Raw genomic sequence first — 57,004 nt, 5'->3', positions numbered from 1 at the left:
AGATGCGCGTGACGGTGCTCGAATTGCGCGACCGCGCGCTGGTCGAGCTGATCATTGACGCGCTCGACGACAATGGCTACCTGGAAGAGTCGCTCGACGACATCCTGGCACGCCTGCCGCAAGAGCTGGAAATCGACGCCGACGAGTTGCGCACGGCCTTGTCCCTGCTGCAAAGTTTCGATCCGCCCGGCGTGGGCGCGCGCAATGCGTCCGAATGCCTTGCCTTGCAAATCAAGCGTTTGCCGCATATCGCCATGGTGACGCGGCGCATGGCCCTCGTCATCGTGGAAAAGCATCTGGCCTGGTTTGCCCAGCGCGATTTCAACAAGCTGAAAAAAGCCCTTGATTGCGACGAGGAAGACTTGCGCGAAGCGCAGACCGTGATTCGCCAGTGCAATCCGCATCCGGGTGCCGTCTTCGCCTCAGATGTGTCCGATTACGTGGTGCCCGACGTCGTCGTCAAGCGCGCGCGCAATGGCTGGCAAGTCACCCTGAACAACGACGTCATGCCGCGCCTGCGCGTCAACGCCATGTACGCCAACTTGCTCAAGCAGGGCAAAGGTGAGGGCGCCATGGGCGCACAGTTGCAGGAAGCCAAGTGGCTGATCAAGAATATGCGCCAGCGCTTTGACACGATCTTGCGCGTGGCGCAGGCGATAGTAGAAAGACAAAAGAACTTTTTCTCGCATGGGGCCGTTGCCATGCGCCCCCTTGTGCTCCGTGAAATAGCTGATACACTGGGTTTACACGAGAGTACTATCTCGCGGGTAACAACTCAAAAGTACATGCTGACCCCGCATGGCATGTTTGAGTTGAAATATTTCTTTGGTAGCCACGTCGCCACCGAAGCGGGGGGCGAAGCGTCATCGACGGCGATACGGGCATTGATCGTGCAACTGACAGGAGCAGAAGACCCTAAAAATCCTTTATCCGACAGTAAGATTGCGGACATGCTGGGGGAACAAGGCATGGTGATTGCGCGACGTACTGTTGCCAAATACCGGGAAGCGTTGAAAATTCCGCCAGTGAGCCTGCGTAAGTGTTTGTAAGTTTTTTTCGGTTCCTCTGCGGGCCGGAGTCGATGGACCGCACGAACCCGATCATCTTTAGGAGTGTGTATGAATCTCACCATCAGCGGACATCATCTCGAAGTCACACCAGCCATCCGTGAATACGTACAAACGAAGCTGGAACGCGTGAAACGTCATTTCGATCAAGTCATCGATATTGCCGTGATTCTGACCGTGGATAACCTCAAAGAGAAAGAAAAACGTCAAAAGGCTGAAGTCAACCTGCGTCTGAGTGGCAAGACCGTCTACGTGGAAAGCCTGGGGCAAGACCTGTATGCCGCGATCGATACCCTGATCGACAAGTTGGACAGGCAAGTGATGAAGTACAAAACCAAAGTGCAAGGGCACGGTAAAGAGGCGATCAAGCATCTGCCAGACAACTCGGACGAAGAATTCGCCGCCGCCTAAGAACACCAAAAAACCTACTGCGCGTCGCGATTTGCGGCCTCCGATGCTTACTGTGCATATGCACAGCTCCGCTTCTCAGCCACAACTCACATCTGCTCGCTACGGTTTTCCCACGTGTTCTACGGCCTGCGACTTTGAACCGGTTGTGATCAACTAAGGGCGCACATTGCGCCCTTTTTTGCGCCCGGACCTGTCAAACGCAATATTCCCCTCGCAAGCGCTAGAATGTTCCCGTTCTCACTTTTTTCATTTTGCCATGAGCGACTTCGTCCAGACCTCCATTCGCAACCGCACGGGCCACATCGTGCTCGACCGCCCGAAAGCCTTGAATTCCTTGTCGCTGGACATGGTGCGCGCGCTGAGCGCGGCTTTGCTGGCCTGGCGCTACGATCCGCAGGTGGACGCCGTCGTGATCCGTTCCAGTAGTGAAAAAGCCCTGTGCGCCGGCGGCGACATCCGTTTCTTTTACGATGCGGGCCTGGCCACGCCGCAAGGCGGCAGTGCCCAACTGGAAGATTTCTTTACGGAAGAATACGCCTTAAATCATTTAATTCATTTCTATCCGAAACCGTATATCGCCGTGCTGGATGGCGTGGTGATGGGCGGCGGCATGGGCGTGGCGCAATCCGGGCCAGGCAACCGCCTGCGCATCGTCACGGGCCGCACGCGCATGGCCATGCCGGAAGTCAATATTGGCTTGTTCCCGGACGTGGGCGGCAGCTATTTTCTTTCCCGCCTGGCGGGCCAGCTGGGCCTGTACCTGGGCTTGACGGGTTTGACGATCAACGCGGCCGATGCCCTGTACACGGGCCTGGCCGATGTGTACCTGCCTGAGGCGCAGATGGGGGCGCTGTTGGACCTGTTCGAATCGACGCCGGGTGAGGCCTTGCCGGTGGCCATCAAGGCGCTGGCGGCACCGTTCCAGGCCGAGGCGGGCGCTTCTGTCTTGGCCGCGGCGCGCGCGGCGCTGGACCGCCATTTCGGCGCCCCTTCCGTTGCCGCCATCATGGCTTCGCTGGCGCAGGATGACAGCGTGTTCGCCAGCAAGGCCTTGGCGGCCATGCGTCTGCGTTCGCCGCTGATGATGTCGGTGACCCTGGAATTGCTGCAGCGGGGCGCCCACCTGGGTCTGGCCGATTGCCTGCGCATGGAGCGCACGGTGGTACGCCACAATTTCGAGCATGGCGAAGTGATCGAGGGCGTGCGCGCGCTGGTGGTCGACAAGGACAATGCGCCCCGCTGGAATCCATCCAGCCTGGACGAAGTCGATGCGGCCATGGTGGCGCGTTTCTTCGCTCCCGTCTGGCCGGCCGCCGCACATCCGCTTTACCGTCTGAATTAATTAAGAGCGCTCGCGGTGGCGCAGAACCACGCGCTCGTTGGGGCCGAAGTATTGCGCCAGCCGTTCCGCCATGTACACGGAGCGGTGCTGGCCGCCCGTGCAACCCAGGGCCACCGTCAGGTAGCTGCGGTTATCGGACTTGAATGACGGCAACCATTTCTCGATGAAGGCGCGGATGTCGGCCAGCAGTTCCAGCGCGCTCGGTTGTGCGTCGAGGAAGGCGATCACGGGCGCGTCGCGTCCGTCGAGCGGGCGCAGCGCCAAGTCGTAATAGGGATTCGGCAAGGCCCGCACGTCGAAGACGAAATCGGCGTCCAGCGGCACGCCCAGCTTGAAGGCGAACGATTCAAAGAACAGGGTCAGCGGGGCGCGTTCGGCGGCGACGATATCCTTGATCCAGGCGCGCAATTTGTTGGCGCTCAGTTCCGAGGTGTCGATCACATGGCCCAGCTGTTCAATGGCAGACAGGCGTTCGCGCTCTTCCGAGATGCATTCGATCAGGGTGCGGCGGCTGGCCGGATTCTGGTTCGGGCGCAATTCGTGCGACAACGGATGGCTGCGCCGCGTTTCGGAGAAACGCGCCACCAGTGAATGCGTGGTCGCCGTCAAAAACATGACCTTGACGTCGTGCCCTTGGTCGCGCAGCAGCGCCACATTGTGTGGCAGGCTGGTCAGCGACTCGGCACTGCGCGCATCGACGGCGACGGCCAGTTGTGGCGTCCCTTCGTCGAGCAGCGTTTGCACCAAACTGGGCAGCAAGGCCGGTGGCAGATTGTCGACACAATAATAGCCGGTATCTTCCAGCACATTGAGCGCGACGGATTTACCGGAGCCGGATATTCCGGTGATAAGGACGATATGCATACGCCGATCATACAATAAAGATCGGCGCTGCGCTCCCGAGGCAACTATCTTTACAAATTATTGCAATTTGGACTGGAGTGTTGGTTAAGCAAATGCTGGTGTCTTACCGAGCTCTCAATCCCCACTCATCGCCAAACGTTGGTGTCGCAGGGATTTCGGAGAGCGCTGCTCTCCGCCTGCGCAACGGTTCGCCCTTGCAAGGGTGAACTCCACTGCAGACTAGTCACCGCTCATAGCTAATCTCTGCCGCTCCATGAACTCCTGCAAGGTATCGATGCCGCGCAGTTGCAAAATCGTATTGCGCACGGCCGCTTCCAGCAGCACGGCGATGTTGCGGCCGGCGGCGACGGGGATGACAACCTTGCGCACGGGCAAGCCGAGTACGTCTTCCGTGGGGAACAGGAAGGGCAGGCGCTCGACTTCTTCTTCCAGCGCGTTGCGGCGCACCAGATGCACGATCAGTTTCAAGCGCATCTTGCGGCGCACGGCCGTTTCGCCAAAGATGGCCTTGATGTCGAGCAAGCCCAGGCCCCGCACTTCCAGCAGGTTTTGCAGCAGGGGCGGGCAGCGGCCTTCGATCATGTTCGGCGCGATGCGCGAGAATTCCACGGCGTCATCGGCCACCAGGCCGTGGCTGCGCGAAATCAGTTCCAGGCCCAGCTCGCTCTTGCCCAGGCCAGAGTCGCCCGTGATCAGCACGCCGACGCCCAGCACGTCCATGAACACGCCATGCATGATGATGCGCTGCGCCAGCTTTTTCGACAGGTAGACGCGCAGGAAGTCGATCACTTGCGCGGCCGGCAGCGGGGTGGAGAACAGGGGAATGTTTTGCTCGTCGCAGATGGCGAGGATGTCGGGCGGGGTTTCCAACCCTTGCGCGATGATCAGCGCGGGCGGGCCGCCAGCGATCAGTTCGCCAATCACGTGGGTGCGCGTATTGACCTTCAGGCGCTGGTAGTAATTGATTTCCTGGTGGCCGAAGACCTGGATACGGCCTGGATGGATCAGGTTCAAGTGGCCCACCTGGTCGGCGGCCGACGAGACATCGCCCGAGATCAGGCGCTCGCCGCCGGGGAAGCCGGCGAACCAGCCCAGTTGCAGACTTTCACGATTATCGTCGTACAGGCGTTGTATCGTCAGTGGCGTTTGCAACATGGCAGTCTTCTTCAGGAGTGGAGGAATACCTGAAGTTTAACCCGCCGCTTGCAGACTGGGTTGCCAATTGACGATGCGCGAATGCACGGATTTCGGCTCCGGATCCGTGGCCAGCGCCGTGCGGAAAGCATCGTCGGAAAACATTTCGGCAATTTCCGACAAAATTTCCAGATGTTGCTGGGTGACATGATCGGGAATCAGCAGGAAAAACAGCAGATTGACGGGCTTGCCATCGGGCGACTCGAAGGGAATCGGCTCGGCCAGGCGCACGAAGGCGCCCAGCGGCGCTTTCAAGGTCTTGCTGCCCTTGACGCGGCCGTGCGGTACGGCCACGCCATGCCCCAGGCCTGTCGAGCCCAGGCGTTCGCGGGCAAACAGATTGTCCGAAACGGTAGAGCGGGCGATGCCGTAGTTGTTTTCGAAGATCAGGCCGGCTTGCTCGAAGGCGCGCTTTTTACTGGAGACTTCCAGGTCCAGCAGGACGTTTTCGAGGGATAGTATTTTGCTAAGATTAGTCATGACACTCAATGAAATGGTGCAATGCGCAGAGGGCTTGCGAGCCGAATTATAGGCCTGTTTCTGCGGCCTGTAACGCCAATTCTCAACAGTATACGCCCGCTGTGGGCGCAGTGTGCGCTACAGCCCATGTCGCCATCATTTTGGCAAAAAACCAACACCGGGGTGTATCGGCTATTTCTTGATTAAAAACACGCGCCGCGCCGGTTTTTCCGCCGCCGAATGCCGATTTTCCGATTTTTCAGCGTCTTTGAGATGCACCGGTGCACTACTGCAACGTTGTTTTAAAACACCGCCAACATTCCTGTTGGCATGATTTCAAGGTGTTGCGCCGTGTTACTGGCGCGCATTACGCAGATTGCCCGGCATCGCGCCCGTGCTGTAGTTGCTGCGCCACGGATTGATATCGAGTCCGCCGCGGCGCGTATAGCGCGCATACACGGACAGTTTTTGCGGCTTGCACTGGCGCAAGATATCGACAAAGATGCGCTCCACGCATTGCTCATGGAATTCATTGTGTTCGCGGAAACCAATCAGGTAGCGCAACAGGCTTTCCTGATCGATCTGTGGTCCTGCATACGCGATCTGCACGCTGCCCCAGTCCGGCTGGCCCGTCACCAGGCAATTCGATTTGAGCAAGTGTGAGATGAGTTTTTCTTCCACCGGAGCTTCATCCAGCGCTGCCTTCAAGAGTTGCGGCGAAGGCGTGTACTCGGTAATTTCCAGGTCCAGGCGGTCGAGCAGTACGCCATCGAATTCGCCCATTTTGAGCTTGCCAAAATCTTCCTGCAAGGTCAGTTCCACTTGCACGGGCGCGCCAAAACCCGTCGACAAATCCTGCTTGAGCAGGGCCAGCAGCGCATCCGGGCCGTCCAGTTTGGTCTGGTTGAACGAGTTCAGGTACAGCTTGAACGATTTCGATTCAATGATGTTCGGCGAATCGGCCGGCGCGCTGACCTTGGCAATGGCCACCTGCGGCTTGCCGCGCTGGTTCAGCCATGACAGTTCGTAGGCATTCCAGATATCGAAGCCAAAGAACGGCAGTGTGCCGTGCAGTTCCAGTTCATCGCGCTTGCCCTGGCGGGGAATCGGGAACAGCAGTTCCGGTGCGTAATCGCTGCGGTAGGCGGAGTTTTTGCCCAGGGGCGATTGTTCGGCGAGGTCGTGGGTGGCGGTCATGGTCGTGTGGCGTGAATTCAGTCAAGCACGCATGGTAGCCTAATTCCCCCAGCGGCGAGTAGTCGCCGTTGGGAGGTGATGCTTAACCCAAAAACAGCTTATACACAGGATTGCTGCTTTCATCCCAGTAACGGTACCCCAGGGTGTCGAGGAAGCGGGCAAACTCGCCCATCTCGTCGGGTGGCACTTGCAGGCCGATGAGGATGCGGCCCACGTCGCCGCCCTGGCTGCGGTAATGACACAGGGAAATATTCCAGTTCGGCGCCATGCTGTCGAGGAAGCGCATCAGCGCACCGGGGCGCTCTGGGAATTCAAAGCGGTATAGCAGCTCGTCCTGGGCCAGCCGGCTCTTGCCACCGACCAGATGGCGGATGTGCGACTTGGCCAGCTCGTCGTGCGTCAGGTCGAGCGTCTTGAATTCGTGTTCCTCGAATGTCTTCGCCAGCACGCCCGATTCATGCCTGTCGGCAATTTGAATGCCGACGAACACGTGCGCGGCTTTTTCATCGCTGATGCGGTAATTAAATTCCGTCACGTTGCGCGCGCCGATGAGTGAGCAGAAGCGCTTGAAGCTGCCTCGCTGTTCGCGCATGGTGACGGCAAACACGGCTTCGCGGAACTCGCCCAGCTCGGCACGCTCGGCGACGAAGCGCAAGCGGTCGAAATTCATGTTGGCGCCGCAGGCGATGGTGACCAGCGTCTGGTTGACGACAGGGTGCTTGCTCAGGCTGGCCCGCTCCACATAGGCCTTGGCACCCGCGATGGCCAGTGCGCCGGCCGGTTCCAGGATGCTGCGCGTATCCGTAAACACATCCTTGATGGCGGCGCAAATGGCGTCCGTGTCGACGATAATGACTTCATCGACATATTGCTGTGCCAAACGGAAGGTTTCTTCGCCCACCAGGCGCACGGCCGTGCCGTCCGAAAATAGCCCCACGTCGGGCAGGGTGACGCGTTCGCCCGCTTTCAGCGAGCGCGCCATGGCGTCCGAATCGACCGTTTGCACGCCGATGATCTTGATGTCGGGGCGAATCTGTTTCACGTACGCAGCCACGCCGGCGATCAGGCCGCCGCCGCCGATGGCGACGAAGATGGCGTGGATGGGGCCGGAATGCTGGCGCAGGATTTCCATGCCGATCGTACCCTGGCCGGCGATCACGTCCGGATCGTCGAACGGGTGCACGAAGGTCAGCTTCTGTTCTTTTTCCAGGGTCAGCGCGTGGTTATAAGCATCCGTGTAGGACTCGCCGTGCAGCACGATTTCCACATGTACGCCACCGCGCGCCTTGACGGCGTCGATCTTGACGGGGGGCGTGGTGGTGGGCATGACGATGACGGCGCGGCAACCCATGCGCGCTGCCGACAGGGCCACGCCCTGGGCATGGTTGCCGGCCGAGGCGCAAATGACGCCGCGCTTGCGTTCCGCATCGCTGAGCTGGGCCATCTTGTTGTAGGCGCCGCGAATCTTGAAGCTGAACACGCTTTGCATGTCTTCGCGCTTGAAGTAAATCTGGTTGTTCAGGCGCTGCGACAGGGCTGGGGCCAGTTCCAGCGGCGTTTCGGTGGCGACGTCATAGACGCGGGCGGTCAGGATTTTCTTGAGGTAGTCGATGTTCATAGTCTGCTAGCAAGTGATTCTGGGCCAGAAAGGCTCTGGAGCGTGTCGGTCGATAGCGGCGGCGCGGCGGCGGATAGCCTGGCGACAAATAATGCTCTGTGGAACTAGGGGCCGGTGAGCCCTGGCTGGTCGGCGCGGATTGTGCGGCGCGCAAGCTGCGCTTCATTATAATGGAGAGCCTTACTGCATCGCGAAGTGTTCCATGATCGAATCCGCAATCGCCTGGCTGCTGCAGCTGATCGCAGCGCCGGAAGTCGGGCTGACATCGATCTTTCTGATCAGCTTTATTTCCGCCACCTTGCTGCCGCTCGGCTCGGAGCCGGCCGTGTTTGCCGTCATCAAGGCCAATCCCGCGTTGTTCTGGGCCGCCATCGGCGTCGCCACCCTGGGCAATACCTTGGGCGGCATCGTCGACTACTGGATGGGCTACCGTGCCAAACAGGCGTTCGCCAAGGAGCGCGACACGCGCTGGTTCCGCTGGCTGGCCCGCTATGGCGCCAAGACCATGCTGCTGGCCTGGCTGCCGCTCGTGGGCGACCCCCTGTGCACGCTGGCGGGCTGGCTCAAGCTGCCATTCTGGCCCAGCGTGGCCTACATGGCCATCGGCAAGTGCGCGCGCTACCTGACCATGACGGGCTTGCTGTTGTACGTGCCCGACGGCGTATGGCACCGGATCGGACAAATGCTGGCGTGATGGCGATGGTACGTATTGCAACGCCTGTTTGCCCTTTTTTTGGGCAGATTGATAGTTTGTGGCTGAGTCCGATTCTTGGCAGTTTCACGTAAAAAAATCAGAAAAACTGATTTTTTATTCATGAAAAAGTAAGCTTTCCCGTATTTGCTATGGTGATGGGTGAGGTGCTTAAACCTTAGGCGGCCTAAGGCTGTTCCCGCATGCTGCGGCGCAATAAGATAAAATAGTCCTTTAGGGCCCAGTCCACATCGTCACCATACTCCATGAACGCTCCCGCACAACTCCAAGCTTTACTGGCAGAAACGCCGAATGGTCCCGCAGCAAGCCGCCTGCGCGAAATCCCGTATAACTACACGTCGTTTTCCGATCGCGAGATCGTCATACGCCTGTTGGGGGAGGACTCCTGGCGCCTGCTCGACGAGCTGCGCGGCGCCCGCCAGACGGGCCGTTCGGCCCGCATGCTGTACGAGGTGCTGGGCGACATCTGGGTGGTGCGCCGCAATCCCTACCTGCAAGATGACTTGCTCGATAACCCGAAGCGCCGCCAAGGCTTGATCGATGCCTTGCATCACCGCCTGGCCGAAGTCGACAAGCGCCGCCTGGGCATCGATGCGGCCGGCGGCGATGTCGCGGTTAGTGGCGAAGCGCCCGAAGTGGCGCAGGCGCGAAGCCACAATGTGGAACTGCTGCTGAAAGCGGCCAGCAAGGCCGTGGCCGATTTCGGCGACGAGTTCCGCAAGACCTATGACTTGCGCAAGCGCACGGTCAAGGTGCTGGGGCGCTACACGGAAAAACACAATGTGCGTTTCGATGGCATGACGCGCGTGTCGCACGTGACGGACGCCACCGACTGGCGCGTCGAATACCCGTTCGTCGTCCTGACGCCCGACACGGAAGAAGAAATGGCCGGCCTGGTGAAAGGCTGCATCGAGCTGGGGCTGACCATCATCCCGCGCGGCGGCGGCACCGGCTACACGGGCGGCGCGATTCCCCTGACGCCGATGTCGGCCGTCATCAACACGGAAAAACTGATTACCCTGGGCGCCGTGGAAATGACGCTCTTGCCCGGCCTCACGCACGAATACGCGACGATCAATTCGGGCGCGGGCGTGATCACGAACAAGGTATCGGAAGCGGCGGAAAAGGCCGGCTTCGTGTTTGCCGTCGACCCGACCTCGGCGCACGCCTCTTGCATCGGTGGTAACGTTGCCATGAATGCGGGCGGCAAGAAGGCCGTGCTGTGGGGTACGGCGCTGGACAACCTGGCGTCGTGGCGCATGGTCGACCCGAACGGCGACTGGCTCGATGTCACGCGTCTCGACCATAACCTGGGCAAAATCCACGATATCGCACTGGCACGTTTCCAGCTGGAATGGCGCCACCCGAGTACGCGCGACGCGACGAAACCAAACGCGCCGTTCAAGACGGAAATCCTGGAAATTCCCGGCCGCCGCTTCCGCAAGGAAGGCCTGGGCAAGGATGTGACGGACAAGTTCCTCGCCGGCTTGCCGGGTATCCAGAAAGAAGGCTGCGACGGCCTGATCACGTCGGCGCGCTGGATCTTGCACAAGATGCCGAAGTTCGCCCGTACCGTCTGCCTGGAATTCTTTGGCCAGGCGCGCGACGCGATTCCATCGATCGTGGAAATCAAGGATTACCTCGATGGCTTGCCGGCCAAGGGCGAGCAATACACGAGCATCCGCCTGGCGGGCCTGGAACACCTGGACGAGCGCTACCTGCGCGCCGTCGGTTACGCCACCAAGTCGAAGCGGGGCGTGCTGCCGAAGATGGCCTTGTTTGGCGACATCGTCGGCGACGATGAAAATGCCGTCGCGCAAGCGGCGTCGGAAGTGGTGCGCATCGCCAACACCCGCGTGGGCGAAGGCTTTGTTGCCGTCAGCGCGGAAGCGCGCAAGAAATTCTGGCTCGATCGCGCCCGCACGGCGGCCATTGCCAAGCACACCAACGCGTTCAAGATTAATGAAGACGTGGTGATTCCCCTGAATCGCATGGGCGAATACACCGATGGTATCGAGCGCATCAATATCGAACTGTCGATCAAGAACAAGCTGCAACTGGCCGATGCCCTCAGTGAATTCTTTGCCAAGGGTAACTTGCCAATTGGCAAGAGCGACGATGCGTCGGACGACCGGGTCGACGACGCTGAAATGCTGGGCGACCGCGCCGAGCAGGCGCAGCAATTGCTGGCGCAAGTCACGGCACGTTGGACCTATCTGCTGGCCCAGCTGGACCGTCCGCTGGCGGACGTGAAAAACGAGTTGGCTGAACTGGGCCTGGAGCGTTTGCTGCCCGTGTTCGATGCACGCCTGGAAACGCAGCCCGCTGCCACCCTGTTTGACGTGGTGCAGGACCGTACCGTGCGCATTACCTGGAAGCAAGAGATTCGTGCGCAACTGCGCCAGATCTTCAACGGCGCCGCTTTCAAGCTGATCCTTGATGAGGCGACCGCCATCCATGCGCGCATTCTGCGTAGCCGCGTGTTTGTCGCGCTGCACATGCATGCGGGCGACGGTAACGTGCACACAAACTTGCCCGTCAACTCGGACAATTACGAAATGCTGCAAGATGCCCACCAAGCCGTGGGCCGCATCATGATACTGGCCCGCTCGCTGAATGGCGTCATTTCCGGCGAGCATGGTATCGGCATTACCAAGCTGGAATTCTTGACGGAAGAAGAAATCGGCGAGTTCCGCAGCTACAAGCAGCGCATCGACCCGGAAGGCCGTTTTAATAAAGGCAAATTGCTGAATCTGCCGGGCATCGGCGCCGACTTGCGCAATGCCTATACGCCATCGTTCGGCCTGATGGGCCACGAATCGCTGATCATGCAGCAAAGCGATATCGGCGCCATCGCCGACAGCGTCAAGGATTGCTTGCGCTGCGGCAAGTGCAAACCCGTATGCGCGACCCACGTGCCGCGCGCCAACTTGCTGTACTCGCCACGCGACAAGATCTTGGCGACCTCGTCCCTGATTGAAGCCTTCCTGTACGAAGAGCAGACGCGCCGCGGCATTTCCATCAAGCATTGGGAAGAGTTCGAGGATGTGGCCGATCACTGCACGGTGTGCCATAAATGCGTCACGCCTTGCCCCGTCAATATCGACTTTGGCGACGTGTCGATGAACATGCGCAACTTGCTGCGCAAGATGGACAAGAAGAGTTTTAATCCCGGCACCAAGGCAACGATGCTGTTCCTCAACGCCACCGATCCCGTGACCATCAACGCCACGCGCAAGGTCATGATCGACTGGGGCTACAAGGCGCAGCGCCTGGGCCACGATTTACTGAAGAAATTTGCCAAGAAGCAGACCAAGGCGCCGCCGCCATCGACAGGCAAGCCACCGGTCAAGGCGCAGGTGATCCATTTCATCAATAAAAAGATGCCGGGCAACCTGCCGAAGAAAACGGCGCGCGCGTTGCTCGACATCGAAGACGATAAAGTCATCCCCATCATCCGCAATCCGAAGACGACCACGGCCGATACGGAAGCCGTGTTCTACTTCCCCGGTTGCGGTTCGGAGCGCTTGTTCTCGCAAGTGGGCCTGGCGACGCAGGCGATGCTGTGGGAAGTGGGCGTGCAGACGGTCTTGCCGCCCGGTTACCTGTGCTGCGGTTATCCGCAGCGGGGCGCGGGCGAGTTCGACAAGGCCGAGAAGATGATGACGGACAACCGCGTCTTGTTCCACCGCATGGCCAACACGCTCAATTACCTGGATATCAAAACGGTGCTCGTCTCGTGCGGCACCTGTTATGACCAGCTGGCAACCTACCAGTTTGAAAAGATTTTCCCCGGCTGCCGCATCATGGATATCCATGAGTACTTGCTGGAGAAAAACGTCAAGCTGGAAGGCGTCAACGGCACGCGCTATATGTACCACGAGCCATGCCACAATCCGATGAAGCTGCAGGAATCGGGCAAGACCATCAATTCCCTGATCAGCACGGTAGACAACGTGAAGATCGAGAAGAATGACCGTTGCTGCGGCGAATCGGGTTCCCTGGCCGTCACGCGTCCCGACATTTCCACGCAAGTGCGTTTCCGCAAGGAAGAAGAGATGGTCAAGGGTGCCGACAAGTTGCGCGGTGACGGGTTCACGGGCGACGTAAAAATCCTCACCAGCTGCCCATCGTGCCTGCAAGGCTTGTCGCGCTACAATGACGATTCGGGCACCACGGCCGACTACATCGTCGTCGAGATCGCCAAACATTTGCTGGGAGAGAACTGGATGCCGGATTACGTGAAACGCGCGAATGACGGCGGCATTGAACGGGTGCTCGTGTGACCTCCTTGACCTGTGATTTATGTCAGTTGCTCGATAGCTTCGCCAACAAGCAGGGTTGTGCAACCTTGCTGTGGCGTAGCGAGCGCCTGTCCGTGGTGGCCGTCGACGATCCAAGCTACCCCGGCTTTTGCCGCGTGATCTGGAACAAACACGTGAAGGAAATGACGGATTTGACGCCCGGTGAGCGCAACTATGTCATGGAAGTCGTGTGGCAAGTCGAGCTGGCCGTGCGCGAAGTCATGCAACCGGAAAAGGTCAATGTGGCCAGTTTCGGCAACATGACGCCGCACGTGCATTGGCACGTGATTCCCCGCTACCGCGACGATGCGCATTTCCCACATCCCAGCTGGGCGGTGATCCAGCGCGAGACGGCGCCCGCCGTGCTGGCCGCGCGCCGCGCCCTGTTGCCGGCACTGCGCGCCGCCATCATTCAACGTTTATCCGCATAAAGTATTGTCATGACTGAAAAAGTAGCAACACCCCAACCGACCGGCTTGACCGTGCACAACCAGTCGCGCGTGCTCGACGTGGCGTTCGATGATGGCAGCACATTTGCGCTGCCGTTCGAATACCTGCGCGTGTACTCGCCGTCGGCCGAAGTGCAGGGCCATGGCAAGGGCCAGGAAACCTTGCAACTAGGAAAACGCCTGGTCGGCATCACGGGCATCGAGCCTGTCGGCAACTACGCCGTGCAGCCGACTTTCAGCGATGGCCACAATTCCGGCCTGTACACCTGGGCCTACCTGTACAAGCTGGGCGCGCAGCAAGCGACCCTGTGGCAGGATTACCTGGATCGTCTGACGGCGGCCGGCTACCCGGGCGATAGCGGCCGCGATGCCAAGGCCGACATGACGGTCAAGCAAGCGTCCGGCGGTCATGTGCATGGCCCGAGCTGCGGGCATAAACATTAAGCAAAAAAAATAATGCGGTAATCTGTCGGAAAACCGCCGCCCCGTTCGTCGTATGAATGCCCGCGCTTGCGGGCATTTTTCTTTTGGAGAAGAGACTATGGAATACATGATCCTGATCTATGCCGACGAGGCGCGCTATGCCGCCATGGAAGAGGGCCAGATGGCCAGCCTGATGGCCGACTTTGCCAGCTATACGCAAGCTCTGGAAGCGGCCGGCGTGCTGCGCGGCGGGGCCGAGCTGGCGTCCGTGGGCAGCGCCACCAGCGTGCGTGTGCAAAATGGCAAGCCTGTCATCACGGATGGGCCGTTTGCGGAAACCAAGGAGCAGCTGGGCGGCTACTATCTGCTAGCCTGCGCCAACCTGGACGAGGCGCTGGCCTGGGCTGCGCGTTGTCCGGTAGCCTCTTTGGGCACTATCGAAGTACGGCCCGTCACGGCCTGACGATGATCTGCGACGCCATGTCGGCCGTCGAGCATGTCTTTCGCCAGGAGCGGGGCAGGGTGCTGGCCAGCCTGATGCGGCGTTTCGGTGACCTGGACCTGGCGGAAGATGTGCTGCAGGAAGCATGCCGCAAGGCATTGGAACTGTGGCCGCGCACGGGCATACCCGATAATCCCGCCGCCTGGCTCAGTTCCGTGGCGCGTAACGCGGGCCTCGATCAGGTGCGTCGGGCGGGCAAGAGCATCAGCGATGCCGAGGCTGTGCTGTCGAGTCTGCCGGCGGCCATTATTCAAGAAACACACGCCATCGAGGACGACCGTTTGCGCCTGCTGTTCATCTGTTGCCATCCCGCGCTGGCGCCCGAGGCGCAAGTGGCGCTGGCCCTGCGCACCCTGTGTGGCTTGTCCACGGCCGAGATCGCGCGCGCCTTCGGCCTGGCGGAAGCGGCCCTGTCGCAGCGGCTATTGCGCGCCAAACGCAAGATCGCCGAAGCGCGCATCCCCTTCGAGTTACCGCGGACGCAAGATTGGCCACAACGGCTGGCGCAAGTGCTGCAGGTAATCTATCTGGTGTTCAGCGAAGGCTATTGCGCCAGCGGGGGTGACACCCTGCTGCGCGCGGACCTGTGCGCGGAGGCGCTGCGGCTGGGACGGCTGCTCGACGCTTTACAGCCCGGCCGGCCGGAAGTGCAGGGTTTATTGGCCCTGATGCTGCTGCAGGCGTCGCGCGGCCCGGCCCGCCTCTCGCCCGAAGGATATTTGCTGACCTTGGAAGAACAAGACCGGCGCCTGTGGCAGAGTGACTTGATTGCCGAGGGACTGGCCGTGCTGGAAGTAGCCTTGCCGACGCGCGCGCCAGGACCATATCAATTGCAGGCGGCCATTGCCGCCTTGCACGCCAAAGCGGCTGCAGCCAGCCAGACGGACTGGCGCCAGATCAGCGCCCTGTATGGCGCCTTGCTGCGGCACAAGCCGGAACCCTTGATTTTGCTCAATGCGGTGATTGCCTGTGCCATGGCGCATGGCGCCGAACACGGCCTGGCCTGGCTGGCGCGGCTGGAAACCGTGCCCAGCCTGGCGCAATCGCATTATCTGCATGCGGCCAGGGCCGACTTGCTGCGCCGCCACGGCGACCGGCCGGGGGCGCTGGCGGCGTATGCCCGGGCGGCAATGCTTGCTGCGAATGCAGTGGAAAGGCAATACCTTCTCCGGCGTCACGGGGAAATGCGCCTGCCGCTTGTATAATGCTCCCAAGTTCAAACAGACTGCCTACCATGACCAATACGACCCATTTCGGATACAAAACAGTTGCAGAAGACGACAAAGTGCGCGAAGTCGCCAAGGTGTTCCATTCCGTCGCTGCCAAATACGACGTGATGAACGACTTGATGTCGGGCGGGCTGCACCGTCTGTGGAAGACGTTCACGATTGCCAATGCGGGCGTGCGCCCCGGCTTCAAGGTGCTCGACATCGCCGGCGGCACGGGCGACCTGTCGAAGGCATTTGCCAAGCAGGCGGGCCCCACCGGCGAAGTCTGGTTGACCGATATCAATGAATCGATGTTGCGCGTAGGCCGCGACCGCCTCTTGAATCGCGGCTTGCTCACCCCCACCTTGTTGTGTGACGCGGAGAAACTGCCATTCCCCGATAACTATTTTGACCGTGTTAGCGTGGCCTTTGGCCTGCGCAACATGACGCACAAGGATGTGGCGCTGGCGGAAATGCGCCGCGTGCTGAAACCGGGTGGCAAGCTGCTGGTGCTGGAATTTTCCAAGGTGGCCGCTCCCCTGCAAAAGCCGTACGACCTGTATTCGTTCTCGGTCTTGCCGTGGTTCGGAAAAAAAATCGCCGGCGACGCGGAAAGCTATCGCTACCTGGCAGAATCGATCCGCATGCACCCGGACCAGGAAACGCTGAAGACCATGATGGAAACGGCAGGCCTGGAGCGCGTGCAGTACTACAATTTGACGGCAGGCATTGCCGCTTTGCATACCGGTATCAAGATGTAATGCATCAATGTTGGTGATTTTAGGAGATGGAATGAAATTGAAGAAATTTATGGTCGGCATGATGCTGGCCGCGACCACGGTATCCATGCTGGGCGAGGCGCTGGCCCGACCCATGGGCGGTGGCCGTTCGTTTGGCCGCCAGTCGCAAAACGTGGGCCGCCAGGCGCCCGCACCGGCGCCGACCCCGGCACCGGCTGCCACGCCACGCCAGGCGCAACCTGCACCGGCCCCCGCGCCGGCGCCTGCCGCCAAGGCCCCGAGCCGTTGGAAGGGCTTGCTGGGCGGTGCCTTGCTGGGCCTGGGCCTGGGCGCGCTGCTGTCGCATTTCGGCCTGGGCGGCGCCCTGGCCAGCATGATCAGCACCCTGCTGATGGTGGCCTTGTTGGCCGGCGTGGTCTTCTTCATCTACCGCATGGTGCGCGGCAAGCGTGACAGCAACGCCGGCGGCAATGCGCCGTTCGCGGGCTTTGGCGGCAACCAGCCGGCACCGGCCGGCAACGTGCCTGACATTGGTTCGCGCATTCCACCGCTGCAGCCCGTTTCGTCCGGCGTCGGCCTGGACAAGCCGGTCCCGGCACCAGTTGCCGCGCCATGGGGCGTGCCAAGCGACTTCGACAAGGAAGCCTTCCTGCGCCACGCGAAAAGCAATTTCATTCGCTTGCAAGCGGCCTGGGACAAGGCGGACGTCAACGATATCCGCGAATTCACGTCGCCGGAAGTGTATGCGGAACTGCGCATGCAAATCCAGGAACGGGGCGCGCAGCCGGACTTTACCGATGTCGTCACCATCGACGCCGAATTGATGGGGATCGAGACCAGCGTTAACGATTACCTGGCCAGCGTGAAGTTTACGGGCCTGATCCGTTCGGCGCAGGGTGCGGCAGCGGAACCGTTCGCGGAAGTGTGGAATATGTCGAAACCCGTCAGCGGCAATAGCGGCTGGGTCTTGGCAGGCATCCAGCAATTGAATTAATTGTCAAAACTTGCTGAATCATGGCTTAAGTCCATGCGCAATGCATGATGCTTGACAGATATTTCCTGCTGAACTGGTAAGATCGAAACCGCCCGCGTTGTTTTACGGGCGGTTTTTCATTTTTAGGAGCGCGTTTGGCGCGCAAGCACATGATGCCATCACTTTCCGATCTCTCCTTGATGACGCCCGTCATCGCGACAATCAACCATTTGCTGGCGCAAGAGCCGTGGGCGCGCCAGCAGTTGGCCGTGCATGCCGGCAAACTGGCTTGCATCGACACGGGCGCCGTGGCCTTGCGCCTGCGCGTCGACAGCGCCGGCATGCTGGAAGCGGCGCCGGCCGACATGCCGGCGAATGTCACCATCCGCGTCAAATTGTCCGATGTGCCGCTGATCCTGCAACACCGCGAGCGGGCGTTTTCCTACGTCAAGATCGAAGGCGATGCCGAGTTTGCCAATGCGATTTCGCAACTGAGCAAGGGATTGCGCTGGGAAGCCGAGCATGACCTGGAAAAGGTCTTCGGTCCCGTGCTGGCCACGCGCCTTGTTTCCGGTGCGAAAGATGCTGCCGCTTTTGTGCGCACGGGCCAGCAAAAGCTGGCGGAAAACGTGGCCGAATATTTTATCGATGAACAGCCCATGCTGATCCGTCCTGCTACCCTGCAAGAGTATTCCGCTGGCGTGACGCGCGTGCGCGACGACGTCGAACGCCTGGCTAAGCGCCTTGCCCGGCTGGAAAAGGTGGCCGCCGCCACCCAGCCTTTGTCTCCCACACCGGATTTGTCTACATGATATTGAAATTCCTGCGCCTGTTTAAAATCATCCGTGTTTCCATCAAGTACGGTCTGGATGAGATAGCGATTTCTGGTCTGCAAGTTCCCCGCACCGCCAAATTGATCGACACCCTGATTTTCTGGCGCGACCTGTCGTCGCCGCGGGGCCTGCGCCTGCGCCTGGCGCTGGAAGAGCTGGGTCCCATTTTCGTCAAATTCGGCCAGGTGCTGTCGACCCGGCGCGATCTGATGCCGCCCGACATCGCCGAAGAATTGGCGCGCTTGCAAGATCGGGTGCCGCCCTTCGACTCCGACCTGGCCATTGCACAGATCACCAAGTCGCTGGGCGCGCACCCGGATCAGTTGTTTGCCCGCTTCGAGCGCGAGCCGGTGGCGTCCGCCTCCATTGCCCAGGTGCATTTCGCCACCCTGAAAGATGGCCGCGAAGTGGCCGTGAAGGTCTTGCGTCCAGGCATGAAAAAGCTGATCGACGAAGACGTGGCCCTGATGCACATCGCCGCCGACTGGACCAGCCGCCTGTGGGCCGACAGCAAGCGCCTCAAGCCGCGCGAAGTCGTGGGCGAATTCGACAAATACCTGCATGATGAGCTGGACCTGATGCGCGAGGCGGCCAATGCCAGCCAGCTGCGCCGCAATTTCGCCAATTCGGACTTGCTGATGGTGCCGGAAATGCACTGGGATTATTGCTCCAGCAGCGTCATCGTCATGGAGCGGATGGTTGGGATTCCCGTGTCGCAAACCGACCGCCTGGTGGCCGCCGGCGTGGATTTGCGTAAACTCTCCAGCGATGGCGTGGAGATTTTCTTCACACAAGTGTTCCGCGACGGTTTTTTTCATGCAGATATGCACCCCGGAAATATTCTCGTGTCGATCGCGCCTGAATCGTTCGGCCGCTACATTGCGCTGGACTTTGGCATCGTGGGAACGTTGAATGACTACGACAAGGATTACCTGTCGCAAAACTTCCTCGCTTTCTTCCGCCGCGACTACAAGCGCGTGGCCGAGGCGCACATCGAATCGGGCTGGGCGCCGAAAGATACGCGCGTGGATGAGCTGGAAGCGGCCGTGCGCGCCTGCTGCGAGCCGATCTTCGACCGTCCGCTGAAGGATATCTCGTTCGGCCAGGTGCTGCTGCGCCTGTTCCAGACCTCGCGCCGCTTCAATGTGGAAGTGCAGCCGCAACTGGTGCTGCTGCAAAAGACCCTGCTCAATATCGAAGGCCTGGGCCGCCAGCTGGACCCGGAACTGGACTTGTGGCAAACGGCCAAGCCTTATCTGGAAAAATGGATGAGCAACCAAGTGGGGCCGCAAGGCTTCATGGAACGCTTGCGCGCCGAGGCGCCCCGTTATGCGCACATCTTTCCGCAACTGCCGCGTTTGCTGCACCAGGCCTTGACGGTGTATGGCGAACCACGTGAAAACGACGTGGAATTGATGAAAACCTTGCTGGCAGAGCAACGCCAGACGAATCGATTGCTGAGCTTTATCGTGTACTTCGTGGGCGCCTTCGCCCTCGGCGCGCTGGGCTTGCAAGTGTTCATGCGCTGGCATCAATTGCCGTTTTAAAGGCTGAGGACGTAAGTGATGGCTGACTTTCAAACCCGCGATCCGCTCTCGCCCGCCTTCTGGGACGAGCGTTTTGAGAAGCAATTTACGCCTTGGGACCAGGGCGGCGTGCCGTCGCGTTTGCGCAGCTTTGTTGCCGCTAGCCCGGTGCCGCTACGCTGCCTGATTCCCGGCTGCGGCTCCGCGTATGAATTGGTCTTCATGCTCGATCACGGCTGGGATGCGACGGCCATCGACTTTTCGCCAGCTGCCGTGGCGGCCGCGCGCGCCGTCGTCGGCGAACGGGCAGGGCAGGTGGTGGAAGCCGATTTCTTTGCCTGGGAAGCTGTTGCGCCGCTGGACCTGATCTATGAACGGGCTTTCCTGTGCGCCATGCCGCGCGTCATGGGGCCGCAAGTGGCGGCCCGCTGGGCGCAGCTGCTGGCGCCAGGTGCCATGCTGACCGGTTACTTTTTCTTTGATGACAATGCCAAGGGGCCGCCATTTGGCATTTCGCGCGAGAAACTGCAGGAATTGCTGGCGCCGCATTTCGACTGCCTGGCCGATGAGGCCGTGGACGATTCCATTGCCGTCTTCGCCGGCAAGGAGCGCTGGATGAGCTGGCGCCGCCGGGCGGGCTGAGGCTAACAGGCTGAGCGAGCGGGCATTTTCCGCTGGGAATGGCGGAAAAGCTTTATAATTCAGGGTTTTTGATGATTTTCTCGGAGTAGAGATGCCGATTTACGCTTACCGTTGTGACGAGTGTGGTTTTGCCAAGGATGTCTTGCAAAAGATCTCCGATCCAGTACTGACGGTGTGCCTGTCGTGCGGCAAGCCCAGTTTCAAGAAACAATTGACGGCCGCCGGTTTCCAATTGAAGGGCACTGGCTGGTACGCGACCGATTTTCGCGGTGGCACGGCCCCTAGCACGGCCATTCCGACGGGCCCGGCCGATGGCGCCAAGCCCGCCCCAGCAGCCGAAAACGCGCCTGCTGCTGCGCCTGCGTCCGCGCCGGCTGCGGCTGCGGCTGCGCCGAAAGCGGATTGAAAAAGCGCGCCGCGCCGATATGATCCATTACCGAGAAACCGATGCGTAAATACTTTATTACCGGATTACTGATTTTGGTGCCCCTGGCCATTACCGCCTGGGTCCTGAATCTGGTCATCAGCACGATGGACCAGTCGCTGTTGCTGGTGCCCGGCAGTACGAAGCCCAGCGTATGGTTCGGCCGCCAGGTTCCCGCGCTGAGCACGATTCCCGGCCTGGGCACGGTATTGACGGTACTGATCGTGTTCTTCACGGGCTTGCTGACGAATAACCTGGTCGGCAATTACGTGGTGAAACTGTGGGAAAAGTTGCTGCAACGCATACCCATCGTCAATTCCCTGTATTCGAGCGTCAAGCAAGTCTCCGATACCCTGTTTTCCCCGTCGGGCAATGCCTTCCGCAAGGCCGTGCTGGTGCCGTATCCGCATCAGAACTCCTGGACCATCGCTTTCCTGACCGGCGTGCCGGGCGGCGATGCGGCGAACCACTTGGTGGGCGATTATGTCAGCGTATATGTGCCGACGACGCCGAATCCGACATCGGGCTTTTTCCTGATGATGAAACGCAGCGATGTCGTTGAACTCGACATGAGCGTCGATGCGGCGCTCAAATATATCGTCTCGATGGGCGTAGTGGCGCCTGCGGAAGTTGTTGCTGTACCGGCCCCGGCAGCCAAAGAATAAAGGCAGGCGTCCCACGCGGGACGTGGCCGGATTGAACACTCACTAACCTGAACTGAGAATTTTATGTCTATGCGTACTGAATACTGCGGCCTCGTTACCGAAGCCATGCTGGGACAAACCGTCAGCCTGTGCGGCTGGGTACATCGCCGCCGCGACCACGGCAGCCTGATTTTCATCGACTTGCGCGACCGTGAAGGCCTGGTGCAAATCGTCTGCAACCCGGAACAAGCGGAGATGTTCAAGGTCGCCGAAGCCGTGCGCAACGAATTCTGCCTGCGCGTGACGGGCGTTGTGACCAACCGTATCGACGGCACCATCAACAACAACCTGAAATCGGGCAAGATTGAAGTGGTTTGCTCGGAGCTGGAAGTGCTGAACCCTTCCGTGCCGGTGCCATTCCAGCTCGATGACGACAACCTGTCGGAAACGACGCGTCTGACGCACCGCGTGCTGGACTTGCGCCGCCCGCAAATGCAAAACAACCTGCGCCTGCGTTACAAGGTGACGATGGAAGTGCGCAAGTACCTCGACGCGCTGGGCTTCATCGACATCGAAACGCCGATGCTGACCAAATCGACGCCAGAAGGCGCGCGCGATTACCTGGTGCCGTCGCGCGTCAACGCCGGAAGCTTCTTCGCCTTGCCGCAATCGCCACAGTTGTTCAAGCAACTGTTGATGGTCGCCAACTTCGACCGTTACTACCAGATCACCAAGTGCTTCCGCGACGAAGACTTGCGCGCCGACCGCCAGCCTGAATTCACGCAGATCGATTGCGAAACCTCGTTCCTGACGGAACAGGAAATCCGCGACCTGTTCGAAGACATGATCCGCGTCGTCTTCAAGAACACGCTGAACATCGACTTGCCGAACCCGTTCCCGGTGATGGATTTTGCCGAAGCGATGGGCCTGTACGGTTCCGACAAGCCGGACATGCGCGTCAAGCTGGCCTTCACGGACTTGACCGACATCATGAAAACGGTCGAATTCAAGGTCTTCAACGGCGCCGCCAACATGAAAGGCGGCCGCGTAGTCGCCCTGCGCGTTCCGCAAGGCGGCAGCATGCCGCGTTCGGAAATCGATGCTTACACGCAATTTGTCGCCATCTACGGCGCCAAGGGCCTGGCTTACATCAAGGTCAACGAGAAAGCCAAGGGCCCTGAAGGCTTGCAGTCGCCGATCGTCAAGTTCCTGCCTGCCGACGTGCTGGCCACGATTCTCGAGCAGACCGGTGCGCAAGACGGCGACCTGATCTTCTTCGGTGCGGACAAGGCCAAGGTCGTCAACGACGCCATCGGTGCGCTGCGCGTGAAAATCGGTCACAGCGAGTTCGGCAAGAAAGCCGGCCTGTTCGAAGACGTGTGGAAGCCATTGTGGGTGGTCGACTTCCCGATGTTCGAGCACGACGAAGAAGCGGACCGCTGGACGGCGACTCATCATCCGTTCACGGCGCCAAAAGACGGCCATGAAGACATGCTGGAAACCAATCCGGGTGCCTGCATCGCCAAGGCCTACGACATGGTCTTGAACGGCTGGGAACTGGGTGGCGGCTCGATCCGTATCCACCGTGAGGAAGTGCAAAGCAAGGTCTTCCGCGCATTGAAAATCGATGCCGAAGAAGCGCAGCTGAAGTTCGGCTTCCTGCTTGACGCCCTGCAATATGGCGCGCCACCGCACGGCGGCCTGGCGTTCGGCCTGGACCGTATCGTGACCATGATGACGGGTTCCGATTCGATCCGCGACGTGATCGCCTTCCCGAAAACCCAACGCGCCCAGTGTCTGCTGACACAAGCACCGTCGGAAGTGGACGAGAAGCAATTGCGCGAGCTGCACATCCGTTTGCGCGGCGCCGAGCCAAAAGTAGCGTAATGCATCATGCGGCCGCTGCGGCGGCCGCTGTTTGATAATGCTATGCAAAAAGAGGCGCTGACGAAGCGCCTTTTTCATTGTTGATATGACTGATAAAATTCCTGTTTCCGTGCTGGTCGTCATTCATACGGCTGATCTGGATGTCTTGCTCATCGAGCGCGCGGGCCAGCCCGGTTTCTGGCAATCGGTGACCGGTTCCGTCGACGCTGTCGACGAACCGTTGCTGCAGACGGCCGCGCGCGAATTGTGCGAGGAGACCGGCATCGTCGTCGATGGGCAGCACATCGCGCTGCGCGACTGGAAGCTGTCGAATGTGTATGAAATTTATCCGATCTGGCGCCACCGCTACGCGCCCGGCGTGACGCGCAACACGGAGCACGTGTTCAGCGTGCAAGTGCCGCGCGACATCGCCATCACCTTAAGTCCCCGCGAACATCTGCAATACGCGTGGCTACCGTACCTGGCGGCGGCCGACCGCTGTTTTTCGTCGTCCAACGCGGAAGCGATTTTGCAATTGCCGGCCATGACGGGCCTGGCGCGTCCCACCTGATTTTCCTAGAAAGCATTCCATGTTGAACTGGTTACATTTGACTGCGCAGCAAAAACTGCTGGGCACCCTGGGCATCGTTTTTTGCCTGTGCTTTATTTTCCTGCTGTTTAGCTCCACCGTGCCCGGCCGCACGCCGCCCATCGGCATGCCGCTGATGGCGATCGGCTGGCTGTTGCATCCGGGTGCGTTTGCCAAGGGCAAGCGCACCGTGGCCTGGCGCGGCGCGCCCTTGCTGGTCAAGATTGTCTGGGCGGCCGGCATTACCGCGCTGCTCGTCAGCGTGACGGCGGGCGTGGGACGCATGCTGGCGTGATTGTGCGTGGTAGGTGCGCACGCGCACCTACGCTGACGCCGCGCGGGGCCCGTCTGGGAGTAGAATCAAGGCATGAAAATCCGCGTAGCAACTTATAATATTCACAAGGGTGTCTCCTCCGTGCGGGGCTTGCCCAGGGTGCATGCATTGAAGCAGGCGATTGCCCTGTTCCATGCCGATGTCGTCTTTTTACAGGAAGTGCAAGGCAAGCATGACCGCAATGCGGCCCGCTATGGTGCCGAGAAAAATGGCCACAAGCATTGGCCGGAAGCGTCGCAGCATGAATTCTTTGCCGGTGCCGAACACCATTCCGCCTACGGCATGAATGCCGTGTACGACCATGGTCACCACGGCAACGCCTTGCTGAGCAAGTTCCCCATCGCTTCGCAAACCAATCACGATGTGTCCGACCATGCCTACGAGCAGCGCGGCATTTTGCATTGCGTGCTCAAGACGCCGCAGGCTGATGTGCACTGTTATGTCGTGCACCTGGGCCTGTTCGAGTCGGGACGGGGACGCCAGACGCAGGCGCTGATCGACGCCGTCATGGAATCGGCGCCGAACGGCGAACCCGTCATCATCGCCGGCGATTTCAACGACTGGCGCAATACGCTCAGCGACAAGCTGCGCAATGCGCTTGGTGTGGTCGAGGTATTCGACCAGCGCGCGTCGAACTCGGCCCTGGGCGACCTGGTGCGCACCCTGGCGCGGCGCCAGACGAAAACGCCCGTGCCTGTGCCGGCGCGTACCTTTCCGGCCGCCTTGCCGTGGTTCCGCCTGGACCGCATCTATGTGCGCGGTTTCCATGTGGAAGGCGCGCAAGTGATGCATGGCACCCTGTGGGCAAAACTGTCGGATCACGCGCCGATCGTTGCCGCTTTAAAACTCGCGTAGACTGGCCGGCATGCGCACAGTCAATTTCATCGCCCACAACGACATCGAGCTGCTGTATTGCGGCACCGATTACTTTCCCGCGCTGATAGCCGCCATCGATGGCGCGCGCTCGGAAGTCTATTTCGAAACCTATATCTTTGCCGACGACGCCACGGGTACCCTCGTGCTCGATGCGCTCAAGCGTGCCGCCGCGCGCGGCGTGCTGGTGTGCATGATCACGGACTGGTTCGGCACGGGCAATCGCCGTGTGAAAGCCATGCATGCGCAGCTGGAAGCGGCCGGCGTGCACCACCGCATCTTCAACCCGTGGTTCCGGCGCGGCATCACGCGCACGCACCGCAAGATTTGCGTGGCCGATGGCGAGATCGCCCTGGTGGGCGGCATCAATATCAACGACGACATGTTTTGCGACTACGACCACAGCATCAGCCTGGAAGCGCCGCGCTGGGATTTCGCCGTGCAGGTGAAAGGCCCGCTGGTGGACGCCATCCATGAGGAAGTGCAGGCGCAGTGGGCGCGACTGGGCAAGATGAATCTGGTGCGGCGTATCAAGCTGTACCGCAAGATGCGCGTGGTCAGCAAGGAGCTGGCGAAAAACCCTGTCGTGGCCGGCTTTGTCGTGCGCGATAACCTGCGCAACCGCCGCACCATCCAGCGCGCCTACCTGCAGGCGCTGGGCCAGGCGCGCAAAAGCGTGATGCTGGCCAACCCGTATTTCGCGCCCGGGCACAAGCTGCGCCACGCCCTGGCCCAGGCGGCCCAGCGGGGCGTCGACGTGGTCCTGTTGATCGGCGTGGGCGAGTTCCGCATGCAAGATGCCGTGGCGCACTCGTTTTATCCGAAACTGCTGGCTGCCGGGGTGAAAATCGTCGAGTACCGCAAGACGCAACTGCACGCCAAGGTGGCCGTCGTCGACGATGACTGGGCGACGGTGGGTTCCAGCAATATTGACGCGCTGAGCCTGTTCCTGAACCAGGAAGCGAACGTGGTAATCAAGGACGTGGCATTCGCGCAAAGCCTGCGCCAGCACATCGAGCAGGGCGTGGCCGACGGCATCGTGATTCACCAGGATGATTTCAAGCACATCGGCCGTTTCCGGCGTATCGGTTACGAAGCCGCCTTCCTCGTGTACCGGCTGGTGATGCGCATTTTTTCAGTAGGCAAGTACGCATGAACGACATGATAACGGTAAGGCTGGACAAATGGCTGTGGGCGGCGCGCTTCTTCAAGACGCGATCGTTGGCTAGCGAGGCCGTTGACACGGGAAAAGTCAAAGTGGGTGGCGAGCGTGTTAAACCGGCGCGCAGCCTGCGCGTGGGCGACGAGTTGGCCATCGACAATGGCGCGGAAACGTGGGAAGTGGCCGTGCTGGGCCTGTCCGACAAGCGTGGAGCGGCACCCGTGGCGCGCCTGCTGTATGGGGAAACGCCGGCCAGCATTGCCCGCCGCGAGCAGCTGGCCGAGGAGCGCAAGCTGTTCCGCGAGCCGGGCACCACCATCAAGGGGCGGCCGACCAAGCGCGACCGCCGTCAATTGAGCAAGGCAGGCGACCTTTCCTGAGGCGCGGCTGTTGTTGTAAGACAAGGCGCGCAACGCTTTTGCCCTCCTGAAATCAATACAAACACATCGCCAAAAAATGCTGCGCTGCACCAATAGAACGCCGGCTCTAAAGTTCCCGTTTGACTTTTACGTGGTAGTGGATAATAGTACGAGCGTTCGGATTTTTTCGGGGCGTGCTTTTTTCCCCCGCGTTCCCATCCGCCAGATCGGCAACATCACTTTTAGAATGGACCTCTTGAATACTTCAGTCAAATTCATGCGCAAGGGCGAACTGACCCGTGCAGCCATCCTCGACGTGGCGCTGGACCTGTCCAGCCGCGACGGCCTGGAAGGCCTGACCATTGGGCTGCTCGCGGACAAAATGAACATGAGCAAGTCGGGCGTATTTGCCCACTTTGGCTCGCGCGAGGACTTGCAGATGGAAGTGCTGAAGCTCTACCACTATCGTTTCGAGCAAGAAGTCTTTTTCCCCAGCATGAAAGAACCACGCGGTATTGAGCGATTGCAATCGATGTTTGCGCGCTGGGTCAAGCGGGTCAGCGTGGAGATCGCTTCCGGCTGCATCTATATCAGCGGCGCCGTCGAATATGACGACCGTCCCGGCCCCATCCGCGAGTCCCTGGTGGCCATGGTGCAGGCTTGGCAGGGCGCGTTGCTGCGCTGTGTCGAGCAATCGATCGCCACGGGCGACTTGAAAGCGGACACGGACGCCCAGCAGTTGGTGTACGAGATGTATGGCCTGATCTTGGCTCTGCATCACGATGCGCGCTTCTTGCGCGTGCCGGGCAGCATCGAAAGGGCGCAGGCAGGATTTGTCCGTTTGCTGGCGTCGTACCAGAATTCTGTAACAAGCAAATAAGCCGTCAGGCAGTATCCGCAACAACGCACACGCAGTTCACAAGTACAACACTTTAGCTAAACGCCTTCAGGAGAAAATTATGGGTCAATACGTCGCGCCAATCCGGGATATGCAATTCGTTCTGCATGAGTTCCTGCAAGTGGAAAAAGAACTGAAGCAAATGCCGTCGTACGCCGACGTCGATGCCGACATCATCAACCAGGTACTGGAAGAGGGCGGCAAGTTCACTTCCGAAGTATTGTTCCCCCTGAATCACTCCGGCGACCGCGAAGGCTGCCACCACGATCCTGTCACGAAAAGCGTGACCACGCCTAAAGGTTTCAAGGAAGCGTATAAACAGTACGTCGAAGGCGGCTGGGCGGCATTGGCTTGCGATCCCGAATACGGCGGCCAGGGCTTGCCGGTCGTGCTGAACAACTCCTTCTATGAAATGTTGAACTCGTCGAACCAGGCCTGGTCCATGTACCCGGGCTTGTCGCATGGCGCCTATGAGTGCCTGAAGGAACACGGCACCGACCACCAGAAGGAAGTGTATTTGCCGAAACTGGTGTCGGGCGAATGGACGGGCACCATGTGCCTGACCGAACCGCACTGCGGCACCGACCTGGGCCTGCTGCGCTCGAAGGCGCTGCCCGAGGCGGACGGTTCCTGGACCATCACCGGCAACAAGATCTTCATCTCGGCCGGCGAGCACGACATGGCGGAAAACATCCTGCACCTGGTGCTGGCCCGCGTACCGGACGCACCGGAAGGCTCGAAAGGCATCTCGCTGTTCCTGGTGCCGAAATTCCTGCCGAACGCGGACGGCACGGTCGGTGAGCGCAACCCGATCACCTGCGGCGCCATCGAAGAGAAAATGGGCATCCACGGTAACTCGACCTGCCAGATGAACCTGGACGGCGCGAAAGGCTGGATCATCGGCCAGCCGAACAAAGGCCTCAACGCCATGTTCGTCTTCATGAACGCAGCCCGCCTGGGCGTGGGCATGCAGTCGCTGGGCTTGACGGAAATCGCTTACCAGAACGCGCTGATCTACGCCAAGGACCGCACGCAAATGCGCTCGCTGTCCGGCATCAAGAACCCGGAACTGCCGGCCGACCGCATTATCGTGCACCCTGACGTGCGCCGCATGCTGTTGACGGGCAAAGCCTATGCAGAAGGCGCGCGCGCTTTCACTTCCTACGTGGCGCTGCAGATCGACCGCGAACTGCACCACCCTGACGCCGACGTGCGCAAAGAAGCCGCTGACGAAGTGGCGCTGCTGACGCCCGTCATCAAAGCTTTCATCACCGACAACGCCTGGATCGCCACCTCGGACGCGATGCAAGTGTTCGGCGGCCACGGCTACATCTCGGAATGGGGCATGGAGCAGTATGTGCGCGATGCGCGCATCAACATGATCTACGAAGGCACGAACACGATCCAGTCGCTGGACCTGCTGGGCCGCAAGATCCTGGGCGACAACGGCGCCAAGCTGCGCAAGTTCGGCGAAAAGATCAAGGCCTTCGTCGAAGACAACGGCACCGATGAAGCGATGAGCGAATTTGTCACCCCACTGGGCGACCTGGGCGACAAAGTCACCAAGCTGACCATGGAAATCGGCATGAAGGCATTCCAGAATCCTGACGAAGTGGGCGCGGCATGTGTGCCTTACCTGCGCGTCGTCGGCCACATGATCTATAGCTACCTGTTCGCGCAGATGGCCAAGATCGCCCTCGAAAAAGAGTCCAGCGGCGACAAGTTCTACACCGCCAAACTGGCTACCGCACGTTTCTACTTCGCCCGCTTGCAGCCTGAAACGGCAACCCTGATCCGTCAGGCGCGTTCCGGTTCGGCCAACCTGATGGCACTCGACGCAGACCTGTTCTAAGACTTGAGGAAAATATGACCAATTTCATCGTTAAAAAAGTAGCCGTCCTCGGCGCCGGCGTGATGGGCGCGCAGATCGCCGCCCATTGCATCAACGCGAAAGTGCCGGTCGTGCTGTTCGACCTGCCTGCAAGAGAAGGTCCGAAGAATGGCATCGTGCTGCGCGCCATCGAGAACCTGAAAAAGCTGTCGCCTGCGCCGTTGGGCAACAAGGATGACGCATCGCTGATCCAGGTCGCCAACTACGAAGACAACCTGGATTTGCTGGCCGGTTGCGACCTGATCATCGAAGCCATCGCCGAGCGCATGGACTGGAAACACGACCTGTATCAAAAGGTCGCTCCGCACATCGGTCCGAACGCGATCTTTGCCTCGAACACCTCGGGCCTGTCGATCACCAAGCTGGCCGAAGGCTTCGACGCCGACCTGAAGTCGCGCTACTGCGGCGTGCACTTCTTCAACCCGCCGCGCTATATGCACCTGGTCGAGATCATCCCGACCGAGTTCACCAAGCCGGAGATCGCCGACCAGCTGGAAGGCTTCCTGACCACCACGCTGGGCAAAGGCGTGGTACGCGCCAAGGATACGCCGAACTTCATCGCCAACCGCGTTGGCGTGTTCGGCATTCTGGCCATCGTGCACGAAGCTGAAAAATTCGGCCTGTCCGTGGACGTCGTCGATGACTTGACGGGCTCCAAGCTGGGCCGCGCCAAGTCGGGCACCTTCCGCACGGCGGACGTGGTCGGCCTGGACACCATGGGCCATGTGATCAAGACCATGCAGGACTACCTGCCGAACGACCCGTTCGCTGCCGTCTACAAGACCCCGGCCGTGCTGGCGCAACTGGTGGAAAAAGGCGCGCTGGGCCAGAAGAGCGGCGCGGGCTTCTACAAGAAAGTCGGCAAGGAAATTCAACGCCTCGATTTCGCCACCGGTGAATACGTGGCCGGCGGCGCCAAGGCTGCCGACATCATCGCCCGCATCCTGAAGGAAAAGGATCCGGTCAAGAAGATGAAGGCGCTGCGCGAATCGACGAATCCGCAAGGCCAGTTCTTGTGGGCGATCTTCCGTGACGCTTTCCATTACATCGCCATTCATCTGGACACCGTGGCGGACAATGCGCGCGATATCGACTTCGCCATGCGTTGGGGCTTCGGCTGGAACGTCGGTCCGTTTGAAACGTGGCAGGCATCGAACTGGCTGCAAGTGGCCAACTGGGTCAAGGAAGATATCGACGCCGGCCACGCGCTGTGCAACGCACCGTTGCCAGCTTGGGTCTTCGAAGGTCCGGTCGCTGAAAAAGGCGGCGTGCATACGCCGGAAGGCTCCTACTCCGCCGTGTCGAACAGCTTCGTGCCTCGTTCGTCCCTGGCCGTGTATGACCGCCAGCCATTCCGCGCGCCCGTTTTTGGTACCAACCTGGGCAGCGGCGCTGCCGACCCCAAGACTGCCGGCACCACCGTCTTCGAAGACGAATCCGTGCGCGTCTGGCATACGGGCGACGATGTCTTGATCATCTCCTTCAAGACCAAGATGCACGTGATTGGTGAAGGCGTGATTAATGGACTCAAACTCGCATTAGCGGAAGCGGAAAAGAACTTCAAAGGTTTGGTGATCTGGCATGCCGACGCAGCCGAAGGCGGTGCCTTCTCGGCCGGCGCCGACCTGCAATCGGCCCTGCCGGCCTTCATGCAAGGCGGCGTGAAAGCCGTCGATCCGATCATCGCCGAACTGCAAAATACCTTCATGTCGCTGAAATACGCGAACGTGCCGGTGATCGCTGCAGTCGCTGGCCTGGCGCTGGGCGGCGGTTGCGAGCTGGCGCTGCACGCATCGAAGCGCGTGGCCTCGATCGAGTCCTACATTGGTCTGGTGGAAGTGGGCGTGGGCCTGATTCCAGCCGGCGGCGGCCTGAAGGAAGCGGCGCAGCGCGCCTACAAGGAAGCCAAGGGTAACGACATCCTGCAATTCCTGAAAACGGGCTTCACCAATGCGGCCACCGCCAACGTGTCGAAATCGGCGCTGGAAGCCAAAAAAATGGGCTACCTGAAAGAAGATGACGTGATCGTGTTCAACGCCTACGAGCTGCTGCACGTGGCCAAGGTCGAAGCGCGCGCCATGTTCGACGCCGGCTTCCGTCCAGCACTCCCTTCGCTGATCCAGGTCACGGGCCGTTACGGCTGGGGCACCATCAAGGCGCAGCTGGTCAATATGCGCGACGGCGGCTTCATTTCGGCGCACGATTTCAAGCTGGGCGAGATGATCGCCGAGATCGTATCGGGCGGCGACGTGGACCAGGGCAGTTTCGTCAGCGAACAGTGGCTGCTGGATATGGAACGCAAGGCATTCCTGGAGCTGTTGAACCATCCGAAAACCCAGGAACGGATCATGGGCATGATGCAAACCGGTAAGCCGGTACGCAACTAAGCACAGCGTCGATGTCGATCCTGTCGTTGGTATTTAAAGTATTACTGCGCGTGAGGCCAAGCATGGTGTATGACCGTATCAAACAACAGATGATGGACACCTTGCCCTTCGTGCGGCTGCTGGGGATCAGCATCGATGACATCGGCGCCGGCACCTCCAAGGTGTCGATGCCGGAAGATCCCAAACTGCATAATCACCTGGGCACGCAGCATGCGGGCGCCTTGTTTACCCTGGCCGAAACGGCTTCCGGCGCGGCCATGGCTGGCGGCTTCGCCGAGCTGATACTGGGCTTGCGCCCGGTGGCCAAGGAGTCGCGTATCGCTTACCAGAAGGTGGCCCGGGGCGCGACGCGCGCCGAAGGTCGGGTACCGGGCGACCTGGCTGCATTGAAGGCGCAGCTGGCACAGGACGGCAAGGTGGCGTTTCCCGTGGAAGTCGATATTTTCGACGCCGAAGGCACGCTGGCGGCACAGGTGACGGTGGACTGGTATTTGTCGCAGAAGCGCTAAGCGGCAACCTGACTACCTCGGACATTCGACAGAACACGAACTTCGTTCAACATCTTTGAAAGAACAAAATGAGCAAACAACTTCAAGACGCCTATATCGTCTCTGCAACCCGCACCCCGATCGGCAAGGCACCGCGCGGCATGTTCAGAAACACCCGCCCGGACGACCTGCTGGTGCGCGTGCTGCAATCGGCCCTGGCGCAAGCGCCTGGCCTCGATCCGGCCCTGATCACCGACGCCATCATCGGCTGCTCGTTCCCGGAAGCGGAGCAAGGCTTCAATATCGCGCGTAACTCGGTGCTGCTGGCCGGCTTGCCGAAAACCGTGGGCGGCGTCACTGTCAACCGCTACTGCGCTTCGGGCATCACGGCCATCGCCATGGCGGCCGACCGTATCCGCGTGGGCGAAGCCGACGTGATGATCGCCGGCGGCATCGAATCGATGTCGATGGTGCCGATGATGGGCCACCACCCATCGATGAACCTGGACATGTTCAGCGATGAAAACATCGGCATGGCCTACGGCATGGGCCTGACGGCCGAGAAAGTGGCGCAGCAATGGAAAGTGTCGCGCGAACAGCAGGACGCTTTCTCCGTTGAATCGCACCGCCGCGCCATCGCCGCGCAGCAAGCCGGTTTCTTCAAGGCCGAAACGACGCCCGTCGAAATCATCACGCGCACGCCTAACCTGGCCACCGGCCAAGTCGATGTGACGCGCCGCACCGTCGACACCGACGAAGGTGCGCGTGCCGATTCGTCGATGGAGTCGCTGGGCAAACTGAAACCCGTGTTTGCCGCCAAGGGCACCGTCACGGCCGCCAACAGCTCGCAGATGTCCGATGGCGCCGGTGCGCTCTTGATCGTCAGCGAAAAGATCCTGCGCGAGCATAACCTGACCCCGCTGGCGAAATTCTCTTCGTTCGCCGTGCGCGGCGTGCCGCCGGAAATCATGGGCATCGGTCCGAAATTCGCCATCCCTGCAGCGTGCGCCGCCGCCGGCATCACGCAAGACCAGCTGGACTGGATCGAGTTGAACGAAGCGTTTGCTGCACAGGCGCTGGCCGTGATCGGCGACCTGGGCCTGGACCCATCGAAGGTCAACCCGATGGGCGGCGCGATTGCCCTGGGCCATCCGCTGGGCGCCACCGGTGCCATCCGCGCGGCCACCGTGATCCACGCGCTGCAGCGCACCAAGCAGAAATACGGCATGGTCACCATGTGCGTGGGCGCCGGCATGGGTGCCGCAGGCATCTTTGAACGCGTCTAAGTTTGGCGGGCTAAAGCAATAAAACAGGGCGCTGCGGGATTACCCCGGCGCCCTTTATCTTTTTGGAGACGACATGGATATTTTGTGCAGCAAGAGCGAGGGCATCCTTACCCTGGAATTTAACCGCCTGGAACGCAAGAATGCGATCACGGGTGCCATGTACCAGACCCTGGCCGATGCGCTGGTGGCGGCCGAGACGGACGACGAGGTGCGCGCCATCCTGATCTGCGGCAAGCGCGAGATTTTCACGGCAGGCAATGACCTCGATGACTTCATGAAGACGGCGCGACCGAAGGATGGTTCGCTCGACCATGACCGTCCCGTATTTCAGTTCATGCGCGCCTTGTACGGCAGCAGCAAGCCCGTGGTGGCCGCCGTCTCCGGCCCCGCCATCGGCATCGGCACCACCTTGTTGATGCACTGCGACCTGGTCTACGCGGCCGACAACGCCAGCTTCTCGATGCCGTTCACGCAACTGGGCCTGTGCCCGGAATTCGGCTCCAGCCTGCTGCTCACGCAACTGGCCGGTTACCCGCGCGCAGCGGAAAAGCTGATGCTGGGCGAGTCGTTCCCTGCGCAGGAAGCGCTGGAAATGGGCCTGGTCTCGAAAGTCGTGCCCCTGTACGAATTGATGACCTTCGCGCAAGGCCAGGCCGCCAAACTGGTGGCCCTGCCAGCGGCCTCGATCCGCGCCACCAAGCGCCTGATGAAGCAAAGCCGCATGGAACCGGTGAAGGCGGCCATCGCCGACGAAAACAAACTGTTCAGCGCCATGCTGGGCGGCGCCGAGGCGAAGGAAGCGTTTACGGCCTTCTTTGAAAAGAGGAAGCCGGATTTCAAGAAGTTTGCCTAAGGCAGCGTCTGCCATCTCGCCGCATGAGATGGCAGGTTTTCAACACACGTCATGCAATGAATCTAGACGACTGGTCTAATTGTGCTACAATGCCTCGCATGAAAGCTGAATACACCGACGTGCGCCAGCACATTATCGACCAGGGCAAGGCCATCATCACGCGCAAGGGCTTTGCAGGCGTGGGGCTGAACGAGATTTTGTCGGCCGCCGATGTGCCCAAGGGCTCGTTTTACCATTATTTCAAGTCCAAGGAATTGTTTGGTGTAGCCATGCTGGAAGATTACGTGACCGGCTACCTGGCCGAGATGGATGTGGTGCTGGGCCAGCCCGGCCAGAACGCGGCGCAGTCGCTGATGGGGTATTGGGCCAGCTGGACCAGCGAGAGTCTCGATGGCAGCGCTTGCGACTGCCGTTGCCTGGTGGTTAAGCTCAGCAGCGAAGTGGCGGACATGTCGGAAGCGATGCGCGTGGCGCTGCTCGACGGCACTCACCGCATCATTGCCAGGCTGGCCCTGGCCATCGCGCGGGGCAGGGTGGACGATACACTGCCATCGGTTGCCGATCCGGCGCAGATGGCCGCCACCTTGTACCAGTTGTGGCTGGGTGCTGCCATGCTGACCAAGCTGCGGCGCGACGCCAGCGCCTTGCAAACGGCCTGGCAGGCGACCCTGGCGATGTTGCAGCTGCCGCCGGACTAATGAGCGGGCGCCAAGTACGCGGATGACAGACATCCGCTTTTTTTGAACTGCATTCTAGACGACCAGTCTAATAATAAGGAGCGACATCATGAAAAATTTTGAATTCCATAATCCGACCCGTATCGTGTTCGGTGCCGACACTGTCGCCAAATTGTCCACCCTGGTACCGCACGATGCGCGCGTGTTGATTTTGTACGGCGGCGCCAGCGCGGAAAAGACCGGCACCCTGGCAGAGGTGCGCGCCGCTTTGGGCCAGCGCACGGTGCAAGAGTTTGGCGGCATCGAACCCAATCCCAGCTATGAAACCTTGATGCGTGCCGTGGTGCAGGTGCGTGGCGAAAAACTGGACTTCCTGCTGGCCGTCGGCGGCGGCTCCGTGATCGATGGCACCAAGTTCGTCGCCGCCGCCGCCCTGTACGACGGCGAGCCGTGGGAAATTGCCGAGCGCGGCGGCGCCAACGTTCGTCAAGCCCTGCCGTTTGGCACGGTACTGACCTTGCCGGCCACGGGGTCGGAAATGAACAACGGCGGCGTGGTGACGAAAAAAGTCACGCATGACAAGCTGAGTTTTCGCAGTCCGCTGCTGTACCCGCAATTTTCCGTACTTGACCCGAGCAAGACCTTTACCTTGCCGGCCAGGCAAGTAGCCAATGGCCTGGTCGACGCTTTTGTCCACACCACGGAGCAGTATCTGACCTATCCGGCGCAGGCGAAGGTGCAGGACCGCTTTGCCGAAGGCTTGCTGCAGACGCTGGTCGAGATCGCCCCGCAAGCGATCGCCGCGCCCGACGATTACGCCACCCGCGCCAACCTGATGTGGACGGCCACCCTGGCCCTGAATGGCTTGATCGGCGCCGGCGTGCCGCAGGACTGGGCTACCCACATGATAGGCCACGAACTGACGGCCCTGTACGACATCGACCATGCACGCACCCTGGCGCTGGTGCTGCCGGCACTGTTGGACGTGCAGCGCGAACAGAAACGCGGTAAGTTGCTGCAATATGGCGAACGTGTCTGGAACATCACCAGCGGCAGCGAGGACGAGCGCATCGATGCAGCCATCGCCCGCACCCGCGCCTTCTTTGAATGCCTGGGCTTGCCGACCCGTTTGTCCTCTTACCAGCTGGGCCAGGAAGCGGTGGAAGCGGTCCTGACGCAACTGGAAGCACACGGCATGACCTCTCTTGGCGAACACCGCGATATCGACCTTGCGCGCAGCCGCCGTATCCTCGAAGCAGCACTGTAACCCTCTGACATAAAAGGAAACAACATGAATATCCTGATGGTACTGACCTCGCACGACCAACTCGGTGACACCGGCAAGAAAACAGGCTTCTGGCTGGAAGAATTCGCCGCGCCCTACTATGCCTTGCAGGAAGCGGGCGCCAAGCTGACGGTAGTTTCGCCCAACGGCGGCCAGCCGCCGCTGGACCCGAAAAGCGACGCGCCCGATTCGCAAACGGACGCCACGCGCCGCTTCAAGCAGGACGCCGCTGCGCAAGCCGTGCTGGCCAACACGGGTAAGCTGGCCGACGTGAAGGCGGCCGACTTTGACGCCGTGTTTTACCCGGGCGGCCATGGTCCGCTGTGGGACCTGGCCGAAGACCCGCACTCGATCGCGCTGATCGAGCAGATGATCGCCGCCGGCAAGCCCGTCGCCGCCGTTTGCCATGCACCGGGCGTGCTGCGCCACGTGAAGGCGGCTGACGGCACGCCGCTGGTGCGCGGCAAGCAGGTGACGGGCTTTACAAATACCGAGGAAGACGCCGTCGGCTTGACGGCCATCGTGCCTTTCCTGGTCGAGGATATGCTCAAGCAAAACGGCGGCGTCTATTCCAAGTTGGGCGACTGGCAGCCGTACGCGGTCACCGATGGCTTGCTGGTTACGGGCCAGAATCCCGCATCGTCGGAAGCGGCCGCCCAGGCGCTGCTTAAGCTGCTGGCCTGATATCCCGGTAGTGCGTTCGGCGAGAAAGCCGTGCGTGAATGCTTCATGCCCCGGCGGCCATGCCCGCCAGGATCAGGCCGACCGAGGCGTGCCATTGCGTCTCGCTGGCCGGTCGGCCCGCCAGCGCATAGCCGTGCAGGAAATCGACGAGCGTATCGCAGCCGCGCAGCCGGGTTTTTTTGTCCAGCGCGAGACCATCGACGGCTAGCTCGAACAGCGCCGTAAACCGCTCGGCCACATCGGCGTGCGTCACCAGCCCGCGCGCCATCAGGCGCACGAAATACGGCGTGGCGCTGACCAGTTCCAGGTACAGTGCGCACAGCGCGAGCACCCGCCGTGGTGGTGATTGGCGCTGCGTAAACGGCGGCTGGCGCGGATCGAGCGCGGCAAAACGCTGCGCCATCAAGGCCAGCAATAACTCCTCTTTTCCTGCGTAGTAGTGATACACGGCCATGGCATCGACGCCCAGGCGTTGCGCCAGCGCGCGCATGGAAAATGCTTCGCCTTGCTCTTCCAGCAGGGCCAGGGCAGCGTGCAGGATGCTGGCGCTGTCCAGCGCGGGTGTGATGCGGCGGGGACGGCCCGCGCGGCGCACGGGATTTTCAATAGCTTGAAGTTTTGGCGGTTTCATGGGCATAATTCTACACTGTAGAATTAATTCAAGGAACATCCATGCAAAAAACTTCTGTCAGCGTTTTTCTCGGCATCAGCATCGATGGCTGTATCGCCGGGGAAACCGGCGACCTGTCCTGGCTGGCCGAGCTGGCGCCCGACTCGCCCGACGCCACCGGCTACACGGCCTTGATGGATCAAGTCGATACCCTGCTGATCGGGCGCACCACGTATGACGCCGTGCTGGGGTTCGAGCCATGGCCGTATGCGGGCAAGCGCGTGGTGGTATTGAGTCACCGCGACTTCGCGCCGCGCCATGGCGAACAGCGCCGCGAAGGCAGCGTGCGCGAGGTGCTGGCACGGCTGGCCGACGAGGGCTGCCGTCACGTGTATCTCGATGGCGGCGCCGTCATCCGCGCCGGCTTGCGCGAGGGCGTCATCGACAGCTTGACCTTGTCCGTACTGCCCGTGGTACTGGGCAAGGGCGTGCGCCTGTTCGAGGATGGTTTGCCGCGTAGCGACTGGCGCCTGGACGGCACGCGCCAGCTACCCAGCGGCGTGGCGCAGCTGCGCTATCGAAAGCATTAAACCGCGCTGGCGATGTCGACGATGAAGCCGGAATCGTAGCGTTCGTTTTCCGGCCTGCCATCGGGGCGCTTGTAGCCGCAGGGGTTGCAGACCACGCGGCAGTCCTGGATGCGATAGTCGAGCGAGGCGTGCATGTGGCCATGCACCCACAGGTCCGCCTGCGCCACCAGTTCGTCCAGCTGCGAGGCGAACGCGGGCGAGCCCAGGTTGGCCGCGTATTGCTCCTCCACCGACAGCATCGAGGGCGCCATGTGCGTGATGACAACGGTCTGGCCATCGAAGGGTTGCGCCAGTTGCTGTTCCAGCCAGGCCTTGTGCTGCGCGTGCAGCTGCGCCGTGTCGCTGGCGCACAGCAGGCGGGGCGTATCGCCGCCCGTGCTGATGCGCTTGTAGTCGGGCATGTAGGCTTGCGCCGCGTTAAGCGCTTCTTCCCGGCGCTCCGCGCCAAACAGCAGAAAATCCGTCCACAGCGTGATGCCGAGGAAGCGCACGCCATCGAGCACCACGGCGTCGCCGTCGAGCAGGCGGATGTTGGCGCCGTGCGCATTGGCGCTGGCGCAGGCGTCGTGCACGGCGTCCTGCATGTGTTTGAGCTGATGCCCATAGCCTTCGTGGTTGCCATGCACGTACAGCACGGGCAGGGCGCCGAAAGTGCGCGCGGCCCAGGCGATGGCGTTGCTGCCCGTATCGATGTCGCCGGCCAGGATCACCACGTCGGGGCGGCTGGTGGCAAGGTCGATGGCGGGCGTGTCTTCACCCCAGACTTCCAGGTGCAGGTCGGACAGGATCAGCAAACGCATGGCAGTGGGCGCGGCAAGGCGCGCGGCAGGTCTATGGGCCTCTATCGTAGCGCAAGTCGCTGCATGCGTCTGCTTGACCGCGCCAGGCTGGCGACGTTACCCTATGGCATCGATTACCACACACTCACTCCTGGAGCCGCATGCCGCCTTTCTTCATTCCCCAGATCTTGCTCAGTATCGCGCTGGCCGCCATGGCGCTGCCGTTTGCCGCGCATGCCGCCACGCCCGCCGTCGATCCCCTGACGCAGCCGATCGCCTCGCCTTATGCGGCGCAGTGGAACCGTCCGCAGCAGCCGGCGCGTATCCACGGCGACACCTATTACGTGGGCGTGGGCGGCTTGAGCGTGGTGCTGATCGATACGCGTGCAGGCTTGATCCTGATCGATGGCGCGTTGCCGCAATCGGTGGCCGCCATCAAGGAACATATCCTCGAGCTGGGCTTTCGCCTGGAAGACATCAAATTCATCCTGAATACGGAAGCGCATTTCGACCATTCTGGCGGCATCGCCGCCTTGGCCCGCGACAGCGGCGCGCAAGTGGTCGCCAGCCCGCTGGGAGCGCAGGCGCTGCGCGCGGGAGCGGTGCTCGCCATGGATCCGCAAGCGGGCGAAATCGATCCCATGCCGGCCGTGGAAAACGTGCGCGAGATCGCCGATGGCGAAACCCTGCAACTGGGTGACGTGAGCATCACGGCGCGCTACACGCCCGGCCATACGCCGGGCAGCACCAGCTGGACCTGGGTCTCGTGCGAGGATGCCGAGCGTCAGGAATGCCTGAACGTGGTGTTCGGCGCCAGCCTCACGCCGGTGGCGGCCGACGATTTTCATTACCTGGCCGATGATCGTCACGCGGACTTGACGCCGGCCTTTCGCCGCGTCATGCAAGACTTCGCCAAACTGCCGTGCGATATCCTGATCTCGGCCCACCCCGACCACTCCGGCGGCGACCGCAAGCTGACGCAATTGCTGGAAGGCGTCACGCCGAATCCCTTCATCGATGCGCAAGCGTGCAGCAACTACGCTGCCAAAAATGAAGTGAAGCTCGATGCCCGCATTGCGAAAGAAAAAGCGGCTGAGATAAAATAACAACGTTGGCGCATTCGTCATGAAAATGGGTTGACGCACTGCAGCATAAGGTGCAGAATCAGCGTCCGCAGTTCAGATTAACCAAACAAGGAAACCCATGTTCGAGCAGGCTGGCAGCAAGTTGACCTACCACTAGCCCCGTGCATGACGCTCGGGGCCATCGGCACATTGCCGATCCCGAGCCGGTGTCCTTCAAACCCCGGTGAGGAAACTCGCCGGAGTTTTTTGTTTTGGACGACCCCGGCATAACGACAATACCAAGGAATACCGTTATGCCAATTCATCAGACACTGCGCGGCGCCCATGTGCCCGTGCATATTTTTACCGACGATATCGATGCGCAGGCGCTGCGCCAATTGCACAATATCGCCAGCCTACCCATCGTCCATCCGCATGTGGCGGCCATGCCCGACGTGCATGCCGGCATCGGTGCCACCGTCGGCAGCGTGATTCCCACGCGCGGCGCCATCATCCCGGCCGCCGTTGGCGTCGACATCGGTTGTTCTTCCTACATAGACTTGTAACCCTTCAGTAAATCGATTACTCTACTGCTCTAGTAGGGAAATCACGGTTCAAACAACCTATCCCTCGTTACGACGGAGCCGATGTGGGGAACAATCAGTCATTTCAAAAACTCGGTATAAGGCAGTGCTGTTTTGGTCTGAGTTCTTATAGATTCATTTCACTAGATGGGTTCAGCGAATGAACCTTTATCTCAGTGACGCCAGTTTTCAAGTTGGTGGCCAAGCTTATCCAGGCTTCCCTCTCCTTGTAGACGCCACCGGCTCCGTGGTGGAAGTTGCCCTGCTTTTCTTCAAAGGTGAATTGCTTGCCAAAGTTGGCGCAAGAGACCTTAAAACCTGGGAAGCGTATGGGCGACATCTTTACGATTACTTCGGATACCTTGAAGCAAAGAACCTCCGATGGGACTATATTCCGGGTGAGATGAGTGGCGATATTTCACCTTTGGCGCACTATGTTCGCTGGTGTGATTCGACGGTAGGCAATGACGCTGGGTATATCAATGATAAGGTCGGCACAGTCCAGCGTTTTTACGTTTGGGCACAGCAGGCTGGTCTAGTCGCTGCTCTTCCCTTCAAATATGCCGAAACGGTGTCATCATATGTTGGCGGTATGTTGGCCGACACTTCAGGGAAGGGCGGAAAGCGGGCGACCACCAACATGCACATGAGGGAAGCAGAGAAGCCTCTTTTCGTTCTTTCACGCAACCAGATTGATGTGGTTATGAAGGCCGCAGTCAATCCAACACATCGCGCAATGCTGCACCTTGGGCTCAATGCCGGGCTTCGTGCAGAGGAGCTCACCTCATTTCCTGCGAAATACGTCATTGATTGCAGCCGTCTATCGGATAAGGTTAAAAGCGTGGCAGTACACCTCGACCCGCGCGAAATGGATATCAAAAACGATAAAGCCCGGACTGTCCGCATCTCAGTGCCGTGCATGAACAATCTCTGGCAGTATCGGGAATCGACCAGACCTAAACTACAAAGGATAGCGCAGTCAGCAGACAGTAATCTGTTCCTTACTCGCTATGGGGTACCGTTCGTTTCAGATGGACTTGTCGCACCTCTTGCACGCCTTGGTTCGCGTGTTGGCATTCATATTCATCCGCACATGCTGCGACACACGTTTGCCACCCATACATTGGCCTCCTTGGAGGACCTGAAGAAAAAGGGGCGGTTGAGAAGTTCACCCATCGTCGTTCTGAAGCGTTTTTTGGGCCATTCTTCAATTATTACGACTTCGCGTTATCTCCATCATCTGGATGCGATTGATGACGCCTACGGAACCCAATACCAAGCCGAGATTGACGAGCTTGTACTGGGATATCTCAACGAACAGGCAGCTTAGATGGCCAAGAAAAAGAACTTCGAGATAGGTGGGCCAGCGCCTGCGCCAGTAATCCCTATATTTCCACTCAACACTGCTGACCGGGCCGGTTCTGCTTCGGTTGACATCTTGCTCCCTAACGGCCGGGTCAAGCAGGTGGACTATTCGGAATACTTGGGTTTGGGGTTCAACGATACTGTTCTGGCGATAGTCGGAGTCCTGAGAGCCATGGTCGTCGCAGGGAAGCCAGAACCACTTTCGTTGGAGACTATTGCCAACAGTGGGTTAGTGAACTGGTGGCAGTTTTGCAAAGAGCGCGCGGAGCAGGAAAATCCACCGGTCTTGGCTAGCATTAATCGGTCGACGATGGAGTCCTACGCCGGATGGTTGACCATGAGGGTTACACCCGAGGGTGAACCGTGGTCCAAAAATACAGCCAGGACGGCCTTCGCGAAGACAAAAACCATTCTGCAAGGATTGGTGGAGCGAAGGCTCTTGGCGGGCTCAGATTTGTTTCCGCGCAATCTCTTCCCAGGCGCTACCTCAACGCAAAATCGCAGGGCATACATTCGGCCGCTCTCAGATACGGAGCGTGAAAGAATACTCCGACCACTATCGCTGGAAGTGGCACAGGTCTTTGACGGTACGCATCCTGGTTCGGCTTTGACACAACTTAGCTTGTGCGTTTTCGCTATTTTCCTGAAGACAGGCGTCAATGCCACGCCATTCCTGGAGCTTCCGAGAGACTTGGGGAATTGTTTTTTAGACCATCCTCGCGTGAACCGAAAGGTCCTGGTTACCTTCAAGCGCCGGGCCGGTGCATTCACGACGACCCCGTTAGAGCCAGCCGAAACGAAGGTGGTTTCCCTGGACGTCTACAAATTGTGCCAACGCGTCGTTGAGATGACAGAGAGCGAGGCGGAATCGGCAGTAGGTACGCAGCTCGAAGGCCAGCTCTGGCTGTATCAGATGGCGGATGGGGCATTGCGAACATTGAGTACGCAGGAGCTTAGCGGAGTTGCCAACGCCTTCACTGGCCGGCACAAGCTGATACGAGACGATGGTAGTCGCCTCAAAATGAGCAGCCAGCTATTTCGAAATACCAAGATAAATAGAGTTTGGCGCGCCTCCAAAGGCGATTTGCTTGCGACAGCGAAGAGCGCATCTAATACGCCTGCTGTGGCGGAACGATACCTAACTGTGACCCCAGATATGCTGGAAGAGCATCGTCTGGCAGGGGAAGTGCTCGTCGACATGCTGTCTGAGAAGGCAGGGCGAGATGCGACGCCGCACTCTGGCTGCAAAGATTCGTTAAATGGGGAACTGGCCCCGAAAAATGGCGAGCACTGCATCGACTTCCTATCATGCTTCCGGTGCAAGTCGCAGGTCATCATTCAAGAGGACTTACACAAGTTGTTCAGCTTTTATTGGGCCCTTTTCGCACAGCGCAGCCGCGTTGGGTCCGACAATTGGAAAAAGCTGTTTGCTTGGATTGTGCGGGTCATAGACAGGGACATTGCACCAAGATTTTCTCCCACAATTGTCGCCCGTGAGAAGGAACGGGCACGAAATGAGCCACATCCCATGTGGCGGTCAAACGCCGTCCAATCAGCACTGAGGTCCGTTCTGTGAGCATGCATTCATACCATTCCTGCATCGCACCGACGCTTCTCTCTAGGAGTGAACTTGACGCGCTCATCATGACATACGTCATGACGCCTGGTGGCGTATCTATGCCGCTGTCCTATTACGGCGAGCTGGTTTGGGACTATACGCCGTACTTGCCTCATGCAGCCCGTGGGCAGTCTGATAAGACGATTCGGTGGGAAAAAACTCCTACAGAATGGGTCGAATCGCTGAAGGGTGTAGCCGCTGCTCTTACTCACCGGAAGCGCCCTGAGGGAAATCGCCTAGACCCGGCGACAGTTCCTAAGCGCATCGTCACTTTGAACGCGTTTGCTAAGTGGTGCAGCGCATCAGGTATCGTAAGATTCCAAGACGTTAGCTCATTTGACTTATCTCGGTACATTCAGAAGCTACGGGACGATGGCGTCGTGGACCGCACTTTAGGCACGCACATTGGCCTGCTTCGTCTAGTCTATGACATGCGGATATATCTACCCGACAGCTTCACAGTTGATGCCGTAAAAGCGCTGAACTTTGACCAAGTCGGCCCGCTCTGGGAACCGGACGCTGCCAAGGACCGACAAACTGAGCTCATTCCTTTGGCCGAGGCGTCGCGTCTGTTCAGTGCTGCTCTTGAACATTTGGACAAGGCCGAGTTTTTACTGACCCTTCGCGATGAACTTGATGCGGATTGGTTAGCAGCGAAGGCCCTCGTGAGCCGCAAGAGTTGGGGGGAGGCCGTGAAAGCCAAAAGCGTTCGAAACGCTGGGTTCAAAGATTGCTACGAGTTTGAGTCTGCCATCGCTGACCTGCGGACGGCCGCTTATATTGTCTTAGCCCAGTCGACTGGTTGCCGTGTTCACGAGCTAGGAGATATTCGCGTCGGGTGTGTGTACCCTGAGGTTTTGGACGGCGAGACCTATTGGTGGCTGAAATCAACAACGAGAAAAATTGGTGACGGACCTGAACGATGGCTTGCTCCGGAGATTGCACAAAAAGTGGTCAAGATTCTCGAGTGGCATTCGGCGCCGCTCCGACAACTAATTGCGTCCGAACTGGAATCTACCAAACGCCTAAGTGAAGAGGCCTTGTCGGAAAGCGATATGGCTAAACTGGCCGTACGTATCCTTGACCTCGAGAGAAATTCCGACCGTCTATTCTTGAGCGAGTCATCGGGGAGCGCTACATCAACAGATACTAAGGGGCACAATAAGCAGCTGGCAGCGTTTGCGGGTAGACGGAGTATCCGCCTTGGCTCTCCTCTCACGACGCATCGCTTCCGCAGAACATACGCCGTAATTGTTGTGCACCTGAATAAAGGGGCGCGTATAGACCTCATAACTTTGCAGCATCACTACAAGCACGCCTCCCTATTGATGACGGAATGGTATGCCGCCCTGCCCGAGACGGACAAGGAGTTGTTCGACCTCATTGAACAGGAAGGTGACTACTTCGACTTAGCACTTGTAGACCACTGGATGGACCCCAGCACTCCTTTAGCAGGCGGCTTCGGAGCTCGCCTCAAAGCGTATCCTGGACGGCACCACCAGCCTTTATTCTTCAAAACTCGTCGTGAATTTGTGGAGAGTATTCGCGATGGCTTAAATATTCGAAGTACAGGGCACAGTTGGTGCCTGGCGGACTCGCAAGATTGCGGTGGTCGGGGATTGTTTGAGGCTGCCCGATGCAGCGACTGCGCTAATGGCGTCGTTGACGACTACTTCTCGGAAGTTTGGTCCAATATCCGAGCTCAGCATGCCGGATTGGTTGAACTCCCCGACATTGGCCCCGGAGGCCGAGAGAAAGCAAAGTTAAGCCTTGCAGCGGCAGAAGCTGTTCTTGCTCAGTTAACACCAGATGATATAGGAGATGGGTTATGACGGAAGCCCACCCAACACGCAAGCGTCTTTTGCTCGCCTTTGCCAAGCTAAAAAGGGATGCCGGCCCAGGCGCTAAAGGCCCCTCAATCAGTGCCGTAGCTAAGGAGGCTGGGGTTAGCAACGCTTTAATTCATACAAAATATCCTGACATCGCGGAGCAAATTAGGGAAGCAAACGGTAAAGGCCCCAAACGGCAACTGGCCAAACATCGTGAGCAACTTCAAGCGGCTGAGACGCGCTCATCTGAACTTCGCGATGAGCTGGCCGATATCAGGAAACTGAACCGTGGATTGGCCAGCAAGAATGCCACGCTGATACTCAAGGTGAGAAGCTTGGAGGAGAGGATTGCGATATTGGAGGCTGGCGTACATCCGCTGAGACCAACAAGTAGCTGATTTCTCTGGGTGGCGTGAGATTTATTTTTCAGATGAACTACACGAAATGTACTCTTAGATATCGGAGTATTAGGGATGCATGAGGTGTACTGTCAATAGCGGACACTCTTGTTTCAAGCCGCCCGTGGCTGTTTGCTGAATTTTTCAGCGAACAACGCGGGCGGAACATTGCCAAGGCGCGAGTGGGGCCGCTGGCGGTTGTAAAAGCTTTCGATGTATTCCTGTATTGCGGCTTTCGCGTCGGCCCGGGTGGCGTACCGTTGATGGTGCACCAGTTCGTTTTTCAGGCTGCCCCAGAAGCTCTCCATGGGCGCGTTGTCGTAGCAGTTCCCCCGGCGCGACATGGACGGCTGCATACCAAACTGCTTCACCAGTTTTTGATAGTCATGGGCGCAGTACTGGCTGCAACGGTCGGAATGGTGAATCAGGCCCGGCGCGGTGCGTTTATTGCGCACGGCCTTCCACAGCGCCGTTGCCGTCAGCGTTTGCGTCATGCGCTCGTCCATCGCGTAGCCCACCAGCTCGCAGGTGAACACGTCCTTGATGCCGGCCAGGTAAAGCCAGCCCTCGCCGGTGGCGACATAGGTGATGTCGGTCACCCAGGCTTCGTTCGGACGGGTCGGTGCAAAGGTCTGATTGAGCAGGTTATCGGCCACCGGCAGGTCATGATTCGAGTTCGTGGTGGCATTGAATTTGCGCTTCTGCTTGCAGCGCAGGGCAAGTTCGCGACGCAGCCGGACGATGCGGTCACGGCCGACCGGGAAGCCCTGGGCTGTCAGTTCCGGCTGCATGCGCAGCGGCCCATAGGTCTGCCGGCTCTGTGCATGTACCGCCTCGATGGCGACCTTCAGGCGCGCGTCGTCCTGCGCCCGCTGCGACGGTTTGCCGGTCGCCCAAGCGTAGAAACCGCTGCGCGAGACGCCAAAGACGCGGCACAGGACGGTGACCGGATAGTTGAGTCGCAACGTTTTCATGACCGCGTACCTGGCAGCGACTCCCGCGCAAAGTACGCTGCCGCCTTTTTTACGATATCGCGCTCCATACGGGCTTCTGCGAGCTCTTTGCGCAGCTTGCTTACCTCGGCCTCAAGCTCCGGCACCGAGCGGCTCCCAGGGGCTACTTTGGGCGAGGTGCCGCGCTTTGCCGCCGTCACCCAATTGCCCAGCGTGCCCTTGGGGATGGTCAGGCGCAGTGCCGCGTCTTCCAGCGTCAGGCCCTGCGTCAGGACCAGTTTTACCGCTTCTTCACGAAGCTCCGGTGTGTAGGTTTTTGAGCGTGTCATAAGTTCTCCAGTTGGTGAAGTTTACCAAACTAGAGTGTCCGAAAAAGTCAGGGTACCTCAGCATTTGCTTTGACATGCTAGTGATGCAACAAATCTAGGATATCAATCTTCAGCACGTCGGCCAATTTCTCAATATTGTCTAGAGACACGGTCTCGAGAGCCCCCTCGAGGCGAGAAAGAAACACGCGGGACAGACCCGAATGCTCCGCCAGAACATCCTGGCTCATACCTCTTTTTACACGCCAATCCTTTAGATTACGAGCGAGTCGTTCTCGGGCGGTTTTGACTGTGTAATGGCTGCTCATGACAGCCGTAGCATGAGTTATATACTTTGCTCGGTCTATAAAGTATACGATACAATATTTCACATTGCGGCAAACCGCGCATGCTGCGAGCTTACGCGTCATTTTTATCTTCTGTTTTTACTGCCATCAATATGTGTAAGGCAGGTTTGCTCCTACTCGTTTACTAGCAGAACGCACCCACATAACGTTTTGACCAACGCAATTTTTAACTACGAAATGACTTCAGCTCAATTCCTTTCTTCCTATTGCATTTTTTCAGCTGCAGTGGGTGCATCCCGTGCAGGCCTGCCCTCGGGCCGGGCCGACGCCGATAGCAAAGCGGTGGCAAAAGCGTTCAAGGAGGCGACCAAGGGACTGGCACGGTCAGACTTGGCCAGCATCACGGAGTACTTGCATTGGATAACTACGCAGCCTGGGTGCGTTGAAAGTAACCTGACCCAGGCCTATGCGACTGAGTTCCGTCTCGACCGTGCCATGGGAAGACGTGGACGTGAATTAATTGACGATGGCACCTTAATCACCGCAACTGAGCTGTGTCTTCGTGCTGGCTTTACCGAAGCTCGCCTACTCAGGTTGGTGCATGAACGAAAAATCTTCACGATGCCGCATTGGGTTGACGGGGTTTTTGGCGATGACTATTACCCTGCTTTTTTCGCTGACTCGCAGTACGACCCAGCCCGTCTTGCTGCTGTGTCAAAAGGACTGCTTAGCATTGACGGAGTTCGTAAGTTTCGTTTTTTCACAACTGAGAACGCAGAATTGGGCAATCAGACACCTCTAAAAATATTGGCGACTAATGGGGAGCACGCTGAAGCCGTAGAGTACGAGCAGAAACTTGAGCAGGTGCTGCTGGCAGCAAAGCAGTTTCGAAGACGAGTACCTAAAACGAGGTTAAGCCTATGACAGAGCGTGCCGGAGCTCACTCTCTTTGCACATCCGCCAATCTTGCGGACGCCGGGATGGAACGCGAAGTACGCAGTCATCAGCTTGGCTTTGCTAGATGGGGTCGGCGGTTTCTGCTGCTATTAGTGGCGGCCCTCACCCCGCTGGTCAGTCAAGCTTACACCGCCATTGCACAGGTCGACGGGACACCACACGGCACGATTTACGCCGCGTGGGGTTACGCAACTCAAAAGGAGGCTGACTTGGCTGCAGTAAAAGGATGTAGAGCCTATGCAAAAGAAAGCGGCCTGACTAAGAGGGCGGCAACGTGCGCCGTAATACATAGGCAAAAAGGCTTCGGCGGCGGTGCGATGGTGTGCGGGGTAGGAGGATGTGCGATGAGCACAGGTGTCGACACGCAGCAGGATGCCGTAGACCGGGCATTTCGCCAATGTGAGCAAAAGAAGTTAGGTGATTGTCAAACTACTGATATCACCAGCTGGTGGGACGAGACAGGGTATGGCCAGCCAAGTACGCCGAAACGAGAGGCAAAGTCGAATTGCGGCCCGCCACCGGGTCGAACAGTTCGGTCTACCTACCAGTGCAGTAACGGCGATTGCGTTCGCACGTTTGAAAATGGCTGCACGCAGCGGTTCCAAGCCCAGTATTGCCACGACCCCTTTAGCGGTAAATGGGATTGGAAACCGGATGGATGTTAGGCATGGATACGCAGCCGCAAACCCCATTCGAAACAGGCTATCACCTGTCAACCCATATACAAAATTTTCATACCTGCCCCCAAGGGCCTACGCTTGTACATACTCATGAGAAAAATGAAAACTCTACAAAAAATTTCAGCAACGGCAGCCATGCTTATCATTGGTGGATGCGGCGGAGGGGGTTCCAGTAGCAATGCCGGCCCGTCCGCGCCGCCAACAACGGTGACGCCGCCAGTAACGGCGACGCCTACGACCATAACCAATATTTTGACCGGCACCGCTGCGCCGGGCGTCGCCACCCAGACGATTCGCGGGACGGCATACGTAGGCGCCTCCGTGACCGCCTATAGCGTGCAGGCGGATGGCAGCTCCGGTGCGGCCTTGGGTGCCCCGGCCACTGCTGACATCAACGGCCTGTTCGTCATCACAGTAACTGCCGCACCGTTGGGTCCGGTGCGTCTTGTCGCGGTTGGAGGAACAATAGCCCGCGCTGCAGACAACACTATTCAGCCCGGTGGTTCGCTGGAGCTGATAACGCCGTTCGTGACAACTGAGTACAACAACTTCAAAATTAGTCCGCTAACCGATATCGCGGCTAACGCGATGGCATCAAGCGCACGGAGCGGCGCGACATTGGCCAACGCATTCGTCGAGGGCATGCAGCGCCTGCTCGAACTAGATGTTGCAAACGTCGTTTTCCTGCAGGACAAGTCGGTATACCTGAATGTGTTGAAAGGGGCGGTTAGGAGCGACACGACATATTACGGTGCCCAATCATTGCAAGGCCAAGAACTGTTGAATGGGCTGGAGTACCTCGGCGTGATGCTGGACTTGCCTGCCCAGGCGGTGGTCAAGGCTGTCGGCGCCGCAGCTCAGAGTAGCTACGCGTTGGCCAATGTAGATGGTACGGGCATGCCCATCAGTGTCGGGACATGGGCGAACAGCACATTTAGCCCCGGCGCGACAGCGACCCTGAAGTCGCTACGGGACGCGAAAACTCCTGATGCGCAAAAAGTAGCGGGGCCTGCAGGCACTAGCGTCGCCCCTCGCCTTAACGAGTACGTGAGTCGCTACCTGGTTATGGACTTCACTATGGATACTGCGTGCCGTAGCAATGCATCGCTGTATTTCACTAGCCGCTATCCCTTCTACCAGGTTGATGCTCAAGGCAAAATGTTCGCGGCTGATTGCAGCGCGGCAGCGCAGCGCATTGCTGAACTCAAAGCGCGGGTCGCAACGAACAATAGCACTCGAATGAAGTAACAGGTCAGGCACGATGCGGCTGCCATCCCGGCGGAGCGATATTTAGAAGCGGCTCTGTCGCCGACGCACAGTAAAAACCGAATCAAAGGAGAGCTGTGAAGCCGCTGGTATTTCTTGATTTTGACGATGTCATTGCTATTCACCCTGACTACACGTCAGCAGTGGTCCTGGCAGCGCTCAGGTCCGGCAAACCGCATCTGGCCACAGAGCTTTGGGGAAACGTGTTTCATCAGGAGCTCAGGGCTAACCTTGAGCGGCTTCACGATGAGTTCGAACCTAGTTACGTAATCAGTTCGACCTGGTCGACGTATCTGTCACGCGACGAAATACAGGAGGTGCTCATTCGAGGTGGGCTAGGTTTCGTTGCTGCGTCGTTACATTCACGCTGGCGGAGCGCAACCGATGTGGGCTCATTTCGTGTTACAGATATCGTGGCTTGGTTGAGGACAAACGGCTCCGCGATACCGTGCGCGTACGTCATCCTCGACGATTCATCGAGCGGCCGCACTCTGGTCGACTCGGTCTTGGAGCCGAACACCGTATTCTGCGATGAATGGGTGGGGTTTACAGAAGTCCAACTTGAGCGTGCAGTAGCAATTCTCCGAGCACAACGGACGACATAACCGATAGCGGTTTAGGCTAGCTTTTGACGTCAAATCCTCCCTACAGCTGCGTGCGCCCTGGACGCCAGAGCGTCCTTACTATGTCATCAATGCCCACATATTTGGCGGTCATGAACCCTGTACTCTATCTCGATTTTGACGGCATTTTGCATCCAGCAAATGTCCGCGTTACGCCTGAAGAGCCTCTGCACCCGAGGGTGTATGTGCGTGGCAAGCCAACCGATGAGCCTCTTTTTCGGTACGTTTCGCTGCTCGAGCTCCTTTTGTACCCATACCCTGAGTTACGGATTGTGTTGGCGACATCTTGGGTACGCGCGTTCGGGTATGAGAACGCGTTAAAGCGGCTAACGCCCCCGCTTCAAGAGCGCGTCATTGGTGCCGCTACGTTTCCAGCGCCAACTCGATTTGGCACCATATCCGTCGATGTGGAGGAACGGGGGCTCACGAATTGGTTATCGCTCGACGATGACCACGTCGGGTGGCCGGAAGAGCGCCTGCATCAGCTGGTTGCCCCGACAAACCCATACCTGGCGCTCGTTGAGCCCGGCGTCGCCGCAAAGCTGGCGATAATGCTCGAGGCCCTATGCGCCGGAGTTCCCCTTGATGCGGTAACAAACGTCGCGAGGTCAACTTCGACGGTAGACCGTCTTTTTGCTCTTCCCAACGTCACAGAGGCCGAGGTCCTTCGCGCACTTGAAGAAGATGCAAGGGTCGAGGAAATACTTCGACAGGCTCGAGCGAGGCGTGACAACGCTATCTAGCCGTCCGGTAGCGCGGCCTTGTACTCCTGCGACAGCACAGTTCGAGCGTCACGCTCTTGCGCCTAAATTCGTTGTGTACGGCCGGCTAAGCCGATGCCACCTGCTGCACGGACGACTGTTCGTCGGGCGGTAGCAGCAGCAGCTCCAAGGGAATTCCGAAAAATGCAGGACGCGTTTATGAATTGAAAGCGAGAAATCAAATGACAACGTTGGAACAGAAGAGCAAGTTGCTATCCCGCTGGCTTCGGCACCGCCCTGACGCTATCGGACTTGAACTGGATAAACGCGGATGGGTTGACGTTGCTGAGTTGCTCTTGAAATCCGCGGATGCGGGCGTCGTACTCACTCAAGACGAGCTGATGCAAATAGTGGTCGAAAACGATAAGCAGCGATTTTCGTTGAGTGAGGACCAGATGCGTATCCGCGCGGCACAGGGGCACTCTGTCGATGTTGACCTGAAGCTTCCGGTGAAAACCCCGCCTCCGGTGCTATTTCACGGTACGGTGCAAAAGTTTATCGCATCGATTCGCCGGCAAGGTCTGCTGCCAGGAACGCGGCGAGACGTACATCTGTCTGCGACGAAACAAACCGCAGCGGAGGTGGGTGCGCGACGGGGTACTGCTGTTGTACTCACTGTCGAGACATACCCATTGCTCCACGATGGCTATCAATTCAGATGTGCTGAGAACGGCGTGTGGTTGATTCCGGACGTCCCTCCTAAGTACCTTAGGTTCCCAGATAAATGAATTCACGGGCGGCTCTCAAAGCCTCCGTCGCGCCGTGATGCTCTTACACACCGACGGGCGAGTGGCTTTCGTCTCGTGACGCAATAGGGCCGCGAACGACGGACGTAGGTGGCGGGCTGGACCCAGCGGTGGAATAGCTTGCAAAGCTCGCACGGCACGTCCGATGCCTCCGCTAATCTGGCGGGAAAGCATCATATTAAAAAAGTAACTGGCGTCGAAGAGCGTTGCCGGTATGGGCTTATTCAATAAAGCAATATAAAATCAATCCGTTATAAGGCTGAAAACAATGTCGCCCGGCAATCGAACAACACCTTGAGACCAATATGCGACAAACCAACCGCAATTATCTTTTCCATGACGGCGACCTCAGTTCCACGCTTGACGACGCTCGGGCCGCAGCTACCGAGGCGGTATCGCTGCTCCCTCGCGACCAATTCCTGTCGACATCGATTGATACCCTGGTCGAACACCTAACTGCTCAGCACCACATCGAGCCATTGCAGCTCCTCGAAGAACACACGACGATGGACCAGCAGGAGGCGCGCGTTGAAGTTACGGGTCGTTTCGACTACGCGACCAGGGACTCTGGGCGAACATTTGCAGCAGGTCATGAACTCACGTTCTACATCCCGTACACGGGTGATGTGAGACTGTGGCACCTGAAAGCAAATATGTTTTTCAGCGTTGTATCCGTCGGCTCCATTGACCCACGAAGCTCCTCGCTTATCATTCAGCTCGCGAACACGAGCAACACTGATGCGGCGCGGTATAAGCAAGCGTTCGACTCTGAGATAACTCGAATTCGACAAATAATCCAAGCGCAAGGTGGCATGCTCTCGGCATACCACAACGAGCTTCCAACGCTAGTTCGTGGAGCTATCGACCGGCGCAGAGCTGAGTTGGAAAAACTTAACGTTCTCGCATCTGTTTTCAATATACCGATGGTGAAGAAATCGGGGATGCCTGAATTTCGCCCAATCGAGGTAGCTCGAAGGATTGCGCGTCCGCTGCCGCGGCCTGCCGCAACTGGTTTCAAACCGGAACCGGCCATTAACACCGAAATGTTCGAGGACGTTCTCAGCATCATCCGCCATGCCGGCGCATCGTTTGAGGGCGCGCCGCAGACGTACAAGTCCTTGGGCGAGGAGGGACTTCGAGACAATGTGCTCTCCCATCTAAATGCACTGTTTGAAGGGCGAGCGACTGGCGAAACATTCCGGAAGTACGGAAAAACCGATATCCGTATCGAGGAAGAGTCCAGAGCAGCGTTCGTCGGCGAGTGCAAGCTTTGGGGCGGAGAGAAGATTCTCCTGGAGGCCCTGAACCAGCTACTCGATTATGTTACCTGGCGGGATTGCAAGTCAGCTCTGGTAATTTTCAATAAAGATGTTGCAGGTTTCTCGGAAATTCAGGGCACGGTAGCGCGCGCTTTACCGACACACCCTAATTTCCTTCGAGCGAAGGAGACCAGCCGCATCGGCGAGTGGCGCTACGTATTCAAATCCGCGGAAGACCCGGTGCGCGAGGTTACCGTACATGTTTTCATGTTCAATCTCTACCTCAAACCAGAGCGGTCGGCAAAAAAGCGTTAAAAAAAATTCATCGTGTCTGGTACTTAAGGTAGTAGATAATTTCCCGTCGTGGCCCGCATGTGTATTGGCACGTGACAACGTGACAAAATTTTGATTGGAAATAAATGAATGCAATTGGTATTCGTGTGTCGCCGCGCGCGGTAACGTACGTAATCTATGACGGGGCGACACGCGAAATCGTCTCCGTCGACGCTATCGGAGTGCCGAAGGCGCTCACGGCTCCGGAAGCTCTGAAGTACATCCGCAACACAATCCTCGACGTTATTCGTGAATACGACGTCGAGAAGGCGGGCATCCGTATTACAGAGAGCAACGCGCAGCGGCCATCGCACGAGCGAATTCAGTTGGAAGGGGTAATTCAAGAGGCGTTCGCAAGTAGCACGGTATCCGACTACTACTGCGGGCAAATCGCGGTAATCTCCTCCCGTCTCGGCATCCCACGAACCGATTTCAAAAAGTACATAAGCAACGAGATGGAGTTCAAAGCGGTGGCCAACTGGGCGACCCACGGACCAGAAGAGAAAGAGGCGATATTGACTGCAATTGGAGCGTTGAATGCTTAAGCCATACAACAGAGCAGAACTTGCATTCGAGACCATCCGAGAGATTGGCGCGGAGGGGAAGAACTCTACGGTATTTCTTGCAAAAGACCATCAACTCAACGCCGAATTGGTCATCAAGCGAATCGCCAAGTTAACAATGCCTGACCAAGCGTTGTACTTCCAGGAGGCGAGCATCCTTTACCAAAGTGAACACGCCAACGTCGTGCCTGTCCACTACGCTTGCGAGGACAAAGACTACATCTATATCGCAATGCCGTATTTCGAGAAAGGCTCCCTCAAGGCTCTATTGAACAATCGCTTCCTCACGGTTCGAGAAATTGTGCGCCTTTCGGTTCAGTTCCTGAGCGGACTGCACAACATCCACACCAAAGGGCTGATTCACTTTGATATCAAGCCGGATAACATACTTCTGTCAAAACGTGGCGAGGCGTTGGTATCTGACTTCGGTCTGGCGCAACAAATGACGCCAGAGGGCGTCGCAAGACAAGACATCTCGTACCAGAAAATTACGCCGCCGGAGCGACTCGCACGCAAGGCCGATTTCACCGTCGCTCATGACATCTACCAAGTGGGTGCTACACTCTATCGAATGTGTGTCGGAGAAAAGGCTTTCCATGAGCAATGGGACGCGTTCTTCCCAGGCGGCGTGCCTCGGGGTGACTTGTTCGTCGCAGCCGTTACAAACGGTACTTTCCCCGACCGAAAAAGGTTTCCAGAACAGATTCCGCAACGTCTACGGACTATCGTCGTAAAGTGCCTGGCGCCGGCCGAGGACGACCGGTACGGCTCAGTGCTTGAGATTACCAACGCTCTTTCGGAAATCGACGGCCCCGAACTAGACTGGAGATATGACGTTCAGCCTGATGGAACCAGAACCTGGCTCAAGGTGTCTGACGGCCTGGAATGCATACTGACTGTTGACCCCAAGGGTGATTCGATTGCAAAAAAACAAAACAAAAATGGCGTGTACAATAATATTAGGGCTAATTGTGTGAAAGACGCCACCTCCAAGTCAATTCGAGACTTCATAAAAAGCAATTAAATGGACGCAATCAAAAATTCCCGCGGCGAATACCGCACTCGGGAGACGCTAGCAGCTGCCCCGAAGCAGAAGCCGGTGGCCCCTAGTGCTGCCCGCAGCGTTGAGGATGCTGTTCAGTGCTTCAACTTTGGCACGTCCAACGGTTACACCAACTGGAATTGGCCGCATCCTGCTAACGGACCGGTCAAACCCTAGACTCTTATGTTGTCGAAATTCCTAAACGGCCCCGCTTCTTGTGGGGCCGTTTGCATCCTAGAGTCATTGGCGTCGTTGCTCGGCAGTGGCTCCCCAACGGTATATCGGAGCGACGACGGAGGCACTGCGGACCGAAGGGAATCAAGCTTTCGGCGAAGCTTTGGCCCTTACTAAAGCGCACTGATGTCACAAACCCGAAAACATGACGATGTCGAACGAACCGCACCGTAGAGAGAGAACCTTGCACACTGCGATTCATGATGAGGTCGCAGCAACGGCAGCGGCCGACGGAAAAGTCGACGAGATACTACGGGCCGCACGCCAGGAGACCTGTCCTCTCTATCGCAACAGAGCAGTCTATCTGCGACGGTGATGATTTCATGGAGCAAATGCGACGAGCCGCAGTGATGACCATTGCGGAGCACCGTCGTGGTAACCTGAACAAGTATACTAGGGGGTGACAGCAATTCTGACCAAATATTCTGAAGGTTCGGGCGCACCCAGGAACGCACCGTAAGCCAGAGCGCGTAAAACGGCGTGCTATGCGAAAGCGAGAAGCTTTGCGAGCTAGCACATCTGGCCGTGCACACTGAATAAGTACATTTGACGTAGAAACACCAACCGGCTTACCCACTTACATGTTTAGACTGAAAATGTACACCGCCAAGAACGGCGATGCCTTCCTTGTTGACGCCGGCGGTACATACCTCCTCATTGATGCTGGCTTCGCGAGTACTTACCAAAACTTCATTGCTACGGACTTGGCGCAGCTTGCAAAGGGTGGAGGTCGGCTTGCCCTTGTCGTCTGCACGCACATCGACGCCGACCACATCGGCGGCCTTCTGGAGTTCTTCTCGCACAACGGCACTCCCGCCAAACGAGGCATTGAGGTCGACGCCGTCTGGCACAACAGCCTACGGTCGTTGCCTGCCCCGGCCGCAGAGCCTGACGGCTTTCATGACCGCATGGTTCTCGAAGCCATTCGGCGCCGTGGCTTTCAGAGGGCCCCGACATCTTCGCCGAACCCCAT

Annotated in this window: 55 protein-coding genes and 1 pseudogene (2 of these 56 only partly in view); 47 read left to right on the top strand and 9 right to left on the bottom strand. The window is 58.9% G+C overall.

Features of this window, described 5'->3' with window-relative positions:
- The 3 genes from ACP7DE_RS17705 to ACP7DE_RS17695 all read left to right on the top strand — a co-directional run.
- Positions 1–1,049, top strand: the 3' portion of a protein-coding gene (locus ACP7DE_RS17705; protein WP_426073339.1) for an RNA polymerase factor sigma-54. 430 nt of this gene lie to the left of the window's left edge; 1,049 of the gene's 1,479 nt are visible here — the last part of the coding sequence; its start codon lies beyond the left edge, outside the window; its stop codon occupies positions 1,047–1,049.
- A 69-nt stretch (positions 1,050–1,118) separates the two neighbouring features.
- The gene (gene hpf, locus ACP7DE_RS17700) at positions 1,119–1,478 is read left to right on the top strand and encodes a ribosome hibernation-promoting factor, HPF/YfiA family (protein ID WP_426073338.1); all 360 of its coding nucleotides are present in this window, start codon (positions 1,119–1,121) and stop codon (positions 1,476–1,478) included.
- Between the two features lie 256 nt (positions 1,479–1,734).
- Positions 1,735–2,820 (top strand): enoyl-CoA hydratase/isomerase family protein, encoded by a 1,086-nt coding sequence (locus ACP7DE_RS17695; protein WP_426073337.1) that lies wholly within the window; start codon positions 1,735–1,737, stop codon positions 2,818–2,820.
- Here ACP7DE_RS17695 and rapZ read toward each other — a convergent pair whose 3' ends face one another.
- From rapZ to ilvA, 5 genes are all read right to left on the bottom strand, one after another.
- Positions 2,821–3,684: an RNase adapter RapZ gene (gene rapZ / locus ACP7DE_RS17690; protein ID WP_426073336.1), complete on the bottom strand. Its 864-nt coding sequence runs from the start codon at positions 3,682–3,684 to the stop codon at positions 2,821–2,823.
- Positions 3,685–3,903: 219 nt separating this feature from the next.
- On the bottom strand, positions 3,904–4,839 hold the full coding sequence (gene hprK, locus ACP7DE_RS17685; RefSeq protein ID WP_034753337.1) for an HPr(Ser) kinase/phosphatase: 936 nt from the start codon (positions 4,837–4,839) through the stop codon (positions 3,904–3,906).
- 36 nt (positions 4,840–4,875) lie between these two features.
- Complete coding sequence (locus ACP7DE_RS17680; protein WP_071079718.1) at positions 4,876–5,358, bottom strand: PTS sugar transporter subunit IIA; 483 nt, start codon at positions 5,356–5,358, stop codon at positions 4,876–4,878.
- Positions 5,359–5,691: 333 nt separating this feature from the next.
- Positions 5,692–6,534, bottom strand: a complete 843-nt coding sequence (queF, locus tag ACP7DE_RS17675; RefSeq protein ID WP_426073335.1) for an NADPH-dependent 7-cyano-7-deazaguanine reductase QueF — start codon at positions 6,532–6,534, stop codon at positions 5,692–5,694.
- An 82-nt stretch (positions 6,535–6,616) separates the two neighbouring features.
- Positions 6,617–8,152, bottom strand: coding sequence for a threonine ammonia-lyase, biosynthetic (gene ilvA, locus ACP7DE_RS17670; protein ID WP_426073334.1), 1,536 nt, complete (start codon positions 8,150–8,152; stop codon positions 6,617–6,619).
- Positions 8,153–8,354: 202 nt separating this feature from the next.
- On the opposite strand from ilvA, the gene ACP7DE_RS17665 reads away from it, so the two are divergent.
- From ACP7DE_RS17665 to ACP7DE_RS17530, 28 genes are all read left to right on the top strand, one after another.
- Positions 8,355–8,846 carry a YqaA family protein gene (locus ACP7DE_RS17665; protein ID WP_426073333.1) on the top strand — a complete coding sequence of 164 codons (492 nt, stop codon included), beginning with the start codon at positions 8,355–8,357 and terminating at the stop codon, positions 8,844–8,846.
- A gap of 263 nt (positions 8,847–9,109) precedes the next feature.
- The gene (locus tag ACP7DE_RS17660; protein WP_426073332.1) at positions 9,110–13,150 is read left to right on the top strand and encodes a DUF3683 domain-containing protein; all 4,041 of its coding nucleotides are present in this window, start codon (positions 9,110–9,112) and stop codon (positions 13,148–13,150) included.
- Positions 13,151–13,155: 5 nt separating this feature from the next.
- A complete protein-coding gene (locus ACP7DE_RS17655; RefSeq protein WP_426073393.1) occupies positions 13,156–13,599 on the top strand; it encodes an HIT family protein in 444 nt (147 codons plus the stop codon).
- 9 nt (positions 13,600–13,608) lie between these two features.
- Complete coding sequence (locus ACP7DE_RS17650) at positions 13,609–14,061, top strand: gamma-butyrobetaine hydroxylase-like domain-containing protein (RefSeq protein WP_426073331.1); 453 nt, start codon at positions 13,609–13,611, stop codon at positions 14,059–14,061.
- A gap of 97 nt (positions 14,062–14,158) precedes the next feature.
- On the top strand, positions 14,159–14,503 hold the full coding sequence (locus ACP7DE_RS17645) for a YciI family protein (protein WP_426073330.1): 345 nt from the start codon (positions 14,159–14,161) through the stop codon (positions 14,501–14,503).
- Between the two features lie 2 nt (positions 14,504–14,505).
- Entirely contained in the window at positions 14,506–15,747 is a 1,242-nt protein-coding gene (locus ACP7DE_RS17640; RefSeq protein WP_426073329.1) for an RNA polymerase sigma factor, read from the top strand.
- A 29-nt stretch (positions 15,748–15,776) separates the two neighbouring features.
- Entirely contained in the window at positions 15,777–16,511 is a 735-nt protein-coding gene (gene ubiE, locus ACP7DE_RS17635; RefSeq protein WP_426073328.1) for a bifunctional demethylmenaquinone methyltransferase/2-methoxy-6-polyprenyl-1,4-benzoquinol methylase UbiE, read from the top strand.
- A 31-nt stretch (positions 16,512–16,542) separates the two neighbouring features.
- Entirely contained in the window at positions 16,543–17,484 is a 942-nt protein-coding gene (locus ACP7DE_RS17630) for a Tim44 domain-containing protein (protein ID WP_426073327.1), read from the top strand.
- A gap of 152 nt (positions 17,485–17,636) precedes the next feature.
- Positions 17,637–18,275, top strand: a complete 639-nt coding sequence (locus ACP7DE_RS17625; protein ID WP_426073392.1) for a ubiquinone biosynthesis accessory factor UbiJ — start codon at positions 17,637–17,639, stop codon at positions 18,273–18,275.
- Positions 18,272–19,843 carry a ubiquinone biosynthesis regulatory protein kinase UbiB gene (gene ubiB / locus ACP7DE_RS17620; RefSeq protein WP_426073326.1) on the top strand — a complete coding sequence of 524 codons (1,572 nt, stop codon included), beginning with the start codon at positions 18,272–18,274 and terminating at the stop codon, positions 19,841–19,843. Before ACP7DE_RS17625 ends, ubiB begins: the two co-directional genes overlap by 4 nt.
- A gap of 18 nt (positions 19,844–19,861) precedes the next feature.
- Positions 19,862–20,464, top strand: coding sequence for a methyltransferase (locus ACP7DE_RS17615; RefSeq protein ID WP_426073324.1), 603 nt, complete (start codon positions 19,862–19,864; stop codon positions 20,462–20,464).
- 91 nt (positions 20,465–20,555) lie between these two features.
- Positions 20,556–20,870 (top strand): FmdB family zinc ribbon protein, encoded by a 315-nt coding sequence (locus ACP7DE_RS17610; protein WP_426073323.1) that lies wholly within the window; start codon positions 20,556–20,558, stop codon positions 20,868–20,870.
- A gap of 41 nt (positions 20,871–20,911) precedes the next feature.
- The gene (locus ACP7DE_RS17605) at positions 20,912–21,553 is read left to right on the top strand and encodes a DUF502 domain-containing protein (RefSeq protein ID WP_426073322.1); all 642 of its coding nucleotides are present in this window, start codon (positions 20,912–20,914) and stop codon (positions 21,551–21,553) included.
- A 63-nt stretch (positions 21,554–21,616) separates the two neighbouring features.
- The gene (gene aspS, locus ACP7DE_RS17600) at positions 21,617–23,419 is read left to right on the top strand and encodes an aspartate--tRNA ligase (RefSeq protein WP_167389606.1); all 1,803 of its coding nucleotides are present in this window, start codon (positions 21,617–21,619) and stop codon (positions 23,417–23,419) included.
- Positions 23,420–23,504: 85 nt separating this feature from the next.
- Positions 23,505–23,969, top strand: coding sequence for a dihydroneopterin triphosphate diphosphatase (gene nudB / locus ACP7DE_RS17595; RefSeq protein WP_426073321.1), 465 nt, complete (start codon positions 23,505–23,507; stop codon positions 23,967–23,969).
- Positions 23,970–23,988: 19 nt separating this feature from the next.
- Positions 23,989–24,282, top strand: coding sequence for a hypothetical protein (locus ACP7DE_RS17590; RefSeq protein ID WP_072457749.1), 294 nt, complete (start codon positions 23,989–23,991; stop codon positions 24,280–24,282).
- Positions 24,283–24,354: 72 nt separating this feature from the next.
- Positions 24,355–25,176 (top strand): endonuclease/exonuclease/phosphatase family protein, encoded by an 822-nt coding sequence (locus ACP7DE_RS17585; protein WP_152256781.1) that lies wholly within the window; start codon positions 24,355–24,357, stop codon positions 25,174–25,176.
- A gap of 10 nt (positions 25,177–25,186) precedes the next feature.
- The gene (gene clsB, locus ACP7DE_RS17580; protein ID WP_426073320.1) at positions 25,187–26,350 is read left to right on the top strand and encodes a cardiolipin synthase ClsB; all 1,164 of its coding nucleotides are present in this window, start codon (positions 25,187–25,189) and stop codon (positions 26,348–26,350) included.
- A complete protein-coding gene (locus ACP7DE_RS17575) occupies positions 26,347–26,736 on the top strand; it encodes an RNA-binding S4 domain-containing protein (protein ID WP_426073319.1) in 390 nt (129 codons plus the stop codon). The genes clsB and ACP7DE_RS17575 overlap by 4 nt, the downstream gene beginning before the upstream one ends.
- A 256-nt stretch (positions 26,737–26,992) precedes the next feature.
- Positions 26,993–27,595: a TetR/AcrR family transcriptional regulator gene (locus ACP7DE_RS17570; protein WP_426073391.1), complete on the top strand. Its 603-nt coding sequence runs from the start codon at positions 26,993–26,995 to the stop codon at positions 27,593–27,595.
- A 79-nt stretch (positions 27,596–27,674) separates the two neighbouring features.
- Positions 27,675–29,465, top strand: coding sequence for an acyl-CoA dehydrogenase C-terminal domain-containing protein (locus ACP7DE_RS17565; RefSeq protein WP_426073318.1), 1,791 nt, complete (start codon positions 27,675–27,677; stop codon positions 29,463–29,465).
- Positions 29,466–29,479: 14 nt separating this feature from the next.
- Positions 29,480–31,891 carry a 3-hydroxyacyl-CoA dehydrogenase/enoyl-CoA hydratase family protein gene (locus ACP7DE_RS17560; protein ID WP_426073317.1) on the top strand — a complete coding sequence of 804 codons (2,412 nt, stop codon included), beginning with the start codon at positions 29,480–29,482 and terminating at the stop codon, positions 31,889–31,891.
- A 62-nt stretch (positions 31,892–31,953) separates the two neighbouring features.
- Positions 31,954–32,400 (top strand): PaaI family thioesterase, encoded by a 447-nt coding sequence (locus tag ACP7DE_RS17555; protein ID WP_426073316.1) that lies wholly within the window; start codon positions 31,954–31,956, stop codon positions 32,398–32,400.
- Between the two features lie 68 nt (positions 32,401–32,468).
- Positions 32,469–33,665 carry an acetyl-CoA C-acyltransferase gene (locus ACP7DE_RS17550; RefSeq protein WP_010394649.1) on the top strand — a complete coding sequence of 399 codons (1,197 nt, stop codon included), beginning with the start codon at positions 32,469–32,471 and terminating at the stop codon, positions 33,663–33,665.
- A 73-nt stretch (positions 33,666–33,738) separates the two neighbouring features.
- The gene (locus ACP7DE_RS17545) at positions 33,739–34,518 is read left to right on the top strand and encodes an enoyl-CoA hydratase (protein ID WP_426073314.1); all 780 of its coding nucleotides are present in this window, start codon (positions 33,739–33,741) and stop codon (positions 34,516–34,518) included.
- Between the two features lie 98 nt (positions 34,519–34,616).
- A complete protein-coding gene (locus ACP7DE_RS17540) occupies positions 34,617–35,216 on the top strand; it encodes a TetR/AcrR family transcriptional regulator (protein ID WP_426073313.1) in 600 nt (199 codons plus the stop codon).
- A gap of 88 nt (positions 35,217–35,304) precedes the next feature.
- Positions 35,305–36,462 (top strand): iron-containing alcohol dehydrogenase, encoded by a 1,158-nt coding sequence (locus ACP7DE_RS17535; RefSeq protein WP_426073312.1) that lies wholly within the window; start codon positions 35,305–35,307, stop codon positions 36,460–36,462.
- Between the two features lie 24 nt (positions 36,463–36,486).
- Positions 36,487–37,164, top strand: coding sequence for a type 1 glutamine amidotransferase domain-containing protein (locus ACP7DE_RS17530; RefSeq protein ID WP_426073311.1), 678 nt, complete (start codon positions 36,487–36,489; stop codon positions 37,162–37,164).
- Between the two features lie 43 nt (positions 37,165–37,207).
- Here ACP7DE_RS17530 and ACP7DE_RS17525 read toward each other — a convergent pair whose 3' ends face one another.
- Positions 37,208–37,795, bottom strand: a complete 588-nt coding sequence (locus ACP7DE_RS17525; protein WP_426073310.1) for a TetR/AcrR family transcriptional regulator — start codon at positions 37,793–37,795, stop codon at positions 37,208–37,210.
- Positions 37,796–37,836: 41 nt separating this feature from the next.
- Between ACP7DE_RS17525 and ACP7DE_RS17520 the strand changes: the two genes are divergently transcribed.
- The gene (locus tag ACP7DE_RS17520) at positions 37,837–38,364 is read left to right on the top strand and encodes a dihydrofolate reductase family protein (protein WP_426073309.1); all 528 of its coding nucleotides are present in this window, start codon (positions 37,837–37,839) and stop codon (positions 38,362–38,364) included.
- On the opposite strand, the gene ACP7DE_RS17515 is transcribed toward ACP7DE_RS17520, so the two are convergent.
- The gene (locus ACP7DE_RS17515) at positions 38,361–39,164 is read right to left on the bottom strand and encodes a metallophosphoesterase family protein (RefSeq protein ID WP_426073308.1); all 804 of its coding nucleotides are present in this window, start codon (positions 39,162–39,164) and stop codon (positions 38,361–38,363) included. The genes ACP7DE_RS17520 and ACP7DE_RS17515 overlap by 4 nt on opposite strands.
- Positions 39,165–39,304: 140 nt before the next feature.
- On the opposite strand from ACP7DE_RS17515, the gene bla reads away from it, so the two are divergent.
- The 6 genes and pseudogenes from bla (at position 39,305) to ACP7DE_RS17485 (ending at position 46,001) form a co-directional block, all read left to right on the top strand.
- Entirely contained in the window at positions 39,305–40,249 is a 945-nt protein-coding gene (bla, locus tag ACP7DE_RS17510; RefSeq protein ID WP_426073307.1) for a subclass B3 metallo-beta-lactamase, read from the top strand.
- 272 nt (positions 40,250–40,521) lie between these two features.
- A pseudogene (locus ACP7DE_RS17505) lies at positions 40,522–40,752 on the top strand (RtcB family protein); the annotation flags it as partial.
- Between the two features lie 199 nt (positions 40,753–40,951).
- The gene (locus ACP7DE_RS17500) at positions 40,952–42,121 is read left to right on the top strand and encodes a tyrosine-type recombinase/integrase (RefSeq protein ID WP_426073306.1); all 1,170 of its coding nucleotides are present in this window, start codon (positions 40,952–40,954) and stop codon (positions 42,119–42,121) included.
- On the top strand, positions 42,122–43,732 hold the full coding sequence (locus tag ACP7DE_RS17495) for a hypothetical protein (protein WP_426073305.1): 1,611 nt from the start codon (positions 42,122–42,124) through the stop codon (positions 43,730–43,732). It begins immediately after the preceding gene.
- A 68-nt stretch (positions 43,733–43,800) separates the two neighbouring features.
- Entirely contained in the window at positions 43,801–45,606 is a 1,806-nt protein-coding gene (locus ACP7DE_RS17490; RefSeq protein WP_426073304.1) for a hypothetical protein, read from the top strand.
- Complete coding sequence (locus ACP7DE_RS17485) at positions 45,603–46,001, top strand: TetR family transcriptional regulator (protein ID WP_426073303.1); 399 nt, start codon at positions 45,603–45,605, stop codon at positions 45,999–46,001. The genes ACP7DE_RS17490 and ACP7DE_RS17485 overlap by 4 nt, the downstream gene beginning before the upstream one ends.
- Positions 46,002–46,114: 113 nt before the next feature.
- On the opposite strand, the gene ACP7DE_RS17480 is transcribed toward ACP7DE_RS17485, so the two are convergent.
- Together ACP7DE_RS17480 and ACP7DE_RS17475 are read right to left on the bottom strand one after the other, a co-directional pair.
- Positions 46,115–47,283, bottom strand: a protein-coding gene (locus ACP7DE_RS17480; RefSeq protein WP_426073302.1) for an IS3 family transposase whose coding sequence is annotated in 2 segments (ribosomal slippage) — positions 46,115–47,028 and positions 47,028–47,283 — 1,170 coding nt in all. Because the reading frame shifts where the segments join, the coding sequence is not laid out codon by codon here.
- Between the two features lie 77 nt (positions 47,284–47,360).
- A complete protein-coding gene (locus tag ACP7DE_RS17475; protein WP_426073390.1) occupies positions 47,361–47,588 on the bottom strand; it encodes a helix-turn-helix domain-containing protein in 228 nt (75 codons plus the stop codon).
- Positions 47,589–47,777: 189 nt separating this feature from the next.
- Between ACP7DE_RS17475 and ACP7DE_RS17470 the strand changes: the two genes are divergently transcribed.
- The 9 genes from ACP7DE_RS17470 to avs1a all read left to right on the top strand — a co-directional run.
- The gene (locus ACP7DE_RS17470) at positions 47,778–48,491 is read left to right on the top strand and encodes a hypothetical protein (protein ID WP_426073301.1); all 714 of its coding nucleotides are present in this window, start codon (positions 47,778–47,780) and stop codon (positions 48,489–48,491) included.
- An 812-nt stretch (positions 48,492–49,303) separates the two neighbouring features.
- The gene (locus tag ACP7DE_RS17465) at positions 49,304–50,452 is read left to right on the top strand and encodes a hypothetical protein (protein WP_426073300.1); all 1,149 of its coding nucleotides are present in this window, start codon (positions 49,304–49,306) and stop codon (positions 50,450–50,452) included.
- Between the two features lie 95 nt (positions 50,453–50,547).
- Positions 50,548–51,075 (top strand): HAD domain-containing protein, encoded by a 528-nt coding sequence (locus ACP7DE_RS17460; protein ID WP_426073299.1) that lies wholly within the window; start codon positions 50,548–50,550, stop codon positions 51,073–51,075.
- A 110-nt stretch (positions 51,076–51,185) separates the two neighbouring features.
- Positions 51,186–51,836 (top strand): HAD domain-containing protein, encoded by a 651-nt coding sequence (locus ACP7DE_RS17455; protein WP_426073298.1) that lies wholly within the window; start codon positions 51,186–51,188, stop codon positions 51,834–51,836.
- 200 nt (positions 51,837–52,036) lie between these two features.
- On the top strand, positions 52,037–52,582 hold the full coding sequence (locus ACP7DE_RS17450) for an RNA 2'-phosphotransferase (protein WP_426073297.1): 546 nt from the start codon (positions 52,037–52,039) through the stop codon (positions 52,580–52,582).
- Between the two features lie 323 nt (positions 52,583–52,905).
- On the top strand, positions 52,906–54,174 hold the full coding sequence (locus ACP7DE_RS17445) for a hypothetical protein (RefSeq protein ID WP_426073296.1): 1,269 nt from the start codon (positions 52,906–52,908) through the stop codon (positions 54,172–54,174).
- Positions 54,175–54,278: 104 nt separating this feature from the next.
- The gene (locus tag ACP7DE_RS17440) at positions 54,279–54,737 is read left to right on the top strand and encodes a hypothetical protein (protein ID WP_426073295.1); all 459 of its coding nucleotides are present in this window, start codon (positions 54,279–54,281) and stop codon (positions 54,735–54,737) included.
- Entirely contained in the window at positions 54,730–55,779 is a 1,050-nt protein-coding gene (locus tag ACP7DE_RS17435) for a serine/threonine-protein kinase (protein ID WP_287775855.1), read from the top strand. Before ACP7DE_RS17440 ends, ACP7DE_RS17435 begins: the two co-directional genes overlap by 8 nt.
- An 848-nt stretch (positions 55,780–56,627) precedes the next feature.
- Positions 56,628–57,004: the 5' portion of an AVAST type 1 anti-phage system MBL fold metallo-hydrolase Avs1a gene (gene avs1a, locus ACP7DE_RS17430; protein WP_426073293.1), read on the top strand. The gene runs 787 nt beyond the window's last position; 377 of the gene's 1,164 nt are visible here — the first part of the coding sequence; its start codon is at positions 56,628–56,630; its stop codon lies off the right edge, out of view.

It is taken from the genome of Janthinobacterium sp. DSP2-3-3 (assembly GCF_049897325.1).
Classification (GTDB): domain Bacteria; phylum Pseudomonadota; class Gammaproteobacteria; order Burkholderiales; family Burkholderiaceae_D; genus Janthinobacterium.
Note: the sequence above shows the minus strand (reverse complement) of the source record. Positions and strands in the feature narration are given on the sequence as shown.

Excerpts from the sequence above, each read along its gene's own strand:
- hpf (WP_426073338.1), top strand. The coding sequence starts at position 1,119 with ATGAATCTCACCATCAGCGGACATCATCTCGAAGTCACACCAGCCATC.
- ACP7DE_RS17695 (WP_426073337.1), top strand. The coding sequence starts at position 1,735 with ATGAGCGACTTCGTCCAGACCTCCATTCGCAACCGCACGGGCCACATC.
- rapZ (WP_426073336.1), bottom strand. The coding sequence starts at position 3,684 with ATGCATATCGTCCTTATCACCGGAATATCCGGCTCCGGTAAATCCGTC.
- hprK (WP_034753337.1), bottom strand. The coding sequence starts at position 4,839 with ATGTTGCAAACGCCACTGACGATACAACGCCTGTACGACGATAATCGT.
- ACP7DE_RS17680 (WP_071079718.1), bottom strand. The coding sequence starts at position 5,358 with ATGACTAATCTTAGCAAAATACTATCCCTCGAAAACGTCCTGCTGGAC.
- queF (WP_426073335.1), bottom strand. The coding sequence starts at position 6,534 with ATGACCGCCACCCACGACCTCGCCGAACAATCGCCCCTGGGCAAAAAC.
- ilvA (WP_426073334.1), bottom strand. The coding sequence starts at position 8,152 with ATGAACATCGACTACCTCAAGAAAATCCTGACCGCCCGCGTCTATGAC.
- ACP7DE_RS17665 (WP_426073333.1), top strand. The coding sequence starts at position 8,355 with ATGATCGAATCCGCAATCGCCTGGCTGCTGCAGCTGATCGCAGCGCCG.
- ACP7DE_RS17660 (WP_426073332.1), top strand. The coding sequence starts at position 9,110 with ATGAACGCTCCCGCACAACTCCAAGCTTTACTGGCAGAAACGCCGAAT.
- ACP7DE_RS17650 (WP_426073331.1), top strand. The coding sequence starts at position 13,609 with ATGACTGAAAAAGTAGCAACACCCCAACCGACCGGCTTGACCGTGCAC.
- ACP7DE_RS17645 (WP_426073330.1), top strand. The coding sequence starts at position 14,159 with ATGGAATACATGATCCTGATCTATGCCGACGAGGCGCGCTATGCCGCC.
- ACP7DE_RS17640 (WP_426073329.1), top strand. The coding sequence starts at position 14,506 with ATGATCTGCGACGCCATGTCGGCCGTCGAGCATGTCTTTCGCCAGGAG.
- ubiE (WP_426073328.1), top strand. The coding sequence starts at position 15,777 with ATGACCAATACGACCCATTTCGGATACAAAACAGTTGCAGAAGACGAC.
- ACP7DE_RS17630 (WP_426073327.1), top strand. The coding sequence starts at position 16,543 with ATGAAATTGAAGAAATTTATGGTCGGCATGATGCTGGCCGCGACCACG.
- ACP7DE_RS17625 (WP_426073392.1), top strand. The coding sequence starts at position 17,637 with ATGCCATCACTTTCCGATCTCTCCTTGATGACGCCCGTCATCGCGACA.
- ubiB (WP_426073326.1), top strand. The coding sequence starts at position 18,272 with ATGATATTGAAATTCCTGCGCCTGTTTAAAATCATCCGTGTTTCCATC.
- ACP7DE_RS17615 (WP_426073324.1), top strand. The coding sequence starts at position 19,862 with ATGGCTGACTTTCAAACCCGCGATCCGCTCTCGCCCGCCTTCTGGGAC.
- ACP7DE_RS17610 (WP_426073323.1), top strand. The coding sequence starts at position 20,556 with ATGCCGATTTACGCTTACCGTTGTGACGAGTGTGGTTTTGCCAAGGAT.
- ACP7DE_RS17605 (WP_426073322.1), top strand. The coding sequence starts at position 20,912 with ATGCGTAAATACTTTATTACCGGATTACTGATTTTGGTGCCCCTGGCC.
- aspS (WP_167389606.1), top strand. The coding sequence starts at position 21,617 with ATGTCTATGCGTACTGAATACTGCGGCCTCGTTACCGAAGCCATGCTG.
- nudB (WP_426073321.1), top strand. The coding sequence starts at position 23,505 with ATGACTGATAAAATTCCTGTTTCCGTGCTGGTCGTCATTCATACGGCT.
- ACP7DE_RS17590 (WP_072457749.1), top strand. The coding sequence starts at position 23,989 with ATGTTGAACTGGTTACATTTGACTGCGCAGCAAAAACTGCTGGGCACC.
- ACP7DE_RS17585 (WP_152256781.1), top strand. The coding sequence starts at position 24,355 with ATGAAAATCCGCGTAGCAACTTATAATATTCACAAGGGTGTCTCCTCC.
- clsB (WP_426073320.1), top strand. The coding sequence starts at position 25,187 with ATGCGCACAGTCAATTTCATCGCCCACAACGACATCGAGCTGCTGTAT.
- ACP7DE_RS17575 (WP_426073319.1), top strand. The coding sequence starts at position 26,347 with ATGAACGACATGATAACGGTAAGGCTGGACAAATGGCTGTGGGCGGCG.
- ACP7DE_RS17570 (WP_426073391.1), top strand. The coding sequence starts at position 26,993 with ATGCGCAAGGGCGAACTGACCCGTGCAGCCATCCTCGACGTGGCGCTG.
- ACP7DE_RS17565 (WP_426073318.1), top strand. The coding sequence starts at position 27,675 with ATGGGTCAATACGTCGCGCCAATCCGGGATATGCAATTCGTTCTGCAT.
- ACP7DE_RS17560 (WP_426073317.1), top strand. The coding sequence starts at position 29,480 with ATGACCAATTTCATCGTTAAAAAAGTAGCCGTCCTCGGCGCCGGCGTG.
- ACP7DE_RS17555 (WP_426073316.1), top strand. The coding sequence starts at position 31,954 with ATGGTGTATGACCGTATCAAACAACAGATGATGGACACCTTGCCCTTC.
- ACP7DE_RS17550 (WP_010394649.1), top strand. The coding sequence starts at position 32,469 with ATGAGCAAACAACTTCAAGACGCCTATATCGTCTCTGCAACCCGCACC.
- ACP7DE_RS17545 (WP_426073314.1), top strand. The coding sequence starts at position 33,739 with ATGGATATTTTGTGCAGCAAGAGCGAGGGCATCCTTACCCTGGAATTT.
- ACP7DE_RS17540 (WP_426073313.1), top strand. The coding sequence starts at position 34,617 with ATGAAAGCTGAATACACCGACGTGCGCCAGCACATTATCGACCAGGGC.
- ACP7DE_RS17535 (WP_426073312.1), top strand. The coding sequence starts at position 35,305 with ATGAAAAATTTTGAATTCCATAATCCGACCCGTATCGTGTTCGGTGCC.
- ACP7DE_RS17530 (WP_426073311.1), top strand. The coding sequence starts at position 36,487 with ATGAATATCCTGATGGTACTGACCTCGCACGACCAACTCGGTGACACC.
- ACP7DE_RS17525 (WP_426073310.1), bottom strand. The coding sequence starts at position 37,795 with ATGAAACCGCCAAAACTTCAAGCTATTGAAAATCCCGTGCGCCGCGCG.
- ACP7DE_RS17520 (WP_426073309.1), top strand. The coding sequence starts at position 37,837 with ATGCAAAAAACTTCTGTCAGCGTTTTTCTCGGCATCAGCATCGATGGC.
- ACP7DE_RS17515 (WP_426073308.1), bottom strand. The coding sequence starts at position 39,164 with ATGCGTTTGCTGATCCTGTCCGACCTGCACCTGGAAGTCTGGGGTGAA.
- bla (WP_426073307.1), top strand. The coding sequence starts at position 39,305 with ATGCCGCCTTTCTTCATTCCCCAGATCTTGCTCAGTATCGCGCTGGCC.
- ACP7DE_RS17500 (WP_426073306.1), top strand. The coding sequence starts at position 40,952 with ATGAACCTTTATCTCAGTGACGCCAGTTTTCAAGTTGGTGGCCAAGCT.
- ACP7DE_RS17495 (WP_426073305.1), top strand. The coding sequence starts at position 42,122 with ATGGCCAAGAAAAAGAACTTCGAGATAGGTGGGCCAGCGCCTGCGCCA.
- ACP7DE_RS17490 (WP_426073304.1), top strand. The coding sequence starts at position 43,801 with ATGACATACGTCATGACGCCTGGTGGCGTATCTATGCCGCTGTCCTAT.
- ACP7DE_RS17485 (WP_426073303.1), top strand. The coding sequence starts at position 45,603 with ATGACGGAAGCCCACCCAACACGCAAGCGTCTTTTGCTCGCCTTTGCC.
- ACP7DE_RS17475 (WP_426073390.1), bottom strand. The coding sequence starts at position 47,588 with ATGAGCAGCCATTACACAGTCAAAACCGCCCGAGAACGACTCGCTCGT.
- ACP7DE_RS17465 (WP_426073300.1), top strand. The coding sequence starts at position 49,304 with ATGAAAACTCTACAAAAAATTTCAGCAACGGCAGCCATGCTTATCATT.
- ACP7DE_RS17455 (WP_426073298.1), top strand. The coding sequence starts at position 51,186 with ATGAACCCTGTACTCTATCTCGATTTTGACGGCATTTTGCATCCAGCA.
- ACP7DE_RS17450 (WP_426073297.1), top strand. The coding sequence starts at position 52,037 with ATGACAACGTTGGAACAGAAGAGCAAGTTGCTATCCCGCTGGCTTCGG.
- ACP7DE_RS17445 (WP_426073296.1), top strand. The coding sequence starts at position 52,906 with ATGCGACAAACCAACCGCAATTATCTTTTCCATGACGGCGACCTCAGT.
- ACP7DE_RS17440 (WP_426073295.1), top strand. The coding sequence starts at position 54,279 with ATGAATGCAATTGGTATTCGTGTGTCGCCGCGCGCGGTAACGTACGTA.
- ACP7DE_RS17435 (WP_287775855.1), top strand. The coding sequence starts at position 54,730 with ATGCTTAAGCCATACAACAGAGCAGAACTTGCATTCGAGACCATCCGA.